This is a genomic window from Bifidobacterium sp. AGR2158 (genome assembly GCF_000424225.1).
In the GTDB taxonomy this organism is placed as follows: Bacteria; Actinomycetota; Actinomycetes; order Actinomycetales; family Bifidobacteriaceae; genus Bifidobacterium; species Bifidobacterium anseris.
Map to the genome: position 1 here is coordinate 1 of NZ_AUJM01000020.1, position 41392 is coordinate 41392.

The 41392-nt window shown below is 62.6% G+C and carries 54 protein-coding genes; 6 read left to right on the forward strand and 48 right to left on the reverse strand.

The features are described 5' to 3' along the window. Window positions 1–206: 206 nt before the first annotated feature. From G606_RS0108145 to G606_RS0108390, 47 genes are all read right to left on the reverse strand, one after another. On the reverse strand, window positions 207–539 hold the full coding sequence (locus G606_RS0108145) for a holin (RefSeq protein WP_231371469.1): 333 nt from the start codon (window positions 537–539) through the stop codon (window positions 207–209). Window positions 540–542: 3 nt separating this feature from the next. Next, complete coding sequence (locus G606_RS0108150) at window positions 543–1385, reverse strand: N-acetylmuramoyl-L-alanine amidase (RefSeq protein ID WP_026645545.1); 843 nt, start codon at window positions 1383–1385, stop codon at window positions 543–545. A 69-nt stretch (window positions 1386–1454) separates the two neighbouring features. Beyond that, the gene (locus tag G606_RS10325; protein WP_034524087.1) at window positions 1455–1796 is read right to left on the reverse strand and encodes a hypothetical protein; all 342 of its coding nucleotides are present in this window, start codon (window positions 1794–1796) and stop codon (window positions 1455–1457) included. 15 nt (window positions 1797–1811) lie between these two features. Then, window positions 1812–2312 (reverse strand): hypothetical protein, encoded by a 501-nt coding sequence (locus G606_RS11245; RefSeq protein ID WP_155802861.1) that lies wholly within the window; start codon window positions 2310–2312, stop codon window positions 1812–1814. Between the two features lie 28 nt (window positions 2313–2340). Next, on the reverse strand, window positions 2341–2859 hold the full coding sequence (locus G606_RS0108165) for a hypothetical protein (RefSeq protein WP_026645547.1): 519 nt from the start codon (window positions 2857–2859) through the stop codon (window positions 2341–2343). Continuing rightward, entirely contained in the window at window positions 2856–3440 is a 585-nt protein-coding gene (locus tag G606_RS0108170) for a hypothetical protein (protein ID WP_196800019.1), read from the reverse strand. The genes G606_RS0108165 and G606_RS0108170 overlap by 4 nt, the downstream gene beginning before the upstream one ends. Further along, window positions 3427–3564, reverse strand: a complete 138-nt coding sequence (locus tag G606_RS11250; RefSeq protein WP_155802863.1) for a hypothetical protein — start codon at window positions 3562–3564, stop codon at window positions 3427–3429. The genes G606_RS0108170 and G606_RS11250 overlap by 14 nt, the downstream gene beginning before the upstream one ends. 15 nt (window positions 3565–3579) lie before the next feature. Further along, a complete protein-coding gene (locus G606_RS10330) occupies window positions 3580–4794 on the reverse strand; it encodes an InlB B-repeat-containing protein (RefSeq protein ID WP_196800020.1) in 1215 nt (404 codons plus the stop codon). A gap of 74 nt (window positions 4795–4868) precedes the next feature. After that, complete coding sequence (locus G606_RS11490; RefSeq protein ID WP_051198734.1) at window positions 4869–8387, reverse strand: collagen-like triple helix repeat-containing protein; 3519 nt, start codon at window positions 8385–8387, stop codon at window positions 4869–4871. Window positions 8388–8405: 18 nt separating this feature from the next. Further along, a complete protein-coding gene (locus G606_RS0108190; protein WP_026645549.1) occupies window positions 8406–9629 on the reverse strand; it encodes a hypothetical protein in 1224 nt (407 codons plus the stop codon). 12 nt (window positions 9630–9641) lie between these two features. Further along, on the reverse strand, window positions 9642–10556 hold the full coding sequence (locus G606_RS10770; protein ID WP_051198736.1) for a hypothetical protein: 915 nt from the start codon (window positions 10554–10556) through the stop codon (window positions 9642–9644). 11 nt (window positions 10557–10567) lie between these two features. Further along, window positions 10568–11530: a hypothetical protein gene (locus G606_RS10355; protein ID WP_155802865.1), complete on the reverse strand. Its 963-nt coding sequence runs from the start codon at window positions 11528–11530 to the stop codon at window positions 10568–10570. 4 nt (window positions 11531–11534) lie between these two features. Continuing rightward, on the reverse strand, window positions 11535–14891 hold the full coding sequence (locus G606_RS10360) for a phage tail tape measure protein (RefSeq protein ID WP_081664137.1): 3357 nt from the start codon (window positions 14889–14891) through the stop codon (window positions 11535–11537). A 13-nt stretch (window positions 14892–14904) separates the two neighbouring features. Continuing rightward, a complete protein-coding gene (locus G606_RS10775) occupies window positions 14905–15231 on the reverse strand; it encodes a hypothetical protein (RefSeq protein ID WP_155802867.1) in 327 nt (108 codons plus the stop codon). A 53-nt stretch (window positions 15232–15284) separates the two neighbouring features. Further along, window positions 15285–15797: a hypothetical protein gene (locus G606_RS0108215; protein ID WP_026645550.1), complete on the reverse strand. Its 513-nt coding sequence runs from the start codon at window positions 15795–15797 to the stop codon at window positions 15285–15287. Window positions 15798–15874: 77 nt separating this feature from the next. After that, the gene (locus G606_RS0108220) at window positions 15875–16414 is read right to left on the reverse strand and encodes a phage tail tube protein (RefSeq protein ID WP_155802869.1); all 540 of its coding nucleotides are present in this window, start codon (window positions 16412–16414) and stop codon (window positions 15875–15877) included. Between the two features lie 69 nt (window positions 16415–16483). Further along, window positions 16484–16879, reverse strand: a complete 396-nt coding sequence (locus G606_RS0108225; protein ID WP_026645552.1) for a hypothetical protein — start codon at window positions 16877–16879, stop codon at window positions 16484–16486. Between the two features lies 1 nt (window position 16880). Beyond that, window positions 16881–17255 (reverse strand): hypothetical protein, encoded by a 375-nt coding sequence (locus G606_RS0108230; RefSeq protein ID WP_034524094.1) that lies wholly within the window; start codon window positions 17253–17255, stop codon window positions 16881–16883. Further along, window positions 17245–17697 (reverse strand): DUF6093 family protein, encoded by a 453-nt coding sequence (locus G606_RS0108235; protein WP_231371470.1) that lies wholly within the window; start codon window positions 17695–17697, stop codon window positions 17245–17247. The genes G606_RS0108230 and G606_RS0108235 overlap by 11 nt, the downstream gene beginning before the upstream one ends. Continuing rightward, on the reverse strand, window positions 17664–18134 hold the full coding sequence (locus tag G606_RS10370; RefSeq protein ID WP_051198745.1) for a hypothetical protein: 471 nt from the start codon (window positions 18132–18134) through the stop codon (window positions 17664–17666). Before G606_RS10370 ends, G606_RS0108235 begins: the two co-directional genes overlap by 34 nt. A 6-nt stretch (window positions 18135–18140) precedes the next feature. Further along, window positions 18141–19094 carry a phage major capsid protein gene (locus tag G606_RS0108245; protein ID WP_026645555.1) on the reverse strand — a complete coding sequence of 318 codons (954 nt, stop codon included), beginning with the start codon at window positions 19092–19094 and terminating at the stop codon, window positions 18141–18143. A gap of 19 nt (window positions 19095–19113) precedes the next feature. After that, window positions 19114–19641, reverse strand: coding sequence for a hypothetical protein (locus tag G606_RS0108250; protein WP_026645556.1), 528 nt, complete (start codon window positions 19639–19641; stop codon window positions 19114–19116). A 96-nt stretch (window positions 19642–19737) separates the two neighbouring features. Further along, entirely contained in the window at window positions 19738–20010 is a 273-nt protein-coding gene (locus G606_RS0108255) for a hypothetical protein (RefSeq protein WP_026645557.1), read from the reverse strand. After that, entirely contained in the window at window positions 19995–21383 is a 1389-nt protein-coding gene (locus G606_RS0108260) for a VG15 protein (RefSeq protein WP_026645558.1), read from the reverse strand. The genes G606_RS0108255 and G606_RS0108260 overlap by 16 nt, the downstream gene beginning before the upstream one ends. Continuing rightward, window positions 21334–22779, reverse strand: coding sequence for a phage portal protein (locus tag G606_RS10375; protein ID WP_051198747.1), 1446 nt, complete (start codon window positions 22777–22779; stop codon window positions 21334–21336). Before G606_RS10375 ends, G606_RS0108260 begins: the two co-directional genes overlap by 50 nt. Beyond that, the gene (locus G606_RS0108270) at window positions 22773–24563 is read right to left on the reverse strand and encodes a hypothetical protein (RefSeq protein WP_026645559.1); all 1791 of its coding nucleotides are present in this window, start codon (window positions 24561–24563) and stop codon (window positions 22773–22775) included. Before G606_RS0108270 ends, G606_RS10375 begins: the two co-directional genes overlap by 7 nt. 17 nt (window positions 24564–24580) lie before the next feature. Then, window positions 24581–24958: a hypothetical protein gene (locus G606_RS0108275; protein WP_034524097.1), complete on the reverse strand. Its 378-nt coding sequence runs from the start codon at window positions 24956–24958 to the stop codon at window positions 24581–24583. Window positions 24959–24968: 10 nt separating this feature from the next. Further along, a complete protein-coding gene (locus G606_RS0108280) occupies window positions 24969–25592 on the reverse strand; it encodes a bifunctional DNA primase/polymerase (RefSeq protein ID WP_051198748.1) in 624 nt (207 codons plus the stop codon). Between the two features lie 405 nt (window positions 25593–25997). Then, complete coding sequence (locus G606_RS0108285) at window positions 25998–26300, reverse strand: HNH endonuclease (protein WP_026645562.1); 303 nt, start codon at window positions 26298–26300, stop codon at window positions 25998–26000. Window positions 26301–26363: 63 nt separating this feature from the next. Then, complete coding sequence (locus G606_RS0108290) at window positions 26364–26804, reverse strand: hypothetical protein (protein ID WP_026645563.1); 441 nt, start codon at window positions 26802–26804, stop codon at window positions 26364–26366. Next, the gene (locus tag G606_RS10380; RefSeq protein ID WP_051198750.1) at window positions 26797–27102 is read right to left on the reverse strand and encodes a hypothetical protein; all 306 of its coding nucleotides are present in this window, start codon (window positions 27100–27102) and stop codon (window positions 26797–26799) included. Before G606_RS10380 ends, G606_RS0108290 begins: the two co-directional genes overlap by 8 nt. A gap of 144 nt (window positions 27103–27246) precedes the next feature. Next, a complete protein-coding gene (locus G606_RS0108300; RefSeq protein WP_026645564.1) occupies window positions 27247–27972 on the reverse strand; it encodes a hypothetical protein in 726 nt (241 codons plus the stop codon). 90 nt (window positions 27973–28062) lie between these two features. Further along, a complete protein-coding gene (locus tag G606_RS0108305; protein WP_026645565.1) occupies window positions 28063–28242 on the reverse strand; it encodes a hypothetical protein in 180 nt (59 codons plus the stop codon). 14 nt (window positions 28243–28256) lie between these two features. Further along, window positions 28257–28442: a hypothetical protein gene (locus tag G606_RS0108310; protein WP_026645566.1), complete on the reverse strand. Its 186-nt coding sequence runs from the start codon at window positions 28440–28442 to the stop codon at window positions 28257–28259. 2 nt (window positions 28443–28444) lie between these two features. Continuing rightward, on the reverse strand, window positions 28445–29224 hold the full coding sequence (locus tag G606_RS10780) for a BRO family protein (RefSeq protein ID WP_051198752.1): 780 nt from the start codon (window positions 29222–29224) through the stop codon (window positions 28445–28447). 115 nt (window positions 29225–29339) lie between these two features. Beyond that, the gene (locus G606_RS0108330; RefSeq protein ID WP_026645567.1) at window positions 29340–29573 is read right to left on the reverse strand and encodes a hypothetical protein; all 234 of its coding nucleotides are present in this window, start codon (window positions 29571–29573) and stop codon (window positions 29340–29342) included. A gap of 103 nt (window positions 29574–29676) precedes the next feature. After that, on the reverse strand, window positions 29677–29817 hold the full coding sequence (locus tag G606_RS11260; protein WP_155802871.1) for a hypothetical protein: 141 nt from the start codon (window positions 29815–29817) through the stop codon (window positions 29677–29679). Further along, on the reverse strand, window positions 29814–30803 hold the full coding sequence (locus tag G606_RS10785) for a helix-turn-helix domain-containing protein (RefSeq protein ID WP_026645568.1): 990 nt from the start codon (window positions 30801–30803) through the stop codon (window positions 29814–29816). Before G606_RS10785 ends, G606_RS11260 begins: the two co-directional genes overlap by 4 nt. Beyond that, window positions 30800–31270: a RusA family crossover junction endodeoxyribonuclease gene (locus G606_RS0108350; RefSeq protein ID WP_026645569.1), complete on the reverse strand. Its 471-nt coding sequence runs from the start codon at window positions 31268–31270 to the stop codon at window positions 30800–30802. Before G606_RS0108350 ends, G606_RS10785 begins: the two co-directional genes overlap by 4 nt. Further along, the gene (locus G606_RS0108355; RefSeq protein ID WP_155802873.1) at window positions 31267–31995 is read right to left on the reverse strand and encodes a hypothetical protein; all 729 of its coding nucleotides are present in this window, start codon (window positions 31993–31995) and stop codon (window positions 31267–31269) included. Before G606_RS0108355 ends, G606_RS0108350 begins: the two co-directional genes overlap by 4 nt. Before the next feature lie 13 nt (window positions 31996–32008). After that, complete coding sequence (locus tag G606_RS0108360; protein ID WP_026645571.1) at window positions 32009–32554, reverse strand: single-stranded DNA-binding protein; 546 nt, start codon at window positions 32552–32554, stop codon at window positions 32009–32011. Window positions 32555–32864: 310 nt separating this feature from the next. Further along, window positions 32865–33215, reverse strand: a complete 351-nt coding sequence (locus tag G606_RS0108365; protein ID WP_026645572.1) for a hypothetical protein — start codon at window positions 33213–33215, stop codon at window positions 32865–32867. Then, entirely contained in the window at window positions 33212–33412 is a 201-nt protein-coding gene (locus tag G606_RS0108370; RefSeq protein ID WP_026645573.1) for a helix-turn-helix domain-containing protein, read from the reverse strand. Before G606_RS0108370 ends, G606_RS0108365 begins: the two co-directional genes overlap by 4 nt. Then, window positions 33412–33960 (reverse strand): hypothetical protein, encoded by a 549-nt coding sequence (locus G606_RS0108375; protein WP_026645574.1) that lies wholly within the window; start codon window positions 33958–33960, stop codon window positions 33412–33414. Before G606_RS0108375 ends, G606_RS0108370 begins: the two co-directional genes overlap by 1 nt. Window positions 33961–34152: 192 nt before the next feature. Further along, window positions 34153–34452, reverse strand: a complete 300-nt coding sequence (locus tag G606_RS11265) for a hypothetical protein (protein WP_026645575.1) — start codon at window positions 34450–34452, stop codon at window positions 34153–34155. Continuing rightward, complete coding sequence (locus G606_RS0108385; protein ID WP_026645576.1) at window positions 34449–35039, reverse strand: hypothetical protein; 591 nt, start codon at window positions 35037–35039, stop codon at window positions 34449–34451. The genes G606_RS11265 and G606_RS0108385 overlap by 4 nt, the downstream gene beginning before the upstream one ends. After that, complete coding sequence (locus tag G606_RS0108390) at window positions 35036–35290, reverse strand: helix-turn-helix domain-containing protein (RefSeq protein WP_026645577.1); 255 nt, start codon at window positions 35288–35290, stop codon at window positions 35036–35038. The genes G606_RS0108385 and G606_RS0108390 overlap by 4 nt, the downstream gene beginning before the upstream one ends. A gap of 115 nt (window positions 35291–35405) precedes the next feature. On the opposite strand from G606_RS0108390, the gene G606_RS0108395 reads away from it, so the two are divergent. The 6 genes from G606_RS0108395 to G606_RS0108425 all read left to right on the forward strand — a co-directional run bounded on the left by G606_RS0108395 (window position 35406) and on the right by G606_RS0108425 (window position 39789). Next, window positions 35406–35798: a helix-turn-helix domain-containing protein gene (locus G606_RS0108395; protein ID WP_155802875.1), complete on the forward strand. Its 393-nt coding sequence runs from the start codon at window positions 35406–35408 to the stop codon at window positions 35796–35798. 119 nt (window positions 35799–35917) lie between these two features. Then, window positions 35918–36682 carry a hypothetical protein gene (locus G606_RS10790; RefSeq protein WP_051198754.1) on the forward strand — a complete coding sequence of 255 codons (765 nt, stop codon included), beginning with the start codon at window positions 35918–35920 and terminating at the stop codon, window positions 36680–36682. Between the two features lie 226 nt (window positions 36683–36908). Then, window positions 36909–37856: a hypothetical protein gene (locus G606_RS11270; RefSeq protein WP_155802877.1), complete on the forward strand. Its 948-nt coding sequence runs from the start codon at window positions 36909–36911 to the stop codon at window positions 37854–37856. A 315-nt stretch (window positions 37857–38171) separates the two neighbouring features. Further along, on the forward strand, window positions 38172–39356 hold the full coding sequence (locus G606_RS10405) for a DUF262 domain-containing protein (RefSeq protein WP_231371471.1): 1185 nt from the start codon (window positions 38172–38174) through the stop codon (window positions 39354–39356). A 90-nt stretch (window positions 39357–39446) separates the two neighbouring features. Next, window positions 39447–39590: a hypothetical protein gene (locus G606_RS11325; RefSeq protein WP_099721764.1), complete on the forward strand. Its 144-nt coding sequence runs from the start codon at window positions 39447–39449 to the stop codon at window positions 39588–39590. Next, on the forward strand, window positions 39583–39789 hold the full coding sequence (locus tag G606_RS0108425) for a helix-turn-helix transcriptional regulator (protein ID WP_026645580.1): 207 nt from the start codon (window positions 39583–39585) through the stop codon (window positions 39787–39789). The genes G606_RS11325 and G606_RS0108425 overlap by 8 nt, the downstream gene beginning before the upstream one ends. Before the next feature lie 10 nt (window positions 39790–39799). Here the strand turns inward: G606_RS0108425 and G606_RS10410 are convergent, their stop codons facing one another. Further along, a complete protein-coding gene (locus tag G606_RS10410; RefSeq protein WP_051198756.1) occupies window positions 39800–41098 on the reverse strand; it encodes a tyrosine-type recombinase/integrase in 1299 nt (432 codons plus the stop codon). Window positions 41099–41392: the final 294 nt, after the last annotated feature.

The window sequence follows — 41392 nt, forward strand, 5'->3', positions numbered from 1 at the left end:
GTCGGGCTGACAGGATTTGAACACGACGCTCTGGAACCGTTGCGATTCATACGCTGTCGGTGTGCCCGACGATTTCTGTCCACTGTTTTGTCCCATCTCACGATGTGACCATCCATGTGTTTGTTCCATTCTACTCGTACCGCAGGAAACAGAAAAAGTCCCGCTCCCCTGCCAAACGAGGCAGCGGAGCGGGACATGGTTGGCGGTTATTCCATACGGTCGGCGATCGCGGCCAGGCTGGAGCCGTCGTCTGCTTCGGGGATGCCGGCGATGCTCGTCAGGAGGCTGAGCACACCGCCCATGAGAGAGATAGACAGGACATTGGCCCAGTCGGCCTGCATGAGCCCGATCACACCCGTGCCCAGCACGCCGATCGCGGCCTGCGCCGCAGTCTTCGCCGCGCGGATGAATGCAGCGCGCATCCATACGCGCATTGGGCTGGCCGACGGCTCACGGACTGGCACGCTGTCCGGCAGTGGCTGGTCCGCGTCGTCGTGCATGCGGTCGAGGTCGTCATCGGTCAGATGTTCGTCGATCATGTTTTACCATCCCATCTTGCGGTTGACGATGGCCTGTACGGCCGCATAGTTGGCTCCTAGGCGGCGCTGGCGTTCCGCGCCGTTGCCGTAGTCGCCACGGATGACCGCGTCCGCCAGCGCATTGAGATCCACGTTGGCGCTTGGCGTGGAGACGCCCAGAAGCGCGTTGACGCGGTTCTGCACGGCCTGCGCGTCATATCCGGCCGCGCGCAGGCGATTCATGCGGTCGTCGCCGTTGCCCCACTGGCCGGCGATGACCTCGCGCGCGACGGTCTCGACGCTCTTCTTCGCCGGCGCGGACGGCTTGGCCGCGGGCTTTGCCGTTGCGGACGGCTTGCTCCCGGTCATCTTGTCGTACCATTCCTGGGCGCGGTGCATGTAGGCGTCGCGCTGGGACCCGGCGATCGACGCGGGGCATTCGGTCGCGGAGAAGTCCTTGTGGAAGAACACGTTCTTGCCGTACTGCGGGCGGCCAAGGCCATAGTATTTGCAGACGGCCGCGGTCAGGTGCGCGCCGTTGTCGAGGGTGGCGTCGCTGATCTTCCACGGGTTCGTCGAGATGTCGGCATGCTCGATGCCGATGGACGTGCAGTTGGCCTGATAATTGCCGGCATGCCATGCGGTGTCACCGTCCCAGACGATCTGCGTGATGACGCCGTTCGCGTCGACCTGATAATGAGCGGACGCCTCGCGCGTCTGCCACACCCTGTAACAGCCCTCACCGGACAAATTACCGCCGTTGTGATGCAGGATGACCTTGTCGATCTTGCAGCCGTCGCGCCCTCCGGTGAAGTGCCTGTCGAGAATGAGGTCGAGGTCGGCCTCGAGCGTATCCCAGTTCTTCATGGGTGTTTTCCTTTCTGATATGGAAAGGGGTCGCGGCGGGATTGCCACGGCCCCATGGGTTGTGTCTGATTAATGAGTGGGTGGGTAGTTTTTCATGCGCTGTAGGTCGGCGATGATGCGCGATCCCGCGCCGTTGCCTCCAAGGGTGTGGTAGGAGTCGTAGATCTCCTGCGCCTCCTCGAGGTCGTCGAGTGGCACCCATCCGCGTGCCACGGAGTCACGGTGCACAGTTTTGAGCATCGACAGGGCGCTGTGCCTCGAGATGCAGTTGCGCGCCTTGACCTCGAGGGTCTCCTCGCGTTTGCACGTGGCCTGCACCCAGTCGAGCACATGCTGGACGATGACGGTGATCGTACCCGACCCGAGCACACAGCTGACTATCGTGACCCAGTCCCCTGCGGTGAGCGTCATCGTCCAATCCTTCTCTTAGGCGTAGGTGTCTCCGTTGAAATAGGCGGGAGTGGTCCCGCGATTGTCGTAGGTATCGGCCAGTTCGAGTTGCGGGTTGTACACGGCGAGCTGTGCGGGTTCGCTGTCACCGCGCGGGCCGCGGAAGCGGATGCGCAGCACGCCATCGGCCGGTGCGGTGAACCGGAACAGTTGCGCGCGCTGTGCTGGACGTCCGGGCGGCAGCACCGCGAGCGATATCCCGTCCGTTCCGATGATCTGCACAACCTCACCGCGTGACGTGTCGGAGCCGACATATCCCAGTTCGCACGCGAACACCATTGGTTTGCCGGCGCACTCGGATACGTCCAATATCCATTCGACGTATGATCCGCTGCTGCCCGGCTTCGAGGTGGCGCACCAGCCGGTACGTCCGGCCCATCCCCATACGAGGCTATTGTCGGCGACGTCGATCACACTGTTGGGCTTCGCCCCATTGCCCTTGCAGGCAGCGTTCAAAAACCAGTTTTTGCGAATCATGCCGCCACCACCCATGCAGAGAGGGCGGTTACGGGATTAGGACTGGCGGCCCGCTTTGCGCGTCCTTGGGCGGCGCGAACCACGGCATCGTCAGGACACCGTTTTCGAGCAGTTGTTTGACCGTCGCCCAGTCCTGCTCGCCGAATACGGCGCAACCCTCCAATGTGACCCATCCACATTCGCGGAATATCCACAGCTCGTGCGCGCCGGCCGCTACCGAGATACGGCCGGCGACCCATCCCATTCGATCCGTGAGCGCCGCTCCCTCGGTCGTGTCCGTACTCGATATGCGTTGAGTGGTGGCGTTGCGCGGTAAGCATAGCTTGTCCGGCGCGTCGCATGAGTAGACGCAGACGAGTACATCCCCCACCTTGCTTGGCGAATAGCCCATGTCGAACTTGAACGTTCCCTCGAAGTGGCCGCCCGGTGGTGTCCGGTACGACCATTTGCCCATATCCGTATCCTGCGTCTTCTCCACATTCCACGTATAGGTCGCAAGCTTCTCGCCGTACGGCGTCGCGCACAGATTCCTGATCTCCACGCTCATGTGCACACCCCCAGACGAGGACATGCACAGCGGAATGCGGGCGCAGAGCTAAGAGGAGGTACCCCCCCCGTGATAGCAGCGTCGCCATCGAACCATGCGATGCACTGCTTGATCATGGCGTCGTAGTCGCCGGCGGTCATGAGCAGCACCTGCCGGTAGCGCGCCTTCTGTCCGTCGGCCATTGGCGCGTAGAGGCGCATCGTGACCTGCTGTGCAGTAGGCAGAATGAAACGTGCCGCGTATCGGGTTCGGTCGCGCCCCGTGTATGCGGCGGTGGCGAGCACCGACCCGTCCGCGCCCGTGACGAGCAGGATACGGTTTTGGAAGGTGGGCATGTCGCCAGCACCTGAATACGAGTTGAGCATCACGCCAGCCACATAGTCGCCGGCAGGCAACGTATCGGACTGCCAGCTCGCATAGATGTTGCCGATCTGATTCGCCATGCCGTCCGTCGCATCAGGCGTGGTGACGAGCATTCCATCGCCCAGCGTGATGTCGCACTTGTTCCCTATCCACGTGTTGGCCGTGTTGTTGGCCGGTTTCGGATTGACGCACAGATTCCGTGATTCACGCATGACCATCCTCCTCTCCCTGTCGTGTCTGCAAGACGCGTATCTGCGCGGTGAGCACCGCATTCTGATACGCAAGCTGCGCGTTCTGCTCACGCAGCACTGCGATCAGCTCCTGAGCGGGTACCTCGATCATCGCTTCCTCCTTGCCTTAAATGAATATGACGTAGTTGACGCGGAACATGCCGGACACGGCCGAGGCGCACCACACGTACCATTGCCGTGTGCTCGACGCGTACCCGGCGCCCGTCAACACCACGTTCTGCGCGTTGACGTCGCCGTTCGACACGAACACGGTCGGATGCCCCTCGTCGATGTCGATGCCGGTGATGGACGCCCATTGCGTCTCGGTGAACAACGTGTGGCGCATCGCCGGCGCGGACGGCGTGATGACGGTGCTGCCCTGGAACATGCGCGGCATGCGGCACCCGTTGATCCTGACCGGCGTGCCATAGATGTTCACCCCGTTCGCGGGTGCGGGAGCGCCGATGCCGATACCCTCGCCGTCCGCGGACACGTCCATGATGAACCGTGCCGGGCCGATGGTCGTGTACCGGGTGACGGTCGCGTACTTGTCGGTCAGCGTGCAACGCAGCTGATACGAGCGGTCGATGTCGAACCCGTCGAACGTGGCCGTCGTCGTGTTCGTCCCGCTGCCGGACGTGGCCGACGCCTCAAACTCCGACCATGCGCCCGACGCGTCCTTGTACGCGAATCCGAGCGTCCTGCACGAATTCGACGCATCCGCGGACGCGTCCACGTTCCAGTCCGCCGTGAACCGCACCGACGTGCCCGACGAGTCCGGGTTGCCGTCCGCGTCCACACGCAGCGCCGAGAACGAACGGATATCCGGCGGTCTGGTGGCCAGCGCCCACACCGCGTACAGGGTCACGTCCCTGTCGGCCCCGTAGCGGCCTGCCGGCTGATAGTTCACCGCACCGTTGCGCACGGTGGACCATCCCCGGAACGTGTAGTTCGCCCTCGTGGGACGCGTCCCGCTCAGCGTGAGCACCTCGCCGTACCATTTCGTCTGCGCCCCGGGAGCGCCGCTGCCGCCGTTCGCGTCATACGTGACACGATGAGACGGCAGCGCGGGCACCGAGACGGTCATGGTCGCGCCGGACACGCCCGCCGCATAGCCGGTGACGCGAATCTCACCGCCGCACTGGATCGTCTGCACGCCTTTCGTCTTCGCTACGGTGAGCGTCTTCGTGGCCATGTTCACGGTCTGCCCGGAATTCACGCTCACCCCGGAACGGTCAACGTTCGCCCACTGCCCGTTCACGCCCGCGCTGCCACGTACCGTCAAACCGCTGTACCAGTAGCCGTTCACGGTCTGGATCGCCGCCGTGCACGAAATGGTCACGCTCGAGTTGTTCTGCGACGTGACCGCCGCATACATCTCGCAACGCCAATTACCCTGTACCGGCCCTGTAGGCATCACGCACCTCCGTTTCCGACATACTGCAACGACATGTGCCCGTTCTCACGCGGCATCCACGCGAAATTACCGATCCTGAGTGTGTTCATGACCTGCGCGTTGTTGATGTACAGCTGCTCGTTGCTCACGTAGGCCGCCGTCGTCTCACCCGCCTTGAACTCCAATCGGGTGCTGGTCAGCTGCATCCGGTACGCGGCCTCGTCCGTCATGTCGCCTATGGTCAGCCCGTTCGACGGGTCGAAGCTCATGTACTGTCGGCGCGCCTCGACCTCGGCGTTCAGCGCCTCGTTCGTCGCGTCGATACGACCGCCGATATCCATGAGCGCCGTATCCAGCCGCTCCTCGACCACCAGACCGGACACGCCAGTATCGATAGGCCCGTCCGTCAGGAAACTGATGACCGTCTCGCCGCCGCGAGTCACCGTGACCCCGCGCGAATCGATGGCGACACGGTTATCCGCATCCTCCGACGTGTAGAAGTTCGAACCGAGCACCTGCCCGCCCGTGACCTTCGCCGCCCTGATCTCCAGATTGCTCGACAGACCACCGTCCATGAGGATGTTGCCATCGTTGTCGAGCGTGAACGAAACGTTGCCGTCGGTGTCATAGGCGACCAGACCACCTGAGGTGAGCTTGAGTCCCTTCTTCTCCTCCGCGCTCGTCTGCAACGTGGGAGCCGTGATCGTCGCACCGCTGATGTCGCCGCCCGACTGCAATGCGCCCTTCAACGAGAGCACCCATTCGCCGTTCTTCTTGGCGAATGTGAGCGAGTCCATGAGGTTCATGCCGGACGAATTCCACTGCATGAGCGTAGAGCCGCCACTGTCCTTGATGACGATGTTCGAACCCTCGATCAGACCGGCCTTGAACTCGCCAGCATCGATCACCGGCGCGTGCAACGCACCATCCACGATATAGGCGTCACGCAATGTCACGCTGCCGTCCGAGGACAGCATCGTCACCGTCGCGTTCCCGCCAGCATCCTTCAGTACGAGTCCTTCGTCGTTCAGCACGATTCTCTCGTTCTGCGAGATGAACGTGCCGCCCTTCACGATCTTGCCGTACAGGGCTGTGGCGGCGATCGCGTCGGCGGTGACCGCACCTGCAGCGATCTTTTCCGCGGTGATCGCGTTCGCGGCGATCAGGCTGGCGACGATCGAACCGGAGGCGATGATATGCTCCGCGTACAGGATGTACGCGCTCCACCCGTCCCCGTTCCAAATCCACGTGTGACCGATCTCATCCGAATGGTCCACGAGCACCGATACGGACTTGTTCGGCTCGCCCTCCCAATACGTTTTGAGCTTGTCGGATGGTTGCAGCCACATGTCACCGGGCTTGAGCTTCGCTTTGATATCAGCGCTCGAAGCCGGGTCGGTCTTCTGGAAGAAGATTCGGTTCTTCGAGTCGGCGGTCGTGAACGCGAGGCTCGCAGAATCAGCCGCGTCGATGGCCTTCTGATCGGCTGCGACCGCCTTCGCGTCGGCGTTCGCAGCGGCCACGGCAGCAGCCTCAGCTGTCTTCTGAGCCTTGCTCGCGGCCAGTTCCAGCTCACGGATATGTGTGTAGTCGATCAGCGAGCAGTCATCGAAGTACGCGTCTACCGGACTCGCGAACTGGATGCACGCGCGAATCCACTTCACCCCTCCCGGCACGAGCACGATCTGCTCCGCACACGTCCACGTATCACCCGTGAACACCATATCAGTCACGGCAGCAGTGAACTCCTGCCAGTTCGCATCAGCCGGGTCGTCCGCGTTCGACCACTGCAACCGCAAGCCGCCACTATCAGCACCGCTGACCGCGGTCAACAGCTTGTACCACGCGGCGAACCGGTAGTACCGCCCCGTCGTCACCTGCACAGGATTCGTGCTCGCCAGCATCGCCGTACCACGGGACCCGTTCAGATACGCACGACACGACCCCGAACGAGACCACGCCGACCACTGCAACCACGCGGCACCCTCCACATCCGTCGTCCACCCCGTCGCACCATCCTCGAACCCTGGATTCACCAGCAGCTCCTGCGCATTCTGCCGCGCCGCATCCACAGCAGCCTGAGCGCTCGTAGCGGCCTGATCCGCCGCCACCGCAGTAGCGGATGCCTGAGTCGCCACCGACTGCGCATTATCGGCAGTGCTTTTCGCCGTGGCCGACGTGCTCTTGGCCTCGTCAGCAGCAGTCTTCGCCGTGTTCGCCATCGTCGCAGCATTCGCCGCGGTCCGCACCGCGTCACGAGCCGAAGTCTCAGCCGCCTGAGACGCCTTATAGGCGGAATCAATCTGCACGTCAGTCCACGAGAAGGTCCCATTGGAATAGTCAACGCGATACGTGGTATACAGCTGCTTGTCACGGTCATATGCCGGTTCCGCCGTTCCCCAAGGCGATACCGGTGTCTGAGTGGTCGGCTTGTCCGGTTTGCTCAGCGACAGTGCGAAGTAGATAGTGACGGCAGTGATCGAGATGCCGGCTGCTCCCGTTGCTCCGGTATCTCCCTTATCTCCTTTCGGCCCCTGCGCGCCGGTGTCGCCCTTGTCTCCCTTATCTCCCTTCGGGCCTTGCGCGCCCGTAGCTCCGGCCGCACCTGCCGGCCCTTGCGCGCCGGCCGCACCAGTGTTGCCGGTGACAACGGTAGGGTCGCTTGTCACCGTAGTGTTGTTTCCCTTGCCGATGATGGTTCGCATCCACACATACGCGCCATCGGCAACCGTAGGAGTGCTCGTGCTCCACCCGGTCTCAGGAGCCGTGGTATTGGAAGAGGAGACCGCGTATTCCACCGTCACATTCGTGACCGTGTTACGCTTCGCGTCGGCAGCATTCGCCGCGGCCGTGTTCGCTGTCGAAATCGCCTGAGACGCCTGAGACATGGCACTGTTCGCCGTCGAAATCGCGGAGCCGGCCATGTTCTGCGCCGTATCCGACTTATTGCCGATGGTCGTTATCTGCGACGACTGAGCCAGAATATCCTGTTTCGCCTGAGCCACATCCGACTTCACGCCGTTGAGCACAGTACCCTGATTGGCGAGCTTGTCGTCCAAATCCTGCTGCGCCTTATCGGCAGCGGTCTTGTACCGGTCGAACTCCCTTCCTGCGTCCTCGATCGCAGACGCGTTTGAGTCCGCCTTGTCCTTCGCCTTCTGCGCGAGCGCCTGAGCCGCACTGGCAGCATCCTTATTCTCCGCGATATCATGCTTGGCCTCGTTTATCGTCGTGTTGACGATAGTGATCTGCGTTGCCGTATCAGCCTTGGCCGCCTCGAGGATCGCATCACCCCGAGCATCCAGCTCCTCCTGACTGATACCTTCGAACAGCGGCGCTTGCTCACCCGTCTCCGGATCATACCGGTTGATGCCCGCCTCGGCGTCCTCGCCGACAAGAATGCCCTTACCGTCCGCATCCGCATAATACGCGGTACCCGAACGACGCGTCTGCAACGATTTCGCCGTGCGCATCGCACGCATCGCGAGCAGTAGCGGCACATCCTCCGCCTTAGGGCTGATGATCGGATGCTGAGCCATACGAAACCTCCAAAACACTCAGACGGAGGGATCCTCCATCACATCGAACACAAGCTCCACACGGTCGGACTCGTCACCGCTCATCTCCATGAGTCGAGTCCGATACGTCCCATCCGGCAACGGCGCATACCCCGAAATATGCAGGTCGAACAGCTCACCCGGCCAATACGACCCCAACGGCAGCAGCGGATTGCCCATATCATCGGCGTCATCCGCGTGCACGACACCCTTAATCTGCATGAGCGGACGACCGTTCGCCTTCAGTACGCTGCGCGCATGCGCAAGCAGCACATCATACGTGTCCGTATCCGAATCCGAATACGTCATCTCCACGAGCGGCCACGGATCATTCGATCGTTCCACCAAAGACAGGTCCTGCGCGAACGCGCACTTCTGCGCCTTGTCCTGCCCAGTCCCCGACGAATACACGCGCATCACGGGAGCGAGATGATCCACCGTCAGCTCGCCTATCGTGCCGCCAGCCGGATGATAGGCGAGCTGATGGATGACATGCTGTCCCAGATACTGTTCGGCGTCCGAACCGGCGACAAACCGGTAGCGCACATGCGTGCCGTCATCAGTCAGATACGGACGGAACTGCATATCCGGCCCCTCCAACACGTTCGACAGGTTATCGAACAGCTTCCGGCACGACAGATTCTGAATATCCCACGCCTCATACGCGCGGGCGCGTGAACCACGCTCCCCACGATACGACCAGTCAACAGGCATGTAGCCACCCGGCTTCGCCTGCGTGCACAAGTAGCCTATCTCGGACGCGATGCCACGATACGACATTCCGTCGAACCGTATCACGTCCGGCGATGTGTGGTTCGGACCCGCCGCATACCTGCCCTCACGCACCAGATAGCGCGACTCGAGCACGGACAATGGAGACTGCACCGCGAAACTCGTATCCTGCGCCGTGTCGTTACGCACGCCGATGACGCCGCCGACGATGGGACGTCCGAGCATCGCCGGCGGCATCGTCACATCCCTCCACAGGGACACGACACCACGCCGACCCGTCGCTACGTTCAGCCGTTTCCGCGCATAGTCGGCGCCTGGAATCTCAGTCCACGGCACCGTGAGCCCATCAGACTCATAGTCGCCGGCGTCTTTGTCCTTGCACGTGGCGAGCGACGAATCGGACACGCCCACCTTCCAACTGAACGCAGGCAGGTCGATGGGAGCACCCAGCTCGCCGCTCATCGCCTGATACAGGTAATGACGCCACGGCATACGCCCACCTCCTTAGCGGACAGGACCCTGATCGGTCACACGCAGCACGAAGCCCGGCAGCACGCCGCCATGGAACTTCACTCCAGCGTTACCGTTGCCTTTCTTGACGATCACATCCACGTCATGAGTGCCACGAACGCATTCGGCACGGTCGGTCACATACTTGTCATCCCACGCCCCATAGCACGTGATGTAATGATTCATCCCGTACTGGCGTCCGTCGATACGGAACCCGACCATCAGCTCGCAGTACTTCTTGAAATCCAACGCGCCACCCGGCGGGTCGCATGCCGGATTGCACGTAAGCTCGAACCTGAGCATACGGTCAACGGGAATCATGATCTGCGTACGGCAGTACGACGTCCAATTCGTCGAATTGAACGTGAAATCATTGCTCAAACGCGTGAACCCGATCGTCCGACCATTCGTATACTTGGACACCGCATAGTCCACCGACCCATCAACTGTCACGTTCTGCGTGCTCGCCGCACCGGCAGGCACCCTGACCCGACGCACCAGCGTCGAATTAGGCGGCAACGACGGCGCGACCGGATTCGAGGCAGGCTCACCTTGCGTCACGCCTATCTCGACCGCGTTGCCGTGATCATACAGGTCGTCCTCCGCATGATACTCGATCTCATTGTTCGACCGGATCCACACGCAGTCGATACGCGGATTCGATGACGTGTTCGCCGAAACGACCGGCGACTGACCTCCCGGCCAGTACGCGAGCGTCATACCATCCGCTGTACTGCGCTGACACAACGCCACACCCTCCGTGACCTGATACGTCAGGTCGGCACGCCCACGCACATCCAACCCGTCGATGATGCCATCGCACTCGTATTCGGCGGCGATGATATGCCGATGCTCCATCGGCGTCAACCCCGCACCATCACGAGTCGCAGCAACTCCCAATGCACCCATGAGTTATCTCCTTACATGTAGGTGTCGTGCGCCGAACAATCGACGTACCCCCTGCCCATCGTCATCAACTCCACACGCAAATCACCGTGCGGCGGTACGGTCGGGAACCCACGGCTCCTCAAACCGGCGGAACAGTCAGCCCCATCGATACTCGCCCGTCGGGTACGCGCATCCAACAGGACAGGAACATCCCCGACAGGTTCCCCGTATTCCAACGTGAGACCGGTTCCGGGGAATGACAGTTTGATACCGTGCTCGAGCGGACCATGCACGAGGAACTGCGGGAACGCGGGAGCACTGCCCGTATTGTGCAGCACGCCGGCGGTCATGTTGTCCGTCTCGGTGAACTCGAAATACGAGAGCGGATAATGCAATCCGCTCGTGCCGGCGTTCGTGTCCGTCACGAGCACGCTCACGCTGTTGTTCGGTTCGCCCTCCCAATACGTCGCGAGTCGCGGCCCATAACACAGACCGACTCCGGCCACCCCCTGCTCGTTGCACGTCAACTGCAGCAGGTGCGCATCCCATGAGAGGATCTGCGGACGCGGACAGACGACCACCACCTGACCGGTCATCGTCTGCCAGTTCACATTCTGCGCGGTTTCGGCCACGTCAATCGAATCCACGTAGCCGCGGCACATATGGTCACGGTCCCCGTCGATGACACGGACAGTCACCTCACGGCCAAGCAGCGCACGCAACGCGTCCTGCATGGCGAGCATCCGCTCGCGACCGTCCCACGATTGGGCGAGCAGACGGTATTGGATGGTGACGGTGCGCGCCGAATACAACAGTTCCGACTCGGCCACGTCATGCGCACCGTCACCCTCCCGTCGTTCGGTCAGATCGACCTTCGAACCCGGAGTGCCGAGCCAACCCTCGAGTCCACGCAGAATACCGACACCGGCATCCGGCGAACCATCCAACGTAACCGGTTCGGCCAACCCGTCGCCGTACAGCATCACAACGCTCATACGTTTACGCTCCCATCATGCTCGAGCCGACGAAACGAAGTTTTGCGGCGATGATGTCCGACTGGGTGCGCGGAGACGCGGCACCGCGCATGTTGAACGTGTTGTACTGCGAATACTGGGGAGCCACCGCACGGTCACGAACCTCACGCACATACGGTTCGGCGGGAGACGCCTGAGCCGCGACCATGCCGCCATGCGCATAGCCTTGCGAATCGCCATACGAACCGTTGTTGATGGACTCGAGCAGGCCACGAAAACGACGTGCCTGAGCGGCCCTCACCACGAACTCGCCGTTCGACAGGCGGGCAGGAATGCTATCGGACGTGCCGGTTCCAGGACCGAACACCATACCGCCCGACGCCTTGGGAATCGTACCGCCATGCACCTTCTCACCTTGAGACGTGTAGTAGGTCTTGACGGTGAAGGATTTGTCGCCGATCCGCATCTGCTGGATGCGGCCGATCTGCTGTTCGACCGCGGCCGCGCCGGTTGCGGTGATGGCGAAGCTCTTGTCGTTGATCTTCTGCTGCTGCACTTGCTTCACGGACTTCATCGCCTGTCCGTTGTTGCCGTAGATGTATCCGGTTTTCGGATCGATCTTCCAGCCGTTCGATTCGGCCACATGCTTCCAGTAGTCATTGTCATTGCCCAATAGGAAGCCGGTTTTCGGGTCGATCGTCGCGCCGTTGGCGATCGCGAGCGCGATGTCGTACTGGTCCTTGTTGAGCATGAGCGTGCCGGTTTTCGGGTCGATCGTCGCGCCGGTGATTTCGGCGAGTGCCTGCATGGCTTGCTTGTTGTTGCCGTAGACCATGAATTGGCCGTTGGGCATGGATTGCAGGCGCAGTTTGGTGTCGTCGATCTTCTGGTTGGCTTCGGTGGTGTCGGCGTCGACGGTGGGGTCCGCGTTGGTCTGGTCGAGTTGTTCGAGGCCTTGTTTGAGTTCCTCGGCCTTGTCTCGGCTCAGGCCGAATTTGTCGGCGAGTTCGGCGGCTTTGTCGCGGTTGATGCCGGCGGCGACTGCGGCGTCGATGAAGGCGTCGCGGGCGCCGGCGAGGGCGTCTCCGGCGCGTTTGGTGGCGCCTTCCATGTCGCCGGTGGCTTGGCCTTCCTCGAGGATCTTCGTCGCGGTGTTCTGTGCCTGACCGGCGAGGTCGTAGAGTGCGGATTTCGCTTCTTCGCCTTTTTCCTGCATGCCGGCGAGGTAGTTGCCGTTTTCGTCGAGCACCTTGCCTTGTTTGGTGAGCTTGTCGACGGTTTCTCTGATGCTTTCGTCGAGCTGGACCTGCGCCTGTGCGGCGTTGAGCGTGGGGGTTTCCATGGAGAAGAGCGCGTCGATGAGGTCGTCGAGGGCGTCGGCGTATTCCTCGGCTGCGCTTTGGGATTCGTCCATGGCGCCGGTGAGTTCGTCGGTGCCGTCTGCGGCGTCCTTGGCGGCGTCGCCGGTCTGGTCGGCGGATGCGGCGAGTTCCTCGTTGGCTTTCTTGGCGGCGTCGGCTTTCTCGCTGGCGTCCTCGTAGGCGCCGGACAGGTCGTTGAGGTCGCTTTTGAGCAAGCGTGCGAGGTGGAATTCCTTGGTGTCGGAGTCGTATTTCGACCATTTGTCGATGACGCCGTTGATCTTGTCGAGCGCACCCTGGTCGCCTTGCGCGGCGCGCACGAATTCGCTCATGCTGATGCCGGCCTTGTCGAGCGCTCCGGAGAGGTTGTCGACGCCGCTCTTCCACCGGTCGTACCATCCGTAGTCGACTTCCTGTATCTGCTTGACCATTTTCTCGGACACGTTCGCGCCCGATTCGATGGCCGCCTCGAGCTCCTGTGTGCGCGCCTTGGCCTTCTGGACCTTTTCGGCGTAGCCGGCGAGCAACGTGCCGGCGATGCCCAGTGCTATGCCCCAGCCGCCGCCGAGCAGGCTCCATACGCCCTTGGAGATGTTGCCTAGACCGCTTGTCGCTGTCTGGGCGCGAGTCATGCCATTGGACATGAGCTCGGCGCCGCGCGCGTTCGTCACAAAAGACTTCGCCAGATCCGAGAAGCCTGCATTGAACTGCGGCAGCGCCGACTGTAGCCTCTGCACCGGGTCCCATACCAGTCCCATCGCCTGACCGAACCCGCTGGTGGAGTTCTTCAAATCGCCGAGGCCCTTGTGTAGGCCGGCGAACACGCCGATGAGCAGGCCGCCTTTGACGACCCACTGTTGGATGCTGGGGTCGAGGCTCGCGAACGCGTCGACGACGCCGGTGATGGACTGCACGATGTCGCGCAACGCGCCGTTCGCACCACTGCCCGTCTTGATGAGCGCCGTCTCAAGGGCGCCGGAGAGCTGCTCCATGTCGCCTTTGAGGTTGTCGGTCTTCGCGGCCGCCATCTCGGCCGCCACACCCGACTGGGAGACGGTCTGCGTCCACTCGGCGACACCATCCGCACCCGCCTCGTAGAGGGCGTTCGCGGCGCGCACCGCGTCAGCGCCGAAGATCGTCGCCATGGCGGCGTTGCGCTGCTCCTGCGTCAGGCCGCCCATCTGGCTCTTGAGCTGGCCGGCCAACGATTCGAGGCCGACGAATTCACCGGAGGCGTCATACGCGTTGATGCCAAGCTCCTCCAATGTGGCGGCGGCTTCCTTCGACGGATTCGCCAAACGCTGCAGCATGGACTTGAGGCTCGTGCCGGCATCCGAACCGATCATGCCCGTGTTCGCGAACAGTGCGAGCGCACCGGTCGTCTCCTCCATCGAGATGCCGAAACTGTTGGCGACCAGACCAGCCTGCGACAATGCGTAGCCGAGATCCGCCGCGGAACCCTGTGCGGCCGCCGCGCCGGCCGCCAACGCGTCGGCGACCCTGCCCGCGTCCGAGCCCGTGAGATTGAACTGCGCGAGTGTGGAGCTCATGAGCTCCGCGGCATCGGCGACCTCCATGCCGTCGGACGCGGCGAGGTTCAACGCGCCGGACAGGCCGCCTGAGAGCACATCAGCGGTGCTCATGCCCGCCTTGGCCAGCTCGTTGATGGCCTGCGCGGATTGCGTGGCGTTGTAGACGGTGCTCTTGCCCGCGTCGAGCGCCGCGTTCTTGAGCGCGTCGAGTTCGTCGCCGGTCGCGCCGGTGTTGGCCTTGACCTCGCTCATCGCCTCGTCGAAGTCCGCGAACATCTTCACGCCGGCGACGCCGAACGCGAGCGACATGGCGCCGACGGCCATGCCTGTCTTCGTGGCCGCCGTCTCGAACTGCCGCACACGGTTCGTCGGTTTGACGATGGTCGTGGCGAGCTTTTCGGTCTGCGCGCTGGCGGCCTGCATCTTCGCCGAGTAGTCGGAGATGTTCGCGGTCAGGCGGACCATGATGTTCTCGTTAACGGCCATCATCAGCTCCTTCTATCTATCGTCGTGGGCGCAATCGTGTGGTCTGTGAGTGCGGCGCTTCGACGACGCCGCTTTTCACGTACTGCTGCATGGCGAACTCACGTGCCTGCGACGCGAAGCACACGTACACGTCGGCGCCGTCGAACATTTGTCTGAATCGGGTTTCGTCGTGGCAGATGGCTGGATCCATGCCGCACAACGGGCACACGTGCGTCTGCTCGTATCTCTCGAGGGCGAGCATCCACGTCTGCTCGCACTCGTCCCATTCGATCTCGTCGCCCATGCTCGGCGTCCATCCGCGGAACTGCTTGTAGCTGACGCCGAGCGTGCGTGCGGTGCGCAATGCCGCCAGCAGCATCGGGTCGGCGGCGATGCGGTCGGCGAGCCGCTCGAGGATTACGCTTTTGGGAGGGAGACCGCCGGAGTGTTGAGCCGTTGGATGACGGGGAGCATGGTCAGCAGCTGCGAGTCGGGCATCTGCCCGAGCAGGCCGGCCAATTCCGTGTCGGAGAACGCGATGGGTTCATCCGGCGTGGGCTTCATGTGCGCGCCGGTCGCCATGCGGGTCATGGCGTCGCGGATGACGCCGAACGTATCCTGTGCCGGCTCGCCGCTCTTCGGGTCGGTCGTGGTGTGTTCGGCGATGACCTGCTCCCACGAGCTGGCGTTCAGGCCCTGCAGGTCGATGACGAGCGTGCCGTCGTTCACCGTCCTCATGATGTCCTTGAGTTCGCTTCGCAGCTTCTTCGCCTCGTCGGCGCGCGCCGACAGTTCGCTTTCGGTCATGCCCGCGGCCGATGCGGATTCGAGGGTCTCGAGTCGTTTGGCGAGCACGCGTGACCGGTCGAGCGCGTCGAGGTCGGTGACCACGTCCACCTGCGCGGTCGGTCGTTTGATGGATGGCAGCATATGATCGTCTCCTGTATGGGAGGCCCGCCGCCGTATCATGGGCGGCGGGCCGCTGATCGATTATCGGTTGGCACCGGTCACTTGCCGGCGGTGCCGGCGGCCACGACCGCGGTCTCGTCCTGGGCGCCCGGACTCACGGAGAAGGTGATCTGGGAGAGCTGACGCTGGTTGACGGCGTGGGCGACCGGGGTCTTGATGCCGATCGTGACCGGCAGCACCGACACCTTCTGCCCGGCGGCGAACGGTTCGGCGGACGGCAGTCCTCGGCGGCGCACGAAATAGCCGGTCGTGCCACGCGTGAGCGTCTCGACGAGCTCGTTTCCCACCGCTTTGCCGTCCGCGTCGACGCGGTTGATGTTGTCGATGACACGCAGCGTCGTGTCCGTCCACGTCTCCTGCCCGGGGATCTGACCGACCTCGGCGCTGCCTTCGCGGTCATCGTCGATCATGTTCTGCCCGTGCGTGGCGGAGAAGCCGTCAGCGGTAAGCCACATCGACATGTCGAGCACGCCGGTGGTCAGTTCGGCCACGGTCGGCGCGCTGACGTCTTTAAGCGTGGGGACGAAAACGGTCTTGACCATGCCGTCTTCCAGCGAGGCGGAAACCTCTGTAGTCATAATGAATACCTCCAAAAAGGTTGTAGAGAACAAATCAAATACTGTGTTATTGAGAGCGGCCGGGAGAGCCTATGTCTCCCAGCCGACCGTCCATGTGAGCACACGCATGGAGAAGGGTGAACCCGTCATCGGCGACACCAATTCGGCCTGATACACGCCGGAATCACGGTCCGGCACCAGGCAGCCCAATCCGTTGCCCGGATACGCGCCGTCGAGCACGGTCTGCAATCTGTCGCACACGATACCGATGGACTCGTCGTTCTCACCGACGACCCGAATATCCAGACGGCCCATGTGCGAGCAGGTGCGCAGGTTTTCGGTGCTGTCCCGGCCGGTCTCGCTGAACGAGACCACGACCCACGGCGGGGAGGCTCCCTGCGCGGGAACTCCCAGATAGGTGCGCCAGCCGGGTAGTTTCGGCACGAGCGCGAGCACCCGGTCACGGGCGTCAACGTATGCGACCATGTCAGTCCAATCCTTCCATGGCCTCACCGAGATACCGCTTCCACGTATCCAGCTCGGCCTCCGCATGCTCGTAGAACCGGTGACCGCCTCCGCCCTTCGACGTGCCGAAGAACGCGATGTTCGCCAATCCGCCGGCTTTCGCTTCCGGACCGATCTGGATGGTCACGGTCATCGGAGCCGACAGGAACGGCTCCTCATACTGGATGGGGATCCTTCGGATGCCCGCGTTCGACGAACCACGCAGGTCGGCCTGCACCGCCTTCTTGATGTTGACGGCGGCCTTCACGGTCGTCGCCCTCACCCTGCGGGCCTTCACGCTCGGCGCACTCCGTAGTTTGCCGGCGAACGCGCGCAACTGCGAGACGTCACTCATCATCAACCTCCGCTTCCGCAGGCATCTCGGACACGTTCCACCGGCGAGCCGTGGCCCACGTCTTCTCCGACTGCAGATTCACCAGTCTCAGGCGCCGCCCCACGAGGGACGGGTCGCGACTGTGCATGATGACGGCGATATCACCACTCACAGCGGTCTCCACCGTGACCGGCAGGTGCAGGTAGAGCGCCCAGACGGGCACGTTGCCGCCGACGTTCGTCGAATCACCCGCCGCCGACACGACCTGGGATGCGACACCGCCGGCGGTCTGCACCTTGCACCTACCCTCATAGACGAGCGCGGTCTCCGGCGCGGCCACTCCGGTCGTCCGGTCCACGATCATCCGCCCGGTCGGATGCACGATGCGACACTCGTCGGCCATGAGGGACTCGGCCATGCGCCGCCCGTCGGTCAGGACGTCTCCGACCCAGTCAGCGTCCACCATGGGAAACCATCTCCCTCATAGCCGTCGAAATCACCACGCGTCGTATGCACCGTGCCCACACCGGCGATAACCGAATCGGACGGTGGCCTCACCGAGTCGAGGATGCTCTTCTCGTCCGCGGTCAGATACAGTCCGGACTGTTCGACCTTACGGCTTCCGCCGTCCATCGCGTCATCGATCTGCCGCGTCCACTGCGTCTCACCGTTCGGATTCACGTAGTAGCGCGCCGCGCACGACAACGCCACGTCGTTCAGCTCCTCCGGCAACCCGTCGGCTGGGACCTCGTCGCCGGCCCACGAACATGCCGTGTACCGGCGGATGAGATTCGACGCGGCACGCAGGATACGGGCGGCGCGCTTCACATCATGCTCGTCGGTGATGGGCTCGCCGAGCCACTCGCCGAGTTCGTCAGGAGTGGCGAACGCTTCGATCGACACGATTCATCACGCCCCGGCGCCGGCGGACGCGGTGGACGGGATGATGAAGCCGGCAGGATACTGCTTGCCCTTCGTGCCGATACGGGTCATCGGGTTCGCGACGGCGAAACCGACACGCATCACGACACGCATGATCTTCGAATCCTGCTGCATCGCGTTGTACACGATCTTGCCGGCCTTGTCGGAGATGACACCCTCCTCGAAGATCTTGAACGTGATGTCCTGACGCACGCCGTACACGAACTTCGTCCAGTCCGCGGCGAGCAGCGTCGCCTTCGTGGCATCCCACGAACCGTTACGCACCGGATTGAGCGGCTGACCATACAGCGTGTTCGGCTGTCCCTCGGCGAGCGGATTGCCGTAGATCGGCTGACCGTTCGCGTCACGCATGCCGCGCAGCTTCCAGTCAAGCCCCGCCTGCGACGCGAAACCGTTCACATCGAACCCTTCCTCGGCGATCTTGCCGGCAAGGTCAGTGACGTCCTTCGGCAGGTCGGCGGTCGCGGTGACCGTGTTGCCGGCGGCCTTCGCCGCCTTGAACACGTCATCGCCCCACGACGCAGGCTTGTCGACGCCGAACAGCGCGGCCTCGTCGACCTTCTTGCCGAACGCCTCGGCGATGAGCGGACGGATGGCGCCCCACAGGTCGATGTCCGCGTCCTCCACGACGGAATCCGGAATCGGGACGAGCACCGCAAGCTCCTCCGCGGTGATGGTCACGTCCTCCCAACCGGTCTTCGTGGTCTGCTTGAGACCACCCTCGTCGACCCAGTACGCTTCCGGCAGGGTCGCCAGAACCGGCTGCGTCTTCTTCTTCTTGCTCATCGGCACCTTGCGGGCGCGCGTCATAATGACGGACGACTCCGGCAGGGTCTGGATGATCTCGGTGCTGTGCTCGTCCGGGATGAGATTGTCGCCCAGATCGGAACGCTTGATGACATCGGCGAAATTCTCGGCCATGATGTTTCCTTCCTATGTTTCAGTGTTTCGCCAGCGCGTCGCGAATCCAGTCGGTATGACGCGGCTTCGTCGGGTCGGTGCCACCGGACGGTCTGCGACGCAATGGGTTGATGTTGCCTTCCGGCCCGGCGGACGCCTTCGCCGCGTCGAACCTTGCCGCGAGCTTCGCGGCGCGAGCGTTCAGCTCTTCGGGAGTGCCCGAACCGAGGAAATCCATGTCCCCGTCCGTCAGCTGCGGATATTTCGCGCGGATCTGCGCGAGCGTGCGCTCCGCCTTGACCCGTTCGAGCTGCTCGCGGGCCTCGGCGAGGTCACGCTCGGCCTTCTCCTTGTCGGAGAGCCTTTCGTCCTCATAGGCGCGGTTCCTCTCCTTGAGGCCCTTGTTCTCCTCACGCAGATGCTGCACGAGGTTCCACGCCTTCTCGGGATCGAACTGTTCGCCAGCCTTCTCCCACGGAGACTGCTCCTTGTGATCCTCCGGATTCGTCTGCGCGTCGTCCTGCGACACGTCCGGCTTGTCCGGTTCGGTGGTGTTTTCCTCGGCCATACGGCCCTCCTTACTGAAAAAGCCCCGACGCGCTTGCGCCGAGGCAATAAAAAACCCGCACACTGTGCGGGTTGAAAAATCTAGCTAGACGAACCGTTAAGGCAACTCGTCGTAATACGGAATCATTCCATAAACGGACTTGGGATCATCGTCCACAAGTCTTTTCAGAATTCTAGGTAGCTTCTTGGCGATTTCGGGATGATCTCCCCAAAGCGTATCCAGAATCCTAAGCACGGCATCATACGGCTCACCGACCTGCAGTGCATCCTCGGCAGTGGACTCTTGATAGATATCATCAGGCAACACGGAAATGCACTGATTGGCTATCTCATCCCAATCAGCGGTGTTTCCGCTCAGCTTTTCCGCCATCTCTGATACCTCTTGCTCAAATCGATTGCCTTTACTTCAATCGTACCATCTACGACATTGCGAATAACGCCTCTGCCGCCTTTCGGATATATCTGATCGATTACCAGTTTCCCTTCATATTGGTACGCCGCCACTTCAACTTGAACTCCGTCGATCACTGCCACATAGTACGAAAGACCATTAGGAGCTTTCGCGGGATTCCACCATTGTGGAGCACGAATCACCTCAGCTGCCGCGTCCATGACCTTCTTCTCATCCCATCCTTCGGGGAATTCGGTCTTGTTCAGACGGCCAGTACCATGCAGATGCCCGCCGCGACGGATGTTATCGGGCTCGCCATGAAGGACATGCCGTATGATGGCACGACTTGGATAGAAGGCTATGGAAGGCCAATGTTCCTTCGACTGATGCTGCTCATCCCCGATATGGTCTTCCATCTTCTCAATGAAGGCTTCCTGTAATCCTTTCGACTTGGCGCTCTCCATGCGGGCACGACGAGCGTCGTCGAAATCAGGATGGACGACTCGCGGCATCGTCACCCGCTTCGGCCTGCCCGCCTCCTTCTGCGCCTGACGCTTGAGCCATGCCTCGGGGCTACGTACCGCAGGCGAGTCACGGAAGGCACCGTTCTCGCGCATCAACGGCAGTACGTTGTCCCACGTGCGCTTCCCCTCGGGAACCTTCTCGGCGGCGCGATAGTATTCGTCGATCCAATGCTGCTCAAGCCCGGTCGGCTTCCAATCGCCGTACACGACCTCGACCGTGCACCCGCAATGCGCATGGTACTTCGTCCCGTCGGACTCACGCGACAACGCGCGCTGCTCGCTCGTGTATACGGGGCCGCGGGTCACGAGCATCGCACAGAACGCGCACGGGTCACCATCCGACACACGACGCCACCCGATCGCGCGAGGATCCCTGCGCGCCCACTCACGGATCGTCTCACGGCCACCCGTGAGCACCGCCTCATGAAACTGACCGAGAAAAATACTGCGAGCGTTCCGCCACGCATCCTGCTCGCTCTCGCCACGCGCCAGATGCCACTTGATACCCGTCGCACCCAGCCAGCCAAGCTCCTTGCGCACACGGTACCTGCTGAAATCCGGCACCCGGATATCGACCGAGCGCCGCTCGCCGATGCTCGCCTCACGATACTTCGGCAGATAATCCAACGCGGTCATCACACCCAGATTGAACCACTTGTTCAACGTGGCCGACAACGCGTACTCGAACAACGCCTGCGTGCCGTCGAGATTATTCATGTCGAGCAGATCCCATGCACGGCGCGCTTCCGAATCAGCGGTGATCGCGAGCCTCACCTGGTCACGCCGATGCTTGTCCGTCAGGACCGCCGCCGCCCGGGTCAACGCCATAATCCGTCTCCTTCGGTTCGACCACGTCCAGCTGCGCCTGATAGGCGCGCACAGCGATATCGTCGGCGGTGGGATGCTCCCGCGCATACGCACGCCACATGTCAGCCTGCGCCTTCGTCACGTTCGGCAGCAGATCCCAGAGTTGTTCGGCGGGCACGCCGAGCATCTGGTGGGCCTTGCCCCACGCATCCACGGCCTGGCTGATCGTGCGCGTATCCGTATCCGCCCACACCGCCGTCAAGTCCATGTCCGCCGCATCATCCATACGCCCCTCGGCGGCGGCGCACAGACGCAGAGTATCCAGATGGGAGACGCCGAATGTCTTGCGACGCTCGTTGCGCTTCGCATAGAAGCCGGCACGTGACTCCTCGATGCCGGCGTCACCGACGTTGACCATCTTGCCGAACGCGGTCGCCGGAGTCTGCGACACGGCAGCCAGTTCGTCCACGTCCGCCTGATGTGAGTTCACGAGATTATCCAGATCGGTCTCGGAAAGCGTGCCGAACTGCACGCCCTCACCGCCGAACAGCATCGACCCCTGTTCGAGCTTCAGTTTCTTCTCTTCGCGTTCCTTCTCGTCCAGATCGCTCATGTCGAGATTCGTCGCGGTCTTCACCTTCCAGCTGTTGTAATGCTGCGCGACCATACGGTCGTAATCATCCTTGTTCAGTCGCTTCGCGACCGTGATGTACGGTTCGACCTCGCCCGGAGTCCTCCCCTGCAGGTCAATCTGGTTCGTGTACCGCACCACCGGACACACCGGCCTGCCGTTGCCGTCGCGCACGCCATGCTCGACGACCTCCGCGAACCCTACCGGCCCATGCCTGCTGTCGGACGTGAACCGCCAGATGTTCCACGCATCCCACACCTCGTACAGCGTGGACTCGTCACCCAGCTCGCACACCGTCAAAAACAGTTGCGGGAACACGTCACGGGCAGGGTCACGGTACACCGCCAACGACTCCATCGGACTCCAGCAGTCGATACGGGCCGAACCATCCTCGCCACGGCTCACCGCCGTATACGCGCTGCCATAGGCGATGGCGGAACGATGCAAACCGATCTGACGGGCACCCATACGATTGTTGTTCCACGGAGCCCAGAACCGCTTCGACCGTGAACCGTCCATATCACCCGGCATCTCCACACCGTCGAGATACAGCGTCTGCGCAAGCGTCGTGACGACCATCTGCAGCCACGGCGTCTGCGAAATATCACGCAACGCCCTATGCTCAGCCGTCGCCTTACGAGACAGACGGTTCTTCTCCGGCCTCCAACGCCACCAGCCATCGATCTTCCTCAGCTGCGCATACTCGGAACCGTAGTCGGCGAGCAGATCCGCGAGCGCGTCGCGTGCTTCCTGTTCGCTGCCTAGTTCGCGGGGTTTGGTCACCATATGCGCCCCTTTCGTTTCGTGTTCATGTTCAGGTATTCGCGGCGGATCATGCGTGCGCCGATGGCGCAGACGGCGAGGTCGATCTTGCGTCGGCTTTCGCGGTGTTCCTTGGCGATGCTCATGCCGGCGCGTGTGGGTTGGCGGCGTGCGTTGAGCATGTGGTTTCTCAGGCGTGCATCCCCGTCATGGGGGAAGTTCGCGTCGGCGATGTCCTCGTAGGCGATGGCGACGGCGTCGACGAACCGTTTCTGGATCATGTAGTCGACCATGTCGAACATGACCGCGTGCTTGTCGCGGCCTGATGGGCGCGCCCATACCTTGAGCCGGCGTGCGTAGTCGCGGTGCCACTGGTCGAACAGGCCGTCCCAGTAGCGCTGTCCGGTCTCGGAGTCGAGCACATGTGACGGGTCGCCGTAGAACCCGACCACGTGATAGGTGCGGAATGCGTCACGGACCACGTCGTCGACCTTCTCGCGTGGCACGCGCCAGTCGGCGTTCTGCCTGCCGGCGGGGCGCTGCCACATGCCCAATGGTTTGACGAACCCGTCACTGACGCGGCATGCGACGATGCCGGTGGCGTCGTCGTTGAGCGAGCAGTCGGCGAACATGACGATCGTGTCACCGGGTTCGAGCATCAGATCGGTATTCTGGTTCGCGTCCCACTCCTGCGCGGTGACGAACGCGTCCTCGGGTGCGACGCACTGGTTGTACCATTTGCGGCGCGACTCGGATACGGGGTTCTTCGGGTTGATGATCTCCTTGACGATACGCTTCGGGCTCAGCCAATCCGCGTCGCCGCGGATATCCTCCACGACCTGCGGAATGGTGTCCATGTCCATCGTCGTGTCCGGCGCCGCCTCGAGCGAATCGTACAGCAGGCCGAAATCGTGGTATCTGGGACGTGCTCCGGCGTCGCCTTCAGGGTCGCCCTGCGTGCCTTCCCATGCCTCGCGTACGCGCTGCGCCACGGAATCCTCGCCGTCTCGGTACGCATTGCAGATGTCGAGCATCTTCACGTTGACGGATTCCTCGCGCTTCGCGGCATTGCCGGACAGCACGCCGTCCATGTCGATGCCGCCGTTGCTCGAGTTCCAGTTCTGCGTCTCGTTGCGGATGACCATCGTCGGACGCCCGCCCTCGAGCGCCAGCGGACTCGATGTGACGGCTTCTATCTGCCGGCTGTCGCCGAGCGCCCACATGTTCAGCTTGCCGATCTGGATACCGTAGAACCGTCTGGTCTCGGCGGGAATCAGACCGGGCAGCAGCTTCATCGTGTTCTTCGTCTGCTCCTGCGACACGGCGCACACCTGCACCCACGCATTCGGTTCCTCACGACCCACCGGGCTACCCGACGAGTCGAAATGGTCGAACGTAAGCGGCGCGAAACAGCTCGCGACCGCGCAGCCGGCGGCCAACGGGTCCTTGCCCCAGCCTTTCAGCCGTTGCAGCACGGCCGTGTCATGCAATGGCCTGCCGGTCTCGTCGAGCGCGTAATACCACAAAAGGAACCGCGCCTGCTCGTTCGTCCACTTCCACGGACCACCGGTCTTCGAATCCCTCAGCCAGTAGCCGCTCCATGCGAGCAGATCCCAGCCGAGCGTCCGCTCCGGCAGCACGAATCCGTGCGCGTCGCGCCTCCATGTCGGCCCGATGCACTGCGGCATCGTATGCCAGGCGGGAGCCGGCTCACTCGTCAGCGTATCCCGGTACCAGTCGCGGATCTCCGCAAGCTCGTCGTCACGCGTGGTGAGCAGCATCGGCCCTGAACCGATGAGCCGAGCCATCCACGCTCACCTCCCGTCTATCCGTACTGCCTGCTCCATCGACTGTTCGCGACCGCACGCATCTGCGCCGCCCGGTTCCCGCTCTCGGTACCGGACGCCTGCTGTGCGAACTCGTCCGGAATATCCAAGCGCTTCACCAGATCGGCGAAGTGCCGTTCGTCGGCGCGCAGCTCGGTGAGCAGCGGATGCGCGACGAGCTGTCCACGCGACCCCTCCACCACGAGATCGCCGCCGATGACCCTGCGTTCCTTCGCGATACGGTCGAGCGTGAAGCATGCGGACGTGAGGATGCGCAGCTCCACGTCCGTGAACTCCACACGCGCGGTGAGCTCGTTCCAGAACTTCTGGCCGACGCCGCCCTTGCTCAGGCCACGCGGCAGATTCTGCCCATTCATGATGCACCTCCTACCCCAGACGTCGTGCGAAGTCGATGAGCCCGGTGATGTCCGCGAGCGCCCGTGTAGAAGCACGGTGTGCACGTCCGGTGACGGTCATGTACCGGTCGCGCGAATAGATCTCGATGTTCACGTCGTCCCTGCGGATGCGCACGCCGGGCATTGCAGCCGCGTGGCCCCAGATGTGCAGGCCGTCTCCGCTCGGTGAGATCTCGACGAACGTGGCGGGCGTGTAGGCGAGCAGCGCCTTCGCCCATGGTTTCAGATGGTTGCGCGAATCGTAGCAGTGGTCGAGGTCGATGCACGCGAACCCGTTGCCGAGCGCGAATCCGAGGCCATCGCCGGTCCGGGACTCTTCGGCGGCGGGGAACGTGGTCCACGTGTCCGGGTCGGTGCTGCTCGCGGGAAGCCCGTCGACCTGTATGGGCAGTTTCGTACGTCTGCCGTCCCGTTCGATACTGCGCCAGCGCATCCACCGGTCGGCGAGCATCATCTCGTCGGGGATGTCGCGCAGTAGATTGCCCGTGCGGTCTCGTGATGCCGCTTTGCGGCAGGCTTGTCCGCAGTAGCGGCGGCGGCGTCCGCGCCCCGACTGTTCCGGCAGCGTCCTGCCGCAGTGTTCGCAATGGCTCATACCACCATTTTATTTCGTGACGCACGCTAAATCAAGCTGAGAACCGTTGAAATTCCAACGTTTCTAATTTCGTGACATCCGCTAATCCGGTTTTAGCGTGCGTCACAAAATTCACCGTACCCCAAACCGCGAACACCCCGAAAAGCACATTGGAAGCCCCTCAGAACGACGAACGGACAACAATCCGACAACCAACCCGAACCACCCGAAAAACCGGACCACGGCGCACGCATGACCGGAGCTGCTATCCGGCGGTTCTGGCGAGGCTCCTTCCGGAGTCCTCCCCCCACCCCATGGGGGCGGCGGAGGCTCGCGGGAAAAACCGCGAACCGAACGAACCGAAACGCTTCATCTTCCTGTCTTTCCTTCCGCCGCCGCGCGCCGCAACAACGCAACGAATCAACATCAACAAATTCTTCCGGGATTCGCTTCACGAGGATGCTTGCGCTCGCGAGCGCGAATCATATTGCGCTGCGCGCTTTCACGCGCGGTCTTGAGCTCATGACAATTGTGGTTGAGCCATTGCAGATTGTCAAGCGAGTGGTCGTCACCGGGGACGATGTGGTCGCAGTCCGTGCCGATGCCGTTGCACAGCACGGAATGTATCGCCGCCTGACAATGATTGTGCGCGCGGTCGCGCACCATGGCACGCACCCGGTCCCAGTCCTCCGGGAGTCTGGACTGCCGATCGCTCGTGTACCAGGACATCGTCACCTCGTCTCCTCGCTGCATGCGTGTGGTGCGCGCCCACATGAGTTCCCCACCTCCAGATTATTGAGGATTGTTGTGCTCCTCTGTCTGGCTTTGCTGTTCGATTCTGTCCAAGAATTCGTCGAAACGATTCTTCTCCGCCTTGTTTCTTTTCCTGTTAATGAGGTAGCTGGCTCCTGCATCAATGATGCAGACCACACCTATAGCGAACAGGATGACCCAGATTAGTATTTGCGCGTCAAGATTGAACGTCTCTTTTTGAAACACCGGCAGGATGCCACCGACGGAGCCAGACGCGAGGCCAAGACCTCCCCAGAACATGTCTTTTTTCACACCCTTCTTTTCCGCATTGGCATCCAGATTTCCGCGTATGAGATCCCAGTCCTTCTTTTCCACGATCACTATCCCCTCCGGCTGATACTTCGTACTGGCCCCTGGAACAGTTATGACGTCACCAGACACATCGCCTTTTGCTGGAATGTTGCCCTTCTCTTCACTCATCGGCGTCTTTCCCCTCTGGAGGGAACGAGGTTCCAGCGATGATCGAGTTGATAAGGAACATGTACCCGCAGTTTTTACAGAATACCGGAGTGACCGGCATGACCTGGGACCCAAGGCCGACCACGAGATTACCACCCTCGTATTCCCGCAGTTCAAACGTCTGCCCTACAGACCAGGAAGTATGCGCGCATATAGGGCATTCCTTCGAATTGACCCAATGCGCATTCAGCCACTCAATCGCTGTATTGATCTGCTTCTCGTTGCGTACCTGTCTTTGCTCTTCGTTTTCGACTGACATGCCAGCATTATAGGAAAGCGTACGGCCGCCGGTGCGGTGTCAGTCGAATATCGGCGGCCGGATACGACGACGGCCCCGGACAGTCCACGCCGTCCGAGGCCGTACCTCGCGCTCAGCTACACGCGTCGCGCAATACTAGTAACCCTAGCGGTGACAGTCCGATCTGTCAACCGCGCGGCGCAGCAGCAGGATGTCCGCGAGCGCGTACACCGGATGTCCATGCTCGTCGGCTCCGAGTGGTGTGAGGCGTTTGCGTTTGCGCCATTGGGTGATGGTGTTGCGCTTGATGGCGATGCCGCATGCGCGTAGGAGTCGGCAGAGGTCGGCGGCGGTGCCGACGGTGCCGGAGGTGAGCAGGCGCAGTTCGTGCGCCTGGGCGATGTCGGCGATTGCGGCGATGTGTCCGCATTCGTGGCATCGGTAGTCGCCGGTGGTCTGTGTTTCGGGGATCCATGCGCCGGCGCCGCAGCGTGGGCAGATGCCGATGTAGCGGTGGCTGGGGTCGGGGTCGGTGAGTTGTCGGGTGTGCCAGATGGCGTCGTCGATCAGGCGGATGATGTCCCATGCGTCGTCGCGGGCTGCGAGCGTCTCGCATGGCTCTGGTCGGTCGAGGCCTTTGAGCAGGTCGTGTGCGTCCATGCTGCGGCCGTAGTGTAGGCCGGCGGCGGTGGCGAGGCGGCGTGCGAGCGCGTGGATCTGGTCGAGCAGGTCGGCGGCGGGCAGGTTGAGTGGGGTCGGTGCGCTGCTCATGCGCGTATGCGTTGAGCTGCGGCGGATCTTGATGCGTCGTGTGGCGAGCGCGTCGAGCGTGATGGTCTGTTCGCGTAGTTCATGGATGTCGTGGCGGATGCGGTCGGTGTCGGGCTGCACGGTGTTCCTTTCCGGTAGGATGGGCTGTGGGTCGTGCCGCTGAGTCCGGAAGGGTGAGGCGGCCTTTTGCTGCGCGGCGCCGGTGGTGGCTTATGGGTCGGGTTGGGCGTTCATGTGGGCTTCGATGATGGCGATTGCCTGCGCGAGTCCGCTGGTGTAGCCGTCGTCGTAGTCGTAGTGGTCGCTGGTCCACGGGTCGAGGGCGGCTTGTCTGTGGCTGAAGAGGTCGCGGATTTCCGCGAGCGCGTCCCTGAGTGTGTCGTCGCTCATGGCCCCTCCCCCGTTCATTCCCACAGCGGGACGTCGCTGAAGGTTGGCGGGGCCGGCTTGGGTGGTGGTGTGTGGCCGCCGGTGCGGATGACGTCGGTGACTTCGGCGACGCTGATGGCGAGGCGTGCGGCGATCTGCGCGGCCGCCATTCCGTTGGCGTGTGCTTTGAGGATGCGGTCGATCTGCGTCTTGGTGGTCATGGTCAGTGCTCCTTGTCCGTGCCGGCGAGGACGCCTTGGGCGTTGCCGTAGATGAATCGGTTGATGAACCATCCCAGTCCCTTGGGTGTGAAGTGCGCGTATTGTCTGCCCAGGCGTCCGTCGTGGCGTTTGCCGACGATCGGTTTGAGGTATCCGGGGTCGATGGCCTTGCGCGTGGGCGCGAGCGAGCCCTGTTCGAGATAGCCGTGCTCGCGCAACGTGGAGATGACGCGTGAGCGGTTCATGCGCGGGTCGAGCTGCATGAAGTGCCGGGCCGCGTCGGTGATGCTCATGCCGCCCTGCGTGTCGCACAATGCCTGCGCGGTCAGGGCCAACGGCTCCGTCTGCGCGATGCGTGTGCGCTGCGATGCGATGATGCGGTCCTTGTCCGCGAGCGCGGACTGTGCGATGAGGACGGCGCGGGCGAGGATGCTTTTCTCGTCGTCATCCTCTTTGACGGGGATGTAGCCGCCGGTGCGGCGGATGGCGGGGACGACCTCGTCGAACAGCCAGTGTTCGAATTCGACGGCGGCGGGCAGCTGGCTCGAGACGATCAGGCGGTACACGTCGCCCTCCGAGATGAACATCGCTTCCTGCATTCCGCCGGCTGTCTGTAGGGGGTGAACGTTTCGTTCACCCCTGCAATGGTCGCGCACCGCCTTCATTGGGTTGGTGTATCCGAGGGCTGCGGCGACGTCGCGAGCGCAGTATTCGACGGTGTCGCCGTCTGTGTGGATGCGGATGGCGGCGCCGTGGAAGTCGTAGACGGCTGGTTCGTTCATGATGGCTCCTTCATGGTTGCTCGAACATTTGTTTGGCTCTAGAAATGGTGGGTGTCGCTCCACCAGCTGACGAGCAGCATGGCGGCGCACAGGATCGCGAGCGCGGCGATGTCTTTCATGCGTGCTCGTCCTTGCCGCCGATGTTGGGTGTCCATAGGGCTGCGAGCATCTCGCCGACCGTGGCGCTCGCGTCGGCGAGGGCGGCGAGTTTGCCGGCCGTGTAGACGAGCGTGGCGTGGTCGGGGTGCGGGTCGGCGGCGATGCGCTCGCTGATGCGTGTGATCTGCGCGCGAAGCTGGGCGAGCACGTCCTCGAGGGTCGCGGCGCGGTTGGTGACGTTCACGGCCATTGGTGGTCTCCTTTCGGGCTGGTGGTTCAGAAGTCGTGCCATCCGGCCCAGATCGCGAGCGCGGTGAGGACGGCGAGGATGACGGCGAGGACGGCGAGGATGTTCATCGCGGCCCCGTCCCGTCTCGACGCTCATCGCGGCGGCGCTCGCGGTGATCTTGGATGCCGTGGGTGATGCTGATGGCGATGCGCATGAGCGTGCAGGCGGTCAGGCCACCGAGGCAGAACGCCAAGAGCTCGTTCATGCCGTGTCTCCTTCCGCGAGCGCCGCGTGTTCGGGTTCGTCGTCCGGGTCAGTGAGGCCTTCTTCGCGGTTGAGGCGGTCGGCTTCGGCCTGGCATGCGAGCATCCAGTCAGATGCGCCCCAGCCGTGGCGTGTGTGGTCGTAGTCGGCTTCGTGGGGCGTCATGAGCGCTTGCACGTGTTGGCAGTCCCATGCGTGGCGGTGCGCGGTCGGCTGTTTCGTGGGTCGGGTGTCGCTGGGGCGTTCGTGGTGGGCCGGGGTCAGGTAGCCGCCTTCGATGCCGCGGCGCAACCACAGCACGAACGCCGCGTCGAGGTTTTTCGCGATCTTGCCGTCGGCGAGTTGGCGGCAGCGGAATTTCTCGGCCTCGACGATCAGGTCGGCGTGGGCTTCGTCGGCGAGGGTGCGTGCCTCGTGGTTGGGTTGCCACACGGCGAGGGCGGCTTCGGTTCCGGCGGTCGGCTTGGGGGCGGAGTGCGTCGGCGTGGAGGGCTGGTCGGCGTCGACGGTCTCGCGCGCGGCCTCTCTCGGGTTAAATGGGTTATATGGGTTAAGTGGGTTGTGTGCAACCATGTTGCACCCCTGTTGCATATCAGTTGCACCCCTGTTGCACCCCTGTTGCATATCAGCGTCGGCGGGTTCGGGGTTGGGTTCTGGCTGCGTGTTCTGGGGTGCAGTTTTTGCACCCCTAGCCTCGGGGGTCATGTTCAGGTCGCGTACGACGGGGCGTCGGTTGGCGGGCAGGTAGGCGACGAGGTTCTGGTCGCCGCGGCGGATGATGCCCATGGCCTCGAGTTCCTTGAGCTTCGTGGCGACGGTGCGTTGGCTCAGGCCGGTGCGTTCGGCGATCGTGGCCGACGAGAGGTACACGCCGCGTCCGTCGTTGTCGGCCTCGTCGGCGAGGACGAGCAGGATGCGGTAGGCGGATGCGTCCGTCAGGTTCGGGGCGATGTCGTAGATCGCCCATGTCAATGCCCTCAGGCTCATGATGGCTCCTTGGTGTCTTTGGTGTGGATGGTGCGGACGGTCAGGGCGACGCCGATCCCCTCGGCGGCGGCGTAGCGTTTCGTGGTGTCGAGGCCGACGATGCGGGAGTCGTCCTTGATGAGACGGCTGTCGGTGAGCGCGTCGAGCAGGCAGCGGGCGAGCTTGTCGATGTCCGGGCTCACGCTCGGCAACGGTCGGCGCACGCTCTTGGGACGGGGCAGGTAGAAGTCGGCGACCACCAGCAGCGGCTCGTCCACGCATGGCATGGGGGTCGAGGGATGCTCACGGAACCATTGCGACCGCACCACGGCGGCCACGTGGCGTCGCCATGCGTGCTCGTTGCGGTTCATGCCGACGAGCAGCGTCTTGCCGCTGGCGCGGTTGGTGACCGGCCGGTAGCTGCCCTTGGTCGCCGGAGCGCCGTCGACGAAGCAGGAAAGCAGCCGTGCGGTCCTCTCTCTTTTCACGGCCGTACCCCCTTGTCCTTGGGATGCCAGGAGGCGAACACGGCGCATCGTCCGTCCTCGTCGACGACGCGTGTGGCGATGGCGAACGCGCTGCCGGCACGCGCGCGCAGCTCCTGCGCCGCGGTCAACGCCATGGCGCGCGTGTCGGGCGTGCCCCACATGCGCCACTGGCCCTCATGGGCGCGCAACGAGGCGAGGAACGCGCCCACCGGACGCGGCCGGGCGTTCACCGGCCGGTCGGCGGGCAGCGTGTCGAGCCAGTCATGCTCGAGATCCGTACGCTCCCGGTTCGCGAGCGCGAGCAGGTCGTCGGCGCAACGGGTGGGATTGTCCATGAGCGCACCTGCCACGTCGGCGGCACCGGCGTCGTCGAGCAGTGTTTGCAGCTGCGCCCGCTCCCACGTTTCGAGCCGGCCGTATGCCGTCCGGTACAGGCGGTGCGGCGTCGGCTGCTTCGTCGTCTCGGGCGTCTGCTCGGCGGCGGTCGGCGTCTCATTCCGCGCGTCGGCGGCGTGCAGGCGTTCGCGCAGCCGCATCAGTTCGACGTCCGTTTCGTCGCGCAGCCGCTCGAACGCGTCTGCGACGCTCATCTCGGGATGCTTGCGCAGCAGCCTGTACGGGTTGAGCCGCTTCGCCCATGCGTGTTTTTTGCGCCATGTGCTGACCGCGTCCGCACGCTGCTGCGTCGTCAACCGGATATTCGGCTGGCACATTCTGGCAACCATCAACGCCACCTCCTTAGAAGTCGTCCGCGTCGTCGCGAGCGCCGAACGTCGTCCCGAACCCGCTGTTGTCGTCGGCCCACGGATCCGACACCGCCGAGGACGCAGACCGGGTGGCGCCGCCCTGATACGACACACCCGAGCCCGGAGCCGGGGCGCCGCCCTGATACGCAGCGGGGGCGCCGGCGCTCTGGCGGGTCACCTGCGCGGTCGCGCGGCGCAGCGACGGGCCGATCGTCTCGACGCGCAGCTCGACGACTGTGCGCTTGTCATGCGACTCGGTCTCATAGGTGCGCTGCACGAGGCGTCCCTGCGCGATGACCGCCATGCCCTTGGACAGGGACTGCGCGATGTTCGACGCGAGCGCCGCATGCGCCGTGTCCCACGCGGAACAGTTGAGGAACAGCGTGTCGCCGTCCTCCCACTGGTTGGTGTTCCGGTTGAACTGCCGTGTGGACGCGGCGATCGTGAAGTTGACGACCGTCGAACCGTTGCCCACGGTGCGCAGTTCGGGGTCGCGCGTCAGGTTGCCGACGACGGTGATGATGGTCTCCCCCGCCATGGGTTGCTCCCTTCTTCGTTGGTTGGTATGGGTCGGACGCGCTGGGTGTGTGGAGTATCCCCGCGTGAGGGGCGGGGGCGGTTGGCACCGCGCGCACCCATCGCTCCCACGCGCCGGGCTATCGTCGGCCGTGGGTGACGTTGACGCGTCCGCAGTGGGCCGGGAGGGAATCGCACCCTCCTCCACCACGCATCCCGCCGCCGGGGAAAGTAGAGAGAAGCCGCGGCGGTATGCGGGTGGGGCTCTTGCACGGCCCCGTGCGGCCGCCGGTGTACTCATTGACGGCCGCGGTGTTTCGGTTATCTGGTGTTTACGGCTTGGCCTTTGCCGTCCCGCGCACCACACGCACCTGGCGCATGGTCGCGGAAGACTTATGGCGGAGCACGCCCGCGAGCGCCCGTTTCGCACGGAGTATGCCGCGCTTGACGCGATTGCAGGCGCCGGCGACGGTGTCGATGGTCACGTCGAGCATGGGCAGTCCGTAGGCGAGGGATGCGATGAGGGTGAGCCATGCGATCGTGTATCCCCACGGGGCGCGGTAGAAGCCGACGCCGCAGCTGACGTAGAGGAATGCGCCGATGGCGGTGGGGACGGCGAGCACGGCGAGCGTCCGTGCGATGACGCCCGGCGTCGGCTCGGGCTGGGGGTTGTGGCGGGTCATTTGTGGTCTCCTAGGTAGTCGTGGATGGATTGGACGGAGATGAGCAGCGTCTTGGTGCCGGGGGCCTTGCGTGCGCGCAGGTAGCCTTGGTCGACGAGGGAGCGTACGTAGTCGGGGTCCTTGACGCCCATGTAGCGTGCGGCGTCCTTGACGCGCAGGCTGATGGGTTCGGCGCTGATGTGCAGGACCTGTTCCATCAGGCGCCGCCCTCGTGCGTGCACGCCTCGTCGCCGTCCGTGTCCTCGTCGTGGTCGGCGATCATCCCGTCGAGCAGGTCGCGCACGTCTTTTAGGCCGGTCAGGTAGCCGTCACGATGGGCTTTGGCGCATGCGGCGGCCGTGGCGATCATGCCGCCGACGTGGAAGGCGCGGCAGCGTCCCTGCTTGGCGTCGTACGCCCACACGGTCGTCTCCGGGAAACCGCACGCCGCAACGTCGGCGTCGTCGATGCCGTCGTCACATCCACGCGCCGCCTGCCCGTCCTCGTCCGGATCCGCGACGGCGCGCCGCTGCTGCTCGACGCTGATGTCATGCAGGCGCTCGCGGCAGGCTTGGGTGATGGTGCGCAGCAGGCTCAGCAGGTCGGTCTTCTCCGGGGAGAGCACACCGCGGGTGTTGCGGCGTGCCAGGTCGCCGATCTGGACGGACAGCATGGGGATGATGCCGTCGAGAGTGAAGGCTTCGGCGGTCAGTTCCGGGTCGTCCATGTCGTCGAGCGCCTTGAATGCGAGGTTTGCCGTGTTCATGATGTGGGCCTTTCTCGTGGGTGTGGGGTCCTTTCCCGCCTCGCGTAGGCTGGTGGGTGCTAACCAAAAATCAAGCCGTCGCAAGGCGGGAAAGGAAGTATTGGAATGAGTGCGAGCAGGAAAGCGGATGAAGCCGTCACCTATCTGCGTGGAGCCGGGCTACGGAGCGGCGCGGAGCGGGAACGGTGGGAGCTAAACGGGCTGGTCTCGCTCGCCGAGGCCGTCAAGCAGCTCGCCGACGAACAGCAGAATCTTGCCTATGCCGTGCAGCGCATCGAGTCCAGGCTGCGTTAATGTGGGATCATGCTGTGTTGGCGGAGACGAGAGCATCATGTCGAGGTGTTCGTAGTCTCTGGACGTGAGCGTCATTCCGTCCGTGGGGAATCGTGCCGCCAGCTCCCTGCGGACGGCGTTCCTCATCGCCCCGACGAGCGCCCGGTTCTCACGCTCGAACTCCTCGACCGACATCGGGTTCTCATGCGTCGTGCTCATTTCGGTTCTCCTTCCCCGTCCGCGGGCGCGGTCTTGTCGAACCGTCGGCCGTCGTCGTCGGTGTAGCCCAGGTTGAAGAGGAGCGCGTCGATGCCCGCGAGCGCGGCTTTGGCGTCGGGGTTGTCCGTGGTGTCGGCGACGAGCGTGGTGAGCCGGTAGGCGGCGTCGAACAGGACGCACGCGACCTTCGGCCGCTCCTGCGCCGCCTCCTCCGTCTCGTCCGCCGCGTCGTCCGTTTCCGTGGCGGCCGCGTCCGTCGTCTCCGCTTCCGTCGCCGCCTCCTGTGTCTGTGGCTTGGCGTGCTCGCGGATGGAGTCGCCCCACGCGGCGAGGCGGCCGCGCTGGGCGTCCGCTGCGGCGTAGTACGCGTGGCGGAGCTGGTCGAGCAGGTCGTGCCACTGCTTCCATTCCTTGGTGCCGAAGCCGACCATGCCGGCGTCCAGCTCCTCGCGGTACGTGGCGTCGCGGAGGCTGAACGTATCCCACGCCTGCTCCGCCAACTCCGTCGCCAGCTCGAGCTCACGGCGCAGCCAGGCGCATACCGGGCAGTCCGTCCAGCTGATGCTGGTGTCATGTGTCGTGGTCATTTCGCTTCTCCTTCCTTGGACGCGAGCGCCTCGGCAACAAATTGAGAGGGCAGCAGATCTGATGGGCTGACACCGACCGCCTCGGCGAGAGCGATGATGAATTCGAGCGTTACGGCTCGATATCCCTTGAGTGTCGAGTTCAAGCTGCTGTATGGAATCCCCGACTTCTCGGAGACCGCTCGTTTGGTCATACCCTTATCCCGGATGATCCGCTCAGCTTTGTGGCCGAAGTCTGCATTAACGTTGCTCATGTGAGCAATGGTATTGCAGGTATAGGCAAATGTCAACGTCAGCGTTTCACATATGAGCAACAAACGACTCTCTGCGTGAATTGCGGTTAGCGATTCCAAGTACTAAAATGCTTGCATGAGCAAAAATGCATCTACACGAGATAGCAGATTCGCTCAGCTCATCGGTCTAGAGTTGAAGGCGGAATTTGCGAGAAAAGAGATATCGCAGGGCGACGTTGCCGACAAACTCGGACATTCACGCTCCGGATACTCGCGCTGGTTGAACGCCAAGCCGTCGATGCCGCTTGAGGCTTTCCTCAACACATGCGAACTCATCGGAGCCGATCCACGCGCGATCATGGACGCCGCCTATGAACGTCTCACAAAGGAGATGGGGCAGCCAGAAGATTTATCCTCTGCCGCTGTCGATGCTGCGGATGCTGCGCTCGCGGACGCGGATAACGGCATCGACATCGATGCCTGGGCGGACCGGATCAAGGCCGAGGATTCGGTGTGCGAGGAGGAATAGTTTTCAGCGCCGCACCGTTGCGGCGCTGATCTCCGCGCCATACGGTCGCGGGGTGGATCAAGACGCAGGTTGTTCGGGGCGTCGTAGAAAACCAGAGAAGATCAAAGAAGGAGAACATCATGAGCGAACCATCCGGACAGCCGCAGACAACGGCATCGCCAACCGAGCAGTCCACCACCGAGCAGACATGGCAGAATCCGAACGGTCCGCAGCCCCCACAGGGAGCAGCGACATCGGAACAAGAAACACAAAACCCAAAGACGCCTTTTTGGAAGCGAACATACAAAACGACCGCCCTCGTATTAGGCATCGTGGTATTGGCCTCCATCGCATTGAGCGCCACCGTGAGCTCCCCCATCGCCTACCATGCCGGAAGAACATCAGAGGTGACAAACATAGTCCTCGACCAAGCACGCGCCAAAAGCGAGGAATACACAAACGTCAACCGCAAACTCGCGGAAGCGGAAGCCGACCTCAGAAACACCGAAAAACGCCAACTCGAACTGGAAGACGCCAACGAAGAGGCAGAAGCCACAATAGAGAAGGCGAAAAGCTACAAGATCGATGACCTGAAGACCGAAAGCGAGAAACTACAGAAGGAAATCGACGAGCAGAAGAAGACACTCGAAACACTGACCGGCAAAGTCGAGACAGCAAAGAAGAATACAATCGGCGAAGGCGTGTGGCAAGTCGGCAAGGACATCGACCCCGGCACCTACCGCGCCACACAAGAGGTCGGATCGCGCTGCTACTGGTCTATCACAAACCCAGTCACCGATGACATCATCCAGAACGATATCCCAGGCGGAGGATACCCCGAGGTCACAGTAAGCGAAGGACAACAGCTAAAAATCGCAAACTGCGGCACATTCACCAAACAATGACGACTGCCAAGACGTCCGCGAATGCGGCGTTCGTGGACGCGGACAACGGCATCGACATCGACGCTTGGGCGGATCGGATCAAGGCCGAGGATTCGGTGTGCAAGGAGCAAGAATAGTTTTCAGCGCCGCGTTGTCGCGGCGCTGATCCTCGCGCCATACGGTCGCGGGGTGGGTTAAGGCGCAGGTTGTTCGGGGCGTCGCGGAAAGAGAAAGAGGAGGGCTGGCAATGGGATTGCTTTCCTGGCTATTCGGAAGGAAAGGGACTACTGCCCCGAAGGGGCGCGAGAAAAGTGCTGAGGAATTGGAGTACGAGCGTCGGTTAGCCATTGAGGCGACACAGAAGGTACGTCGCGAGGCTCAGTTGAATCCGCAGGTATCGGCCGCCAGTGTTGTTGGATCTTCGTCGCCTGCGCGCAGGCCTCTGCCACGCCGTGATGTGTTCGCGTCACATGACCAGTCAAAGGAGTGGGTCAAGAACGTTCGGGACGTGAACCGACGGGTCCGCGCATCGAGTGTGCGCAGGGCGCAGGTCTACACATACACATGGAAAGGGCTGCCCGCATTGCGCACTGGACAGCGCATCACGATGCGACGCAGCAGTGCGACATCTTTGAAGTCGACATACAACGGCTCCACATGGGAAAAGAACAAGGATGGAGGCACGGCGTTCTCTTACAAAGGCAAAACATGCTGCGTCGTGTTCTCATCCATCGTGGAGGGGCATGACTCTGTAACGATGGTGTGCGAGGGGCAATTCTCGCGGGGGCTGCCGGAGCTGCGTGTCGAAGTACAACAGCATTATGAGCAGCAGGATGAGGCGCGGTATGTGCCGCGCAACCGTCGTCCGTCGAGATTGCCGGAGTTGAAGGCGACCCGCACCGTCGCATTAAGCGGCGAAGAAGACGCCCAAGACATCCTCACCCATTACGGAAACGATGCACTCGTGTGGCTGACAGTACGACGGGGAGAAATCCCAAAAGGCAAGTCGAAGGGTCAGCCGACACTATGGTTTTCATTGGACGGCATCGATGTCGGATACCTTACCGCCTTGCAGGGCGAGCGGCACTATGACCAGATCCCAGATGGAGAGGCCATGTGTCTGGCGCGAATCAAGCAGGGCGCCAAGAAGTACGAAGTGACGGTACATTTACCCGATTACGAGAAGCAACATTGACGAACCATCGGAGACTCTCTATGACGCCGCCTCCAAGGTGGATCCGGAGGCGGCGTCATCTGCGTGGTCATCTCGAGCACTTCGTCTATATTTGTTTAGATTCTTATTTTCCGCTTTTGCGTTCGGACTACGGTTCAGGTTAGCTGAGATTGCTGGTATTCAAGTGTTCCATACTCATACACGTGTAGACAACTTCCAGATTCTATGGGATATGATATACTAGATTCTAAACATTTTGGAGTTGTCTGAAAGGATTAGGCTATGACTTTCCGCCGATTGAACATCACACCAGCATCGATGCCTGTCATATCCCTGATGGCTCAGATCAAGAACGTTCGCGCGAACGGGCTCGACATCTCACCTGATTACCAGCGCGGATACGTGTGGTCCAACGACTACAAGGATCAGCTGATACTGAGCGTCATCCTCAATTACCCTATCGGCAATATCGTCATCAACGATCTCGCTGTCCCTAATATGAATAACGCCTCACGCGAGCTTGTGGACGGGAAGCAGCGTTTGACGACGTTGTTCCGGTTCATGGAATGCGGAAACGTGTCCCAGTGGATTGACAGTTCTGACGAGTGGTTCCGGCTCAGCAAAAAGAACTCGACCGCGGCAAAGGAGATAATCAAGCTCATCGTCGGCGATTCCGACCCCGATGGGCTTGCGCGCATGGACAGAGCGAAGCGTCTTGCGTTCAGCGATCTTCCCGCAAGCATCCAGATGAATTTCAATACGTACAATATTCCCGTATATACGATGCAGTCGGCCGACCCGGCGCAGATTCGAGATTACTTCAAAGTGCTACAGAATCAGGAGAAGCTGCGTGCCGGAGAAATCATCAACGCGCTCCCTGACAATCCTATGAGCCCATTTTTCGACAGGCTTCCCACCGAACGTTTCATGAACCGAGTCGGCTGCGAGAATTACAAGCGTGCAGAGCTGGAGAAAGTGTATTATTCAGTGCTCGGCACCTGGTTCGATAAGCTGCAGGTCAACTCCGGAGACAAGGCCGTGATTTCGTTTGTCGAGTCAATGAAACAGTTGAACGTGGATCAGACCGAAGCCGTGGAAAACCTCAACTCCGGTATCATAGCTATCTCGTCGTTGCCCAACCCGATAGGGAAAATCCGCTCATCCAAGCGCCTCCTCAAGCTCCTATTCGGATTGTCCCTCGCCTATCCGGGGTTCTTCTCCACCAATGACGCGCTTTCCAAGGTACAGGACATCAGCGGGCTATGCGCGAAACTCGCGGCATTCAACACGAGCGATTCGGATCAGGTTGCGTTCGCCAAGTACTTCGGTGATGAATACACCTCAGACAAGGACGATTTCGAACGCCGAAAAGCCCCCGTCTACCGCGCCTTGTTCTGGAGTACATCACGTGTGTCGTCTCGGGCAACGTACCTCAAGGCCATGAAGATCCTCCACCTGCTGTTCACCGACGGTTTCGACGCTGCCTATGAGTTCTACATGAAGAACAACACAGCAGAATGAGACCTGAAGATCAAGGGGTTCCGAATATCGGTAGTATCCAGAACCCTCTCCCCCAGACTATCTCCGCACATGGTCATGTCGAAAGGCATCATGAGGTACGAATCGATTGTGGGCGCGGTGTTCGCGCTCGGCACGGCCGCGAGCGCATGGTTCGCGTGGCCATGGCTCATCACGTTCGGGTGCGCGGTCGTCGCCGCGGTGTTCTCGCGGATGGGAGGCGCGAGGCGTGGCTGAGCGGTATCTGGGAGTGAAGCAGGTCGCCGAGCGGCTCGGCATCACTCCCGGCGGCCTGCTCAATCTGAAGCTGCCCAAGCCGGATGCGTACATTGGTCGTACGTGTGGCTGGAAGGCGGAGACGGTCGACGCGTGGAACGCGGCGAGACCGGGGCGCGGCGTGGGCGGCGGCAGGCCGCGCAAGCACGCCGACAGCTGACCCGTGTCCGTCACATGTCCTGCATGAGGCGCTGGAGTAGGAGCTTCTCCTTGGCTTTGAGGGTTTCGAGTTCGGCGATCTTGCGGTCGATGTCGCGGATACGGGCCATGACGGTCTCGGGGGTGTCCTCGGCCATGAGCTTCTCCCCCATCCTTTCGGCGAGCGCGTCGCGGCGGGCGTCGACGGCGTGCTGGTAGCGGATGGCGGCGCTGACGTCGGAGTGTCCGGCGGATTCCATGAGCTCCTTGAGCGTAGCGCCTTCGGCGGCGAGCCATGTGAGGGCCGAGTGCCTCAGGTCATGGAACCGCAGGTCGGGGCGTCCGGCCTTGCGGCGGGCGTGGTCGAAGTGGGTGCGGATGGTGTTGGGGTGCACGGGTTGGGTGTGGTCGCGCACGCCGTGGAAGAGCCATGCGTCGTCACCGTCCTCGACGTGGTCGTCGAGGAAGTCGTGCAGCGTCTGGATGAGCTGCGGCGGAATCTTGACGTCGCGGATGGAGTTGGCGGTCTTGGGCGGGCCGACCTTGCTGTCGGGGTCCTCGGTGAGGCGTCCGCGCCTGATGTGCAGGATGCGGTGGGCGAAGTCGATGTCGCCGCGCTGCAGCGCGCACACCTCGCCGATGCGCAGGCCGTCGCAGAAGACGGCGAGGTAGACGGCCATGCGGTATTCGGGCGGCATGGCCTTGTAGATGGCGTGCACCTCCTGCGGCGTCGCCGGCACAGTCGCGCCTTCGCGCTTCGGCGTGGCCACTCCTCTGGTGAGCGGGTATGCGGCGATCAATGGCGGTTCGCCGTCGTCGCCGGGTTTGGACGCGGTGCGCAGGACGGCGCGGACGACTTTGTAGGCGTGGGCGCGCACGTAGGGCTGGTCGGCGGGCAGCGTCGCCAGCCACCGGTCGACCATCGATTGGGTGATGTCGGCGAGACGGACGTGGGCGAAGTACGGCAGCACGTGGTTCGCGGCGTCGCGTTCGAGGCGTGAGCGGCTGGATGCGCGCAGCGGCGTGCCGTCGGCGCGGGTGCGGGCGGCGAGCCATTGCGGGAAGTATTCGCCGAAGGTGATGGTCGATGCGACCTTGCGCCGCTGCACGTCGCGGTCGGGCTGCCATGCGCCCGCCTCGATTCTCCTGCGGGCGGCCTCGAGCCATGCGCGTGCGTCGATCTCGGCCGACAGCGGGAAGTTGCGCGACTGCCGTTCTGGCAGCGTGGGGTCGAGTTCGCGCGCCTCGATCGGCGTGGGGTACGAGGCCGAGATGTACTTCGGATGCTCCTTGTTGGGACGGTGCTTGATGGTGCCGAATCGTCTGCCCATGACGTGTCGCTCCTGTCCGAGCTGATGGGACAAACCGTGTCCCATCCGTTTTCGTGTCCTATCAATTGTCCCATCTCAAGCCCCTCGAAACGCCCGAAAACCGGTGAAAACCCGATTTGCCGTTTTCGGCAGGAACGGCCGCTGCCCCTTGGAATCATTGCAATGAGGCCATCCCCACGGGATGGCCTCGAATAAGGAAGTCGGGCTGACAGGATTTGAACACGACGCTCTGGAACCGTTGCGATTCATACGCTGTCGGTGTGCCCGACGATTTCTGTCCACTGTTTTGTCCCA

Coding starts and splice junctions, on each gene's coding strand:
- G606_RS0108385 (WP_026645576.1), bottom strand. CDS start 35,039: ATGACCACGACACATGACACCAGCATCAGCTGGACGGACTGCCCGGTA.
- G606_RS10780 (WP_051198752.1), bottom strand. CDS start 29,224: ATGAACGAACCAGCCGTCTACGACTTCCACGGCGCCGCCATCCGCATC.
- G606_RS0108365 (WP_026645572.1), bottom strand. CDS start 33,215: ATGACCCGCCACAACCCCCAGCCCGAGCCGACGCCGGGCGTCATCGCA.
- G606_RS11325 (WP_099721764.1), top strand. CDS start 39,447: ATGAGGTACGAATCGATTGTGGGCGCGGTGTTCGCGCTCGGCACGGCC.
- G606_RS0108215 (WP_026645550.1), bottom strand. CDS start 15,797: ATGCTGCCATCCATCAAACGACCGACCGCGCAGGTGGACGTGGTCACC.
- G606_RS11245 (WP_155802861.1), bottom strand. CDS start 2,312: ATGATTCGCAAAAACTGGTTTTTGAACGCTGCCTGCAAGGGCAATGGG.
- G606_RS0108290 (WP_026645563.1), bottom strand. CDS start 26,804: ATGAGTGAAGAGAAGGGCAACATTCCAGCAAAAGGCGATGTGTCTGGT.
- G606_RS10405 (WP_231371471.1), top strand. CDS start 38,172: ATGGCTCAGATCAAGAACGTTCGCGCGAACGGGCTCGACATCTCACCT.
- G606_RS0108390 (WP_026645577.1), bottom strand. CDS start 35,290: ATGAGCAACGTTAATGCAGACTTCGGCCACAAAGCTGAGCGGATCATC.
- G606_RS0108260 (WP_026645558.1), bottom strand. CDS start 21,383: ATGGCGTTGACCCGGGCGGCGGCGGTCCTGACGGACAAGCATCGGCGT.
- G606_RS10785 (WP_026645568.1), bottom strand. CDS start 30,803: ATGAGCCTGAGGGCATTGACATGGGCGATCTACGACATCGCCCCGAAC.
- G606_RS0108395 (WP_155802875.1), top strand. CDS start 35,406: ATGAGCAAAAATGCATCTACACGAGATAGCAGATTCGCTCAGCTCATC.
- G606_RS0108270 (WP_026645559.1), bottom strand. CDS start 24,563: ATGGCTCGGCTCATCGGTTCAGGGCCGATGCTGCTCACCACGCGTGAC.
- G606_RS11260 (WP_155802871.1), bottom strand. CDS start 29,817: ATGAACGAGCTCTTGGCGTTCTGCCTCGGTGGCCTGACCGCCTGCACG.
- G606_RS0108225 (WP_026645552.1), bottom strand. CDS start 16,879: ATGGTCGCATACGTTGACGCCCGTGACCGGGTGCTCGCGCTCGTGCCG.
- G606_RS10355 (WP_155802865.1), bottom strand. CDS start 11,530: ATGAGCGTTGTGATGCTGTACGGCGACGGGTTGGCCGAACCGGTTACG.
- G606_RS10375 (WP_051198747.1), bottom strand. CDS start 22,779: ATGGTGACCAAACCCCGCGAACTAGGCAGCGAACAGGAAGCACGCGAC.
- G606_RS11490 (WP_051198734.1), bottom strand. CDS start 8,387: ATGGCTCAGCATCCGATCATCAGCCCTAAGGCGGAGGATGTGCCGCTA.
- G606_RS0108245 (WP_026645555.1), bottom strand. CDS start 19,094: ATGGCCGAGAATTTCGCCGATGTCATCAAGCGTTCCGATCTGGGCGAC.
- G606_RS11250 (WP_155802863.1), bottom strand. CDS start 3,564: ATGATCGAGGTACCCGCTCAGGAGCTGATCGCAGTGCTGCGTGAGCAG.
- G606_RS10360 (WP_081664137.1), bottom strand. CDS start 14,891: ATGATGGCCGTTAACGAGAACATCATGGTCCGCCTGACCGCGAACATC.
- G606_RS0108370 (WP_026645573.1), bottom strand. CDS start 33,412: ATGGAACAGGTCCTGCACATCAGCGCCGAACCCATCAGCCTGCGCGTC.
- G606_RS0108150 (WP_026645545.1), bottom strand. CDS start 1,385: ATGAAGAACTGGGATACGCTCGAGGCCGACCTCGACCTCATTCTCGAC.
- G606_RS0108165 (WP_026645547.1), bottom strand. CDS start 2,859: ATGAGCGTGGAGATCAGGAATCTGTGCGCGACGCCGTACGGCGAGAAG.
- G606_RS0108375 (WP_026645574.1), bottom strand. CDS start 33,960: ATGAACACGGCAAACCTCGCATTCAAGGCGCTCGACGACATGGACGAC.
- G606_RS0108255 (WP_026645557.1), bottom strand. CDS start 20,010: ATGGCGGAAAAGCTGAGCGGAAACACCGCTGATTGGGATGAGATAGCC.
- G606_RS0108280 (WP_051198748.1), bottom strand. CDS start 25,592: ATGAGCCATTGCGAACACTGCGGCAGGACGCTGCCGGAACAGTCGGGG.
- G606_RS0108275 (WP_034524097.1), bottom strand. CDS start 24,958: ATGAATGGGCAGAATCTGCCGCGTGGCCTGAGCAAGGGCGGCGTCGGC.
- G606_RS11265 (WP_026645575.1), bottom strand. CDS start 34,452: ATGAGCACGACGCATGAGAACCCGATGTCGGTCGAGGAGTTCGAGCGT.
- G606_RS0108330 (WP_026645567.1), bottom strand. CDS start 29,573: ATGGCCGTGAACGTCACCAACCGCGCCGCGACCCTCGAGGACGTGCTC.
- G606_RS0108285 (WP_026645562.1), bottom strand. CDS start 26,300: ATGTCCTGGTACACGAGCGATCGGCAGTCCAGACTCCCGGAGGACTGG.
- G606_RS0108170 (WP_196800019.1), bottom strand. CDS start 3,440: ATGGTCATGCGTGAATCACGGAATCTGTGCGTCAATCCGAAACCGGCC.
- G606_RS0108145 (WP_231371469.1), bottom strand. CDS start 539: ATGATCGACGAACATCTGACCGATGACGACCTCGACCGCATGCACGAC.
- G606_RS10325 (WP_034524087.1), bottom strand. CDS start 1,796: ATGACGCTCACCGCAGGGGACTGGGTCACGATAGTCAGCTGTGTGCTC.
- G606_RS10380 (WP_051198750.1), bottom strand. CDS start 27,102: ATGTCAGTCGAAAACGAAGAGCAAAGACAGGTACGCAACGAGAAGCAG.
- G606_RS0108230 (WP_034524094.1), bottom strand. CDS start 17,255: ATGATGAGTGACGTCTCGCAGTTGCGCGCGTTCGCCGGCAAACTACGG.
- G606_RS0108360 (WP_026645571.1), bottom strand. CDS start 32,554: ATGGCGGGGGAGACCATCATCACCGTCGTCGGCAACCTGACGCGCGAC.
- G606_RS0108305 (WP_026645565.1), bottom strand. CDS start 28,242: ATGAGCGACGACACACTCAGGGACGCGCTCGCGGAAATCCGCGACCTC.
- G606_RS0108190 (WP_026645549.1), bottom strand. CDS start 9,629: ATGCCGTGGCGTCATTACCTGTATCAGGCGATGAGCGGCGAGCTGGGT.
- G606_RS10790 (WP_051198754.1), top strand. CDS start 35,918: ATGAGCGAACCATCCGGACAGCCGCAGACAACGGCATCGCCAACCGAG.
- G606_RS0108310 (WP_026645566.1), bottom strand. CDS start 28,442: ATGACCACCAAGACGCAGATCGACCGCATCCTCAAAGCACACGCCAAC.
- G606_RS0108235 (WP_231371470.1), bottom strand. CDS start 17,697: ATGGTGGACGCTGACTGGGTCGGAGACGTCCTGACCGACGGGCGGCGC.
- G606_RS11270 (WP_155802877.1), top strand. CDS start 36,909: ATGGGATTGCTTTCCTGGCTATTCGGAAGGAAAGGGACTACTGCCCCG.
- G606_RS10410 (WP_051198756.1), bottom strand. CDS start 41,098: ATGGGCAGACGATTCGGCACCATCAAGCACCGTCCCAACAAGGAGCAT.
- G606_RS0108220 (WP_155802869.1), bottom strand. CDS start 16,414: ATGACTACAGAGGTTTCCGCCTCGCTGGAAGACGGCATGGTCAAGACC.
- G606_RS0108250 (WP_026645556.1), bottom strand. CDS start 19,641: ATGGCCGAGGAAAACACCACCGAACCGGACAAGCCGGACGTGTCGCAG.
- G606_RS0108355 (WP_155802873.1), bottom strand. CDS start 31,995: ATGGTTGCCAGAATGTGCCAGCCGAATATCCGGTTGACGACGCAGCAG.
- G606_RS10770 (WP_051198736.1), bottom strand. CDS start 10,556: ATGGGTGCATTGGGAGTTGCTGCGACTCGTGATGGTGCGGGGTTGACG.